The sequence below is a fragment of the Acinetobacter sp. WCHA45 genome, assembly GCF_002165255.2.
GTDB lineage: Bacteria > Pseudomonadota > Gammaproteobacteria > Pseudomonadales > Moraxellaceae > Acinetobacter.
The window spans coordinates 2,479,608-2,537,278 of the sequence record NZ_CP028561.1 but is presented as its reverse complement, the minus strand read 5'-3'; the positions used below and the strand labels follow the sequence as shown (position 1 = coordinate 2,537,278).

The 57,671-nt window shown below is 40.9% G+C and carries 53 protein-coding genes, 3 tRNA genes and 2 pseudogenes (2 of these 58 cut by a window edge); 31 read left to right on the top strand and 27 right to left on the bottom strand.

The window, feature by feature from the left end:
* Positions 1-544, bottom strand: the 5' portion of a protein-coding gene (locus CDG55_RS13610; protein WP_087537424.1) for a DsbA family oxidoreductase. It extends 152 nt beyond the left edge of the window; 544 of the gene's 696 nt are visible here — the first part of the coding sequence; its start codon is at positions 542-544; its stop codon lies off the left edge, out of view.
* 176 nt (positions 545-720) lie between these two features.
* Here CDG55_RS13610 and CDG55_RS13605 point away from each other — a divergent pair, with 176 nt between their 5' ends.
* On the top strand, positions 721-1,470 hold the full coding sequence (locus tag CDG55_RS13605; RefSeq protein WP_087537425.1) for a hypothetical protein: 750 nt from the start codon (positions 721-723) through the stop codon (positions 1,468-1,470).
* A 58-nt stretch (positions 1,471-1,528) separates the two neighbouring features.
* Here CDG55_RS13605 and CDG55_RS13600 read toward each other — a convergent pair whose 3' ends face one another.
* Complete coding sequence (locus CDG55_RS13600) at positions 1,529-2,227, bottom strand: hypothetical protein (RefSeq protein ID WP_087537426.1); 699 nt, start codon at positions 2,225-2,227, stop codon at positions 1,529-1,531.
* 289 nt (positions 2,228-2,516) lie between these two features.
* On the opposite strand from CDG55_RS13600, the gene CDG55_RS13595 reads away from it, so the two are divergent.
* Positions 2,517-3,017, top strand: a complete 501-nt coding sequence (locus CDG55_RS13595) for a hypothetical protein (protein ID WP_087537427.1) — start codon at positions 2,517-2,519, stop codon at positions 3,015-3,017.
* A 67-nt stretch (positions 3,018-3,084) separates the two neighbouring features.
* Here CDG55_RS13595 and fadA (CDG55_RS13590) read toward each other — a convergent pair whose 3' ends face one another.
* Together fadA (CDG55_RS13590) and fadB (CDG55_RS13585) are read right to left on the bottom strand one after the other, a co-directional pair.
* Positions 3,085-4,257, bottom strand: coding sequence for an acetyl-CoA C-acyltransferase FadA (gene fadA / locus CDG55_RS13590; RefSeq protein ID WP_111313929.1), 1,173 nt, complete (start codon positions 4,255-4,257; stop codon positions 3,085-3,087).
* Positions 4,258-4,269: 12 nt separating this feature from the next.
* Complete coding sequence (gene fadB, locus CDG55_RS13585) at positions 4,270-6,423, bottom strand: fatty acid oxidation complex subunit alpha FadB (RefSeq protein WP_111313935.1); 2,154 nt, start codon at positions 6,421-6,423, stop codon at positions 4,270-4,272.
* A gap of 654 nt (positions 6,424-7,077) precedes the next feature.
* On the opposite strand from fadB (CDG55_RS13585), the gene CDG55_RS13580 reads away from it, so the two are divergent.
* The 5 genes from CDG55_RS13580 to pgsA all read left to right on the top strand — a co-directional run bounded on the left by CDG55_RS13580 (position 7,078) and on the right by pgsA (position 12,924).
* Positions 7,078-8,136 (top strand): diguanylate cyclase, encoded by a 1,059-nt coding sequence (locus tag CDG55_RS13580; RefSeq protein WP_087537487.1) that lies wholly within the window; start codon positions 7,078-7,080, stop codon positions 8,134-8,136.
* 144 nt (positions 8,137-8,280) lie between these two features.
* Entirely contained in the window at positions 8,281-9,201 is a 921-nt protein-coding gene (gene lpxO, locus CDG55_RS13575; protein ID WP_087537488.1) for a lipid A hydroxylase LpxO, read from the top strand.
* Between the two features lie 328 nt (positions 9,202-9,529).
* Complete coding sequence (uvrC, locus tag CDG55_RS13570) at positions 9,530-11,329, top strand: excinuclease ABC subunit UvrC (protein WP_005162980.1); 1,800 nt, start codon at positions 9,530-9,532, stop codon at positions 11,327-11,329.
* Positions 11,330-11,433: 104 nt separating this feature from the next.
* Entirely contained in the window at positions 11,434-12,231 is a 798-nt protein-coding gene (locus CDG55_RS13565; RefSeq protein ID WP_087537489.1) for a thioesterase family protein, read from the top strand.
* A 105-nt stretch (positions 12,232-12,336) separates the two neighbouring features.
* The gene (pgsA, locus tag CDG55_RS13560) at positions 12,337-12,924 is read left to right on the top strand and encodes a CDP-diacylglycerol--glycerol-3-phosphate 3-phosphatidyltransferase (protein ID WP_004674390.1); all 588 of its coding nucleotides are present in this window, start codon (positions 12,337-12,339) and stop codon (positions 12,922-12,924) included.
* A 226-nt stretch (positions 12,925-13,150) separates the two neighbouring features.
* Here the strand turns inward: pgsA and CDG55_RS13555 are convergent, their stop codons facing one another.
* A complete protein-coding gene (locus CDG55_RS13555) occupies positions 13,151-13,924 on the bottom strand; it encodes an IclR family transcriptional regulator (RefSeq protein WP_087537490.1) in 774 nt (257 codons plus the stop codon).
* 416 nt (positions 13,925-14,340) lie between these two features.
* On the opposite strand from CDG55_RS13555, the pseudogene CDG55_RS13550 reads away from it, so the two are divergent.
* The 4 genes and pseudogenes from CDG55_RS13550 to fadA (CDG55_RS13535) form a co-directional block, all read left to right on the top strand.
* A pseudogene (locus CDG55_RS13550) lies at positions 14,341-16,011 on the top strand (FUSC family protein); the annotation flags it as partial.
* 60 nt (positions 16,012-16,071) lie between these two features.
* Positions 16,072-16,773 carry an IS1 family transposase gene (locus CDG55_RS13545; protein WP_005005861.1) on the top strand — a complete coding sequence of 234 codons (702 nt, stop codon included), beginning with the start codon at positions 16,072-16,074 and terminating at the stop codon, positions 16,771-16,773.
* A 294-nt stretch (positions 16,774-17,067) separates the two neighbouring features.
* Positions 17,068-19,221: a fatty acid oxidation complex subunit alpha FadB gene (fadB, locus tag CDG55_RS13540; RefSeq protein ID WP_004978714.1), complete on the top strand. Its 2,154-nt coding sequence runs from the start codon at positions 17,068-17,070 to the stop codon at positions 19,219-19,221.
* A gap of 12 nt (positions 19,222-19,233) precedes the next feature.
* Positions 19,234-20,406: an acetyl-CoA C-acyltransferase FadA gene (gene fadA, locus CDG55_RS13535; RefSeq protein WP_111313928.1), complete on the top strand. Its 1,173-nt coding sequence runs from the start codon at positions 19,234-19,236 to the stop codon at positions 20,404-20,406.
* A gap of 860 nt (positions 20,407-21,266) precedes the next feature.
* Here the strand turns inward: fadA (CDG55_RS13535) and CDG55_RS13530 are convergent.
* The 3 genes from CDG55_RS13530 to CDG55_RS15560 form a co-directional block, all read right to left on the bottom strand.
* Positions 21,267-21,782 (bottom strand): YkgB family protein, encoded by a 516-nt coding sequence (locus CDG55_RS13530; RefSeq protein WP_005006241.1) that lies wholly within the window; start codon positions 21,780-21,782, stop codon positions 21,267-21,269.
* A 137-nt stretch (positions 21,783-21,919) separates the two neighbouring features.
* Positions 21,920-22,474 carry a carboxymuconolactone decarboxylase family protein gene (locus CDG55_RS13525; protein WP_000088799.1) on the bottom strand — a complete coding sequence of 185 codons (555 nt, stop codon included), beginning with the start codon at positions 22,472-22,474 and terminating at the stop codon, positions 21,920-21,922.
* Between the two features lie 58 nt (positions 22,475-22,532).
* Positions 22,533-22,694, bottom strand: a complete 162-nt coding sequence (locus CDG55_RS15560) for a peptide-methionine (S)-S-oxide reductase (protein WP_223213851.1) — start codon at positions 22,692-22,694, stop codon at positions 22,533-22,535.
* A 554-nt stretch (positions 22,695-23,248) separates the two neighbouring features.
* Here CDG55_RS15560 and CDG55_RS13515 point away from each other — a divergent pair.
* Positions 23,249-24,523, top strand: coding sequence for a hypothetical protein (locus CDG55_RS13515; RefSeq protein ID WP_005006246.1), 1,275 nt, complete (start codon positions 23,249-23,251; stop codon positions 24,521-24,523).
* A gap of 44 nt (positions 24,524-24,567) precedes the next feature.
* Here the strand turns inward: CDG55_RS13515 and CDG55_RS13510 are convergent, their stop codons facing one another.
* Entirely contained in the window at positions 24,568-25,503 is a 936-nt protein-coding gene (locus CDG55_RS13510) for an AraC family transcriptional regulator (protein ID WP_005006248.1), read from the bottom strand.
* A 122-nt stretch (positions 25,504-25,625) separates the two neighbouring features.
* Here CDG55_RS13510 and msrA point away from each other — a divergent pair, with 122 nt between their 5' ends.
* From msrA to CDG55_RS13485, 4 genes are all read left to right on the top strand, one after another.
* Entirely contained in the window at positions 25,626-26,114 is a 489-nt protein-coding gene (gene msrA / locus CDG55_RS13505) for a peptide-methionine (S)-S-oxide reductase MsrA (protein WP_005006250.1), read from the top strand.
* Between the two features lie 27 nt (positions 26,115-26,141).
* On the top strand, positions 26,142-26,378 hold the full coding sequence (locus CDG55_RS13500; protein WP_005006251.1) for a glutaredoxin: 237 nt from the start codon (positions 26,142-26,144) through the stop codon (positions 26,376-26,378).
* Between the two features lie 31 nt (positions 26,379-26,409).
* Positions 26,410-26,850, top strand: coding sequence for a peptide-methionine (R)-S-oxide reductase MsrB (msrB, locus tag CDG55_RS13495; protein WP_005006253.1), 441 nt, complete (start codon positions 26,410-26,412; stop codon positions 26,848-26,850).
* Positions 26,851-27,078: 228 nt separating this feature from the next.
* Positions 27,079-27,741 (top strand): peptide-methionine (S)-S-oxide reductase MsrA, encoded by a 663-nt coding sequence (locus CDG55_RS13485; protein ID WP_005028456.1) that lies wholly within the window; start codon positions 27,079-27,081, stop codon positions 27,739-27,741.
* Between the two features lie 187 nt (positions 27,742-27,928).
* On the opposite strand, the gene CDG55_RS13480 is transcribed toward CDG55_RS13485, so the two are convergent.
* Positions 27,929-28,303 carry a GGDEF domain-containing protein gene (locus CDG55_RS13480; protein ID WP_005006260.1) on the bottom strand — a complete coding sequence of 125 codons (375 nt, stop codon included), beginning with the start codon at positions 28,301-28,303 and terminating at the stop codon, positions 27,929-27,931.
* The gene (locus tag CDG55_RS13475) at positions 28,303-29,004 is read right to left on the bottom strand and encodes an IS1 family transposase (protein WP_005005861.1); all 702 of its coding nucleotides are present in this window, start codon (positions 29,002-29,004) and stop codon (positions 28,303-28,305) included. Before CDG55_RS13475 ends, CDG55_RS13480 begins: the two co-directional genes overlap by 1 nt.
* Positions 29,005-29,064: 60 nt before the next feature.
* Here CDG55_RS13475 and CDG55_RS13465 point away from each other — a divergent pair.
* From CDG55_RS13465 to CDG55_RS13455, 3 genes and pseudogenes are all read left to right on the top strand, one after another.
* A pseudogene (locus tag CDG55_RS13465) lies at positions 29,065-29,493 on the top strand (FUSC family protein); the annotation flags it as partial.
* Complete coding sequence (locus CDG55_RS13460) at positions 29,486-29,701, top strand: DUF1656 domain-containing protein (protein ID WP_004659299.1); 216 nt, start codon at positions 29,486-29,488, stop codon at positions 29,699-29,701. The pseudogene CDG55_RS13465 and the gene CDG55_RS13460, both read left to right, overlap by 8 nt.
* Positions 29,702-29,754: 53 nt before the next feature.
* Entirely contained in the window at positions 29,755-30,756 is a 1,002-nt protein-coding gene (locus tag CDG55_RS13455) for an HlyD family secretion protein (RefSeq protein ID WP_087536888.1), read from the top strand.
* A 166-nt stretch (positions 30,757-30,922) separates the two neighbouring features.
* Here the strand turns inward: CDG55_RS13455 and ruvX are convergent, their stop codons facing one another.
* From ruvX to recN, 3 genes are all read right to left on the bottom strand, one after another.
* Positions 30,923-31,366 (bottom strand): Holliday junction resolvase RuvX, encoded by a 444-nt coding sequence (gene ruvX, locus CDG55_RS13450; RefSeq protein ID WP_005162957.1) that lies wholly within the window; start codon positions 31,364-31,366, stop codon positions 30,923-30,925.
* Positions 31,359-31,913, bottom strand: a complete 555-nt coding sequence (locus tag CDG55_RS13445) for a YqgE/AlgH family protein (RefSeq protein WP_004659294.1) — start codon at positions 31,911-31,913, stop codon at positions 31,359-31,361. The genes ruvX and CDG55_RS13445 overlap by 8 nt, the downstream gene beginning before the upstream one ends.
* Before the next feature lie 133 nt (positions 31,914-32,046).
* Entirely contained in the window at positions 32,047-33,705 is a 1,659-nt protein-coding gene (gene recN / locus CDG55_RS13440; RefSeq protein ID WP_087536889.1) for a DNA repair protein RecN, read from the bottom strand.
* 342 nt (positions 33,706-34,047) lie between these two features.
* On the opposite strand from recN, the gene CDG55_RS13435 reads away from it, so the two are divergent.
* The 3 genes from CDG55_RS13435 (at position 34,048) to CDG55_RS13425 (ending at position 36,245) form a co-directional block, all read left to right on the top strand.
* On the top strand, positions 34,048-34,374 hold the full coding sequence (locus tag CDG55_RS13435) for a pyrimidine/purine nucleoside phosphorylase (protein WP_004659291.1): 327 nt from the start codon (positions 34,048-34,050) through the stop codon (positions 34,372-34,374).
* Positions 34,375-34,553: 179 nt separating this feature from the next.
* Entirely contained in the window at positions 34,554-35,303 is a 750-nt protein-coding gene (gene rlmB / locus CDG55_RS13430) for a 23S rRNA (guanosine(2251)-2'-O)-methyltransferase RlmB (RefSeq protein WP_005162952.1), read from the top strand.
* A gap of 30 nt (positions 35,304-35,333) precedes the next feature.
* Entirely contained in the window at positions 35,334-36,245 is a 912-nt protein-coding gene (locus CDG55_RS13425) for a DMT family transporter (protein WP_087536890.1), read from the top strand.
* On the opposite strand, the gene coaE is transcribed toward CDG55_RS13425, so the two are convergent.
* The 4 genes from coaE to pilB are packed head-to-tail and all read right to left on the bottom strand — an operon-like array spanning position 36,242 to position 40,674.
* A complete protein-coding gene (gene coaE / locus CDG55_RS13420; RefSeq protein WP_087536891.1) occupies positions 36,242-36,847 on the bottom strand; it encodes a dephospho-CoA kinase in 606 nt (201 codons plus the stop codon). The two genes, CDG55_RS13425 and coaE, sit on opposite strands and share 4 nt — an antisense overlap.
* 1 nt (position 36,848) lies before the next feature.
* On the bottom strand, positions 36,849-37,709 hold the full coding sequence (locus CDG55_RS15600) for a prepilin peptidase (RefSeq protein ID WP_087536892.1): 861 nt from the start codon (positions 37,707-37,709) through the stop codon (positions 36,849-36,851).
* Positions 37,709-38,935 carry a type II secretion system F family protein gene (locus tag CDG55_RS13410; RefSeq protein WP_087536893.1) on the bottom strand — a complete coding sequence of 409 codons (1,227 nt, stop codon included), beginning with the start codon at positions 38,933-38,935 and terminating at the stop codon, positions 37,709-37,711. Before CDG55_RS13410 ends, CDG55_RS15600 begins: the two co-directional genes overlap by 1 nt.
* Positions 38,936-38,958: 23 nt before the next feature.
* Positions 38,959-40,674 carry a type IV-A pilus assembly ATPase PilB gene (pilB, locus tag CDG55_RS13405; protein WP_087536894.1) on the bottom strand — a complete coding sequence of 572 codons (1,716 nt, stop codon included), beginning with the start codon at positions 40,672-40,674 and terminating at the stop codon, positions 38,959-38,961.
* Positions 40,675-41,016: 342 nt separating this feature from the next.
* Here pilB and tpiA point away from each other — a divergent pair, with 342 nt between their 5' ends.
* The 9 genes from tpiA to CDG55_RS13360 all read left to right on the top strand — a co-directional run bounded on the left by tpiA (position 41,017) and on the right by CDG55_RS13360 (position 47,930).
* Positions 41,017-41,808 (top strand): triose-phosphate isomerase, encoded by a 792-nt coding sequence (gene tpiA / locus CDG55_RS13400; RefSeq protein ID WP_087536895.1) that lies wholly within the window; start codon positions 41,017-41,019, stop codon positions 41,806-41,808.
* 12 nt (positions 41,809-41,820) lie between these two features.
* Positions 41,821-42,150 carry a preprotein translocase subunit SecG gene (gene secG, locus CDG55_RS13395; RefSeq protein WP_005162938.1) on the top strand — a complete coding sequence of 110 codons (330 nt, stop codon included), beginning with the start codon at positions 41,821-41,823 and terminating at the stop codon, positions 42,148-42,150.
* A gap of 57 nt (positions 42,151-42,207) precedes the next feature.
* Positions 42,208-42,292, top strand: a tRNA-Leu gene (locus CDG55_RS13390).
* A gap of 44 nt (positions 42,293-42,336) precedes the next feature.
* A tRNA-Met gene (locus CDG55_RS13385) sits at positions 42,337-42,413 on the top strand.
* Between the two features lie 85 nt (positions 42,414-42,498).
* Positions 42,499-42,575 (top strand) — tRNA-Met (locus CDG55_RS13380).
* A gap of 197 nt (positions 42,576-42,772) precedes the next feature.
* Entirely contained in the window at positions 42,773-43,297 is a 525-nt protein-coding gene (rimP, locus tag CDG55_RS13375; RefSeq protein ID WP_087536896.1) for a ribosome maturation factor RimP, read from the top strand.
* A gap of 37 nt (positions 43,298-43,334) precedes the next feature.
* Positions 43,335-44,819 carry a transcription termination factor NusA gene (gene nusA / locus CDG55_RS13370; protein ID WP_005218583.1) on the top strand — a complete coding sequence of 495 codons (1,485 nt, stop codon included), beginning with the start codon at positions 43,335-43,337 and terminating at the stop codon, positions 44,817-44,819.
* Positions 44,820-44,829: 10 nt separating this feature from the next.
* Positions 44,830-47,544: a translation initiation factor IF-2 gene (gene infB, locus CDG55_RS13365; RefSeq protein ID WP_087536897.1), complete on the top strand. Its 2,715-nt coding sequence runs from the start codon at positions 44,830-44,832 to the stop codon at positions 47,542-47,544.
* On the top strand, positions 47,544-47,930 hold the full coding sequence (locus CDG55_RS13360) for a ribosome-binding factor A (protein WP_087536898.1): 387 nt from the start codon (positions 47,544-47,546) through the stop codon (positions 47,928-47,930). Before infB ends, CDG55_RS13360 begins: the two co-directional genes overlap by 1 nt.
* Positions 47,931-48,106: 176 nt before the next feature.
* Here the strand turns inward: CDG55_RS13360 and CDG55_RS13355 are convergent, their stop codons facing one another.
* The 9 genes from CDG55_RS13355 to hisIE form a co-directional block, all read right to left on the bottom strand.
* Positions 48,107-48,487 (bottom strand): Na+/H+ antiporter subunit G, encoded by a 381-nt coding sequence (locus CDG55_RS13355; protein WP_087536899.1) that lies wholly within the window; start codon positions 48,485-48,487, stop codon positions 48,107-48,109.
* 11 nt (positions 48,488-48,498) lie between these two features.
* The gene (locus CDG55_RS13350; protein WP_087536900.1) at positions 48,499-48,774 is read right to left on the bottom strand and encodes a monovalent cation/H+ antiporter subunit F; all 276 of its coding nucleotides are present in this window, start codon (positions 48,772-48,774) and stop codon (positions 48,499-48,501) included.
* Positions 48,771-49,298 (bottom strand): Na+/H+ antiporter subunit E, encoded by a 528-nt coding sequence (locus tag CDG55_RS13345; protein WP_087536901.1) that lies wholly within the window; start codon positions 49,296-49,298, stop codon positions 48,771-48,773. The genes CDG55_RS13350 and CDG55_RS13345 overlap by 4 nt, the downstream gene beginning before the upstream one ends.
* On the bottom strand, positions 49,298-51,109 hold the full coding sequence (locus CDG55_RS13340; protein WP_087536902.1) for a monovalent cation/H+ antiporter subunit D: 1,812 nt from the start codon (positions 51,107-51,109) through the stop codon (positions 49,298-49,300). The genes CDG55_RS13345 and CDG55_RS13340 overlap by 1 nt, the downstream gene beginning before the upstream one ends.
* On the bottom strand, positions 51,109-51,477 hold the full coding sequence (locus CDG55_RS13335) for a Na+/H+ antiporter subunit C (RefSeq protein ID WP_005218581.1): 369 nt from the start codon (positions 51,475-51,477) through the stop codon (positions 51,109-51,111). Before CDG55_RS13335 ends, CDG55_RS13340 begins: the two co-directional genes overlap by 1 nt.
* Before the next feature lie 2 nt (positions 51,478-51,479).
* A complete protein-coding gene (locus CDG55_RS13330; RefSeq protein ID WP_087536903.1) occupies positions 51,480-54,323 on the bottom strand; it encodes a monovalent cation/H+ antiporter subunit A in 2,844 nt (947 codons plus the stop codon).
* 428 nt (positions 54,324-54,751) lie between these two features.
* Positions 54,752-56,134 (bottom strand): ATP-binding protein, encoded by a 1,383-nt coding sequence (locus CDG55_RS13325; RefSeq protein ID WP_087536904.1) that lies wholly within the window; start codon positions 56,132-56,134, stop codon positions 54,752-54,754.
* Between the two features lie 24 nt (positions 56,135-56,158).
* Positions 56,159-57,661, bottom strand: coding sequence for a UvrD-helicase domain-containing protein (locus CDG55_RS13320; protein WP_004659254.1), 1,503 nt, complete (start codon positions 57,659-57,661; stop codon positions 56,159-56,161).
* A gap of 9 nt (positions 57,662-57,670) precedes the next feature.
* A protein-coding gene (hisIE, locus tag CDG55_RS13315) for a bifunctional phosphoribosyl-AMP cyclohydrolase/phosphoribosyl-ATP diphosphatase HisIE (RefSeq protein ID WP_087536905.1) crosses the window boundary here: on the bottom strand, position 57,671 shows a 1-nt sliver of it. Its footprint extends 767 nt past the window's final position; only 1 of the gene's 768 nt is visible here; its start codon lies beyond the right edge, outside the window; only part of the stop codon is in view: it crosses the right edge, with 1 base visible at position 57,671.

The window sequence follows — 57,671 nt, the reverse complement described above, 5'->3', positions numbered from 1 at the left end:
AAAAGGGTACACCCGTTACATTTAATTGCTCATGTGCAATTTTTTCATCATGGCGAACAAAATCTGCCAGTTCATCTGAATTCAATACATACTCGACTTCAGCATGATCCAAACCAATCCGTGAAGCGATTTCTTCAACCACTTCACGTTCACCAATTGCAAGACCTTCAGTCATATAAGCATGAAAAAAAGCTTCTTTTGCTTCGTTACCCAAACCTTTGCTTTGAGCCAAATGGATAATACGGTGTGCATTAAAGCTGTTGCCTGAATTGGCTTTTTGCCATTGAAAATCAATGCCTTCAGTCGCTGCCATAGCCGCAACATTACGTTCCATTTCTTCCATGTCAGCAAAGCTACGCCCATATTTCTTTGCTAAGCGTTCCGTATTCGAAGTCTCATGTTTGGCAGGTGCATCTGGATCGAGTTCAAAGCTATGCCAATGAATATCAAGCTCAATTCCTGCTTGTTCAGCAACATGTTCAAGACGCTTTTTCCCAATATAACAAAAAGGGCAAACGACATCTGACCAAATATCTACGCGCATGGCATATCTCTACAATTTCAGTTGATTTGATAATAGGGGCGAAAGTACGAAATTTAAAGCGATGAAAATGTAATGCTCCGTTACGAAAAATGAAATAAAAATCAATTAACAGTCTATGTTTGACTGATTAAGCTTAAAGTCAAAACATAAAAAATATAAATATACTTGGAGGCTATATGCGCCGTTTTTTATTATTTTTAACTGCCGTCGTGATTTGTTTGGGTACATTCTTTTTCTATCAATATCGCTTAAAGCAAAATGCAGCCAATACCGAACAAATGTTTGAAATTGTTATGGCTGAAAAAATGCGTGGGCTCTATGATCAAGCGCAGGATTGGAGCAAGCCTATACAACTCAACGTACATGATGATCGTTTATCTGGTGATTATAAGTTGATGTCCGAGTTTCTACTTAGTTATTGGATGCAAAATGTTGAGGCAAGAAACGCTTATTTAAGACAACTCAAAGCAGCAAATTGGGATACTTTTCTAGATGTCGAACGTTTAGATCTAGACCGTCAAAAAAGTTATCGTGAGACTGAAAAGATGCTTCAGGATGTGCGAAAAATCTCGACTGAATATGGAATAAAGAGACAGAAAATACAGGCAGATTCACTTGAACAAGCAAAAAATCTCGCCATTCATCATGAAATGAGAAAATCTTTACAAGAAAAACTGCAAAATAACCTGAAAACAGACAAGGCGCATGACATTTTTCCGATTGAACAACACGTGATTGAGAAAGCACAAGCGATGTTTGATATGTTAAAAACTGATCCTTGGCAAAGAGAAGATAACAAGATTCTTTTTAAGGAAACAGCACAAGTCAAAAAGTTTAATGCGCTTTATCAAGATGTGCTCAGATTAAATCAGAAGATGGATAAAATTAAGCAAAACAATGTTGCAGTATTAGATGAAGAATTATAATTTCGTGATGCAATGATGCCTTGTATACATCATTGCATGACTGAGTTCGAGCTTAAGCTTAATCAAAGATCTTTTCTGCTGCTTGGAAAGGTAGACTCACCACATCAATCGCCACGGCAAAAGGGAGCAATACCAGTTTTTCCAAAGGATTCATACCTGATTTTGATTTATAACTTTCTTCTTTATTGGTATAGATAGAGATTTGGTAAGGCTTACTTAATGCTTTGAGTGAGCTTAGATTATTTGCAGTAGGATAAACAACACCAGCGAGTTTGATATCGAAACAGAAGCGTTGAGCTTGCATACGTTCATCACTTGAAGAAGAACATTCTCTCGCACCATTCTCAATGAAAAACTCTAAATCTTTTTTGCTCAAGTCTTCTTTTAGTTTTATATATGAAAGGGGGAGTGTGCCTGAAAAATTGCCATCATTTTTTTCAGAATAAAAGCTTAGCTCACGTGTAATTTGAATATTTTTGGGGTCGAGCTTTGTGATTAAACTCACAAATTGAGATCCACCTTGGGTAAGGATATAGCTATTCTTTTGCCCTGCGATTACGAGACTATCTTTAGGTAAATTTGCAGATTGTTGAGCAGGTCTTCCAAATGCAATGACACTATCTTCAACCAAAGTAACCTTGGTTGTGCGAATATAAGCTTTACTGTCTTTGGTAATAAGGGTTTTGGTTGCACAACCTGCTAAACATAATCCTGTAATCGATATTGCTGTAGTCATTTTAATTAGAGTTGAAATCATCCATTTCTCCTAATCACTTTTTAAAGTATATAAAATAATCAATATTTATAAATTCACTCGAGCACAGTAATCAAAAAAACGAGCTTATGCGAGATTTTTTCCTCTTTTATCTATTCATTTTACAAAGATCAGACACATTGTTTGATTCGCTCATTTTATCTTACGTTCAAAAAAATAATCCTATTTACCGTTTATCAGAGTGATACAGAATTCAATATCACTTTATTGTAGGCTTAATTTATAGCTATTTTTATTCAATGTTTATGGTGAATGATTTTTGGAGCAAGTGATGAACTTTCTAAAACGATCAGCGCTGATGATGGCATTTACTTTGGTTGGATTTTCAGCAGTACATGCCGAAGAGGTTGAAACTTTACCAACCATTCGTATTATGGCTGAATCTGAATTACGTGAAGAAGTTGTAGGACCCACTCCATTTCAAGAAGATAAAAAAGTACGTCAAGCACTTCAGCATCGTATTTATAAAACTCATACTGATATGCAGAATGCAGAAATTCCTGAGAATATCAGTGCAGTTGAATTTGAACCAAAGGTGCAGTCAGGCTTATCTCAAGTTTCACCTGGGTTACAAGAGTATATTCTAGCGGTGGCCTCAGGTTTTCAATCATCTGATCCAACTAATGGTGTATTTAAAATATTAGAGCCACTTAATATAAATCGAAACAATATTGATGGCATTCGTGATGGTTCGATTAAAGTCAATTTGAATGATATTTTGCTATTACAGCAGCAAATTCAAAATGGTTTAAAAGATTTTAGACAACCATAGCTTATATCATTGAATAAGATAAAAATCCCCGCATATAGCGGGGATTTTCTCTTTATCTCAGTGTCGATTAAACACGTTCGATAATTGTCGCGATACCTTGACCAAGACCGATACACATGGTCGCAAGACCGATTTGAGTATCTTGTTGTTCCATCACGTTCAACAATGTTGTTGTGATACGAGCACCAGAACAGCCTAATGGGTGACCTAATGCAATCGCACCACCATTCAAGTTGATGATGTCTTGTTTGTCATAAACGCCTAAGCCTTTCATGACTGATAAGCCTTGAGCAGCAAATGCTTCGTTTAATTCGATCGTTTGGATATCCGCCATCGTTAAACCAGCACGTTTAAGCGCTTTTTGAGTTGCTGGAACTGGACCGTAACCCATGATCGCAGCATCACAACCTGCAATCGCCATAGAGCGAATCACAGCACGAGGTTTTAAACCTAAAGATGCAGCACGTTCAGCTGACATCAACAACATTGCAGATGCACCGTCAGAAAGAGCAGAAGAAGTTGCTGCTGTTACTGAACCACCTTTAGGATCGAAAACAGGTTTCAATGCTTTGAATGCTTCAAGGTTTGCATCAGGACGAATGACTTCATCGATGTCGCAAAGGACTTTGAAGCCATTAGCATCGTGACCTTCAACACCCACGATTTCGTTTTTGAAACGACCTTCTTGTGTTGCAGCCCAAGCACGACGGTGAGATTCAACACCGAAAGCATCTTGTTCTTCACGAGAGATACCGTTCATACGACCTAACATTTCAGCAGTTAAGCCCATCATGTTCGATGCTTTTGCATAGTGTTTAGATGCTTCAGGGTTAAGGTCGATGCCGTGCATCATACCTACGTGACCCATATGCTCTACACCACCGATGATGAAGATGTCACCTTGGTTGGTCGCAATCTGTGCAGCAGCTGTGTGGATTGCTTGCATTGAAGAACCACAGAGACGGTTTACTGTTTGACCGCCAGCAGTTTTTGGAATGTCAGCCAATAAACCAATATTACGAGCAATGTTCATACCTTGCTCTAAAGTTTGGTTTACACAGCCCCAAATGATGTCTTCAACTTCATTGGTATCAAACTGGTTACGAGCAACAAGTGCACGTACTAATTCAGCAGATAAACTGTCGGCACGAACATTGCGGAACATACCGTTACGTGATTTGCCCATGGCAGAACGAACGCCATCAACAATCACAACGTCACGTGGATTTAAAGTAGCCATTCACGTCGCTCCTTAACCGTAGAATTTTTTGTTGTTAGCAGCCATGTCACGCAACATTTGTGGCGCTTCATAAGCCTTACCTAAGTGTGCGTATTTGTCGCAAAGTGCAACGTATTCAGCAACACCAGTTTGGTCGATGTAACGGCATGGACCACCACGGAATGGAGGGAAACCTACACCCATAATCATCGCCATGTCTGCTTCAGAAGCAGTCGCTACGATGTTGTCTTCTAGGCAACGAACAGTTTCGTTACAGAAAGCAAGCATCATACGGTCAATGATTTCTTGAGCATCAAACTCGCGTTTTTCTGCAGTTGCCACAGTAGCAACAAGCTCATACGCAGTTGGATCAACCACTTTGGCTTTTTTGCCTTTACGGTCAAGTTCGTATTTGTAGAAACCAACGTCGTTCTTTTGACCCAAACGTTTGTTTTCGTACATGATTTCGATTGAACCTTTGAAGTCTGGCTTCATACGGTCAGGGAAACCTTCAGCCATCACTTCTGCACCGTGAACGCCCGTGTCGATACCAACAACGTCGATTAGGTAAGCAGGACCCATAGGCCAGCCGAATTTTTCCATCACTTTGTCGACTTGTTGGAAGTCAGCACCGTCTTTCAATAGAAGGTCAAATGCACCGAAGTAAGGGAACAAGACGCGGTTTACAAGGAAACCTGGGCAGTCGTTCACAACGATTGGTGTTTTACCCATTTTCTGAGCAAGAACAACCGTGGTCGCAATCGCTTCAGCCGAAGTCTTCTCACCACGGATCACTTCTACCAATGGCATCATGTGTACTGGGTTAAAGAAGTGCATACCCACGAAGTTTTCAGGACGTTGTAGGTTTTCAGCCAAACGTGTGATTGAAATTGTTGAAGTATTTGAAGCAATGATCGTGTTGTCACGAACATTCTTCTCAGTTTCAGCAAGTACAATGCCTTTTACTTTTGGATTTTCAGTTACTGCTTCAATCACGATGTCCACTTCTTTAAACTCGTCATAGCTTAAAGTAGGGCGGATGCGCGCAAGAGTTTCACCCATTTGAGCAGGTTTCATCTTCTTACGTTCAACTTGTTTGGTGAGTAAGCCATTGGCTTCTTTCATACCCAAAGCAAGTTGCGGATTACCAATGTCTTTCATGATGATTGGTGTGCCTTTGCTTGCCGCTTGGTAAGCAATACCACCACCCATGATACCCGCGCCCAATACAGCCGCTTGGTTTACAGGGTGTGCACCTTTTTCATATTTCTTCGAAGTTTTCTTCACCACTTGGTCATTGATGAATAGACCAATTAACGCATTTGCTTGTGGTGTAATGGCTGCTTTTGCAAAACCAGCCGCTTCAGCTTGAAGTGCTTCATTACGTGGAAGGCTTGCACCTGCTTGTAATGAGTCAAGTAATAATTTTGGCGCAGGGTATTGAGCAGGGTTTGCTTTTGCAAGTACCGCACCTTTTGCTGTATTGAACGCCATCATTTGTTCAAGTGGGTTCAATTTAATCGCGTCTAATTTTTCTTGACGTTTTGCTTTCCAGTTCAAACGACCAGCAATGGCTTGTTTAACTAAGTCAACAGCAGCTTCTTGAAGTTTGTCAGCAGCAACAACCGCATCTACAGCACCATCTTTCAGTGCAGCAGCTGGCTTCTTAGGATTCGCCATTGCCATCCATTCAACGGCATTGTCGATACCGATTAAACGGCTTAAACGTACGCTACCACCAAAACCAGGATAGATACCGAGTTTGATTTCTGGTAAGCCAACTTGAGCTTGCTCAGACATGACACGGTAGTCACACACTAAGCACATTTCAAAACCGCCACCAAGCGCCATGCCATTGATCGCAGCAACTTTAGGCATTTCTAAATCTTCAAAGCTATTGAAGATTTCGTGTACAGGCATAAGCCAATCAATGATTGCTTGTTCACCAGCAGCGAAATTGTCGCCGAATTCAGTAATGTCAGCACCAACGATAAATGTTGATTTTCCAGAAGTAACAACTAAGCCTTTAATATCGTTATTGGCTTTAACTGCAGCAATTGCTGCTTGGAAGTCTTCAATGGTTGCACGGTTAAATTTATTAACCGACTCACCTTGTAAGTCAAAGCGGAATTCTGCAATTCCGTCCGCAAGCATTTGGACGGTAATGGCATTGCCAGCGTGGATCATGCCTGATCTCCCTTGTTGTGGAGGATTCTGAGTTGATGTCATAAAAGCGTGTGTGTGGATATAGGCACACAAAATGCTTCGCTAATCTTACGATAACTATATCCAAAAAGAACATAACAAGTTGTATCAAGCCGTGACGCTAGGGTCATCTATTGTTTTGATGGATAACTTTTTGTGATTTTAATTATTTTAAATCAATGGTTTATTGTTGTTTATAATGATGATTGTAAATAAAAAATGCTGAAATGAATAAAATAATCTTCATAAGTACTTACAACAATAAATTTATCTAGAACGCTTATTTACTGTGGAATATGTGCTTTCTTAAAGGAATAGATATTAAATTTTATTTGTTCAAAGGCAAATTCTTTATTTTGGTCTATTTCTTGCTGCATTTTGAGAAGAAAATCACATTTAGCGCTAGAACCTTGAAATAGGGAAGCTGTGGTTCTTTTAAACATTCACAGCATTTATTTTTCATATTTAAACACCGTCATCAGCTGACAAAAAATGTTAGTTAATGCTTGAAGTGGAAAGTGAAAATAAAGGCTAGAATTTAACTAAAGATGGTTTGCACACTTAGAACAAGATAGAACTGAAAAATCAATCCAATTCGATTCTCGATAATCTTGTTTGGGGATGAGAGGTGTCAGGATGAATCCAACAGACCAAACCTTGATGCAACAAATGCATATTTCCTCAGAGGAAATAGAATATCGAAAATCTTTATTGTCGTTGACGAATAAAGAACTTCTCCAGTTGGTTCAATTAGGTATAAAGCTTGAGCCTTTATTTGATCAAGTTGTGATGGAGTTTTATCAACAACAAACTTCAGTAGCCGAAATTGCAACTTTGATTGGAGATGTAGATACCTTATCTCGTTTACAACGTGCGCAACGACAATACGTCACTGAGTTATTTTCTGGGACTTATGATGCCAATTACGTTAACAACCGTCTAAGGATTGGTTTAGTGCATAAGCGGATCGGTGTAGAACCCAAATTATATTTATCGGCGATTTATCATCTCAAAACTAGATTAATGACTTTGGTGTATGAGCAAATTGGACATACAGATGAATATCATCAAGTTGTGCAAACTCTAGAAAAACTATTCATGTTTGATATTTCTTTAGTTGTTGAAACCTATGTTTGGAGTTTAGTCAGTGAAATCAAATCGTCTAAAGAGAAAATTGAACAATATGCCAATGTCCTCGAAGATCGCGCACAACAAATGGAAGCATTGTCACAAACTGATCCTCTGACAGGTTTACTGAATGTTCGACATTTAAATAGTATTTTGAATGCAACTATATGTACGGCTGAACATACTTTAGAACCTGTGACGGTGGTATTTATTGATATTAATGATTTCAAAATGATCAACGATACATTTGGGCACCCACGTGGCGATCAAATTTTAAAAATAGTAGCAGATGGTATTCGCTATGTTGCTCGACTTGATGATCATTGTTTTCGATGCGGAGGTGATGAATTTTGTATCATTTTCCCAAGATGTACAGAGTCTCAAGCGATAGAGAGTTTTGTACCTCGTTTGGAGCAATATATTCGCCAAATAGAACCTTCAATTAGCTTGAGTATCGGTGTCAAACAAACCGATCATGTTGGAGGGTATATTGATGCAACAACATTAATCCATGAAGCCGATGCAAGAATGTATCAGGTGAAAAAAGAGCGTAAAACAAAAATATAGTTTTTAAAAAAAGTTATTAAGTTTTTGAAAAATAGGATTAAAAAAAATTAACTCACTATCTACGTCTGAGTTTGAGTAAAAGCGGCTAGAAATTGTGAGGGATGGTGTTAAAATTTGGCGATTAATTTTTAAGTGCCGATATCAATGATTAAATGGATCATATTAGCGATCTTTATCATTTCAGCGTTGTATATTCAGCGTCGTGGTAAAGTTAAGCACTCGTTTTATCGTCAATTTTTTGACCATTCTACTGTGCTCGCACCGATTAATTTCTTAATGTACATGTTTTCTAAAGTACCGAATCAACCTTATATTGATACGCAGTATTTTAAAGATTTAAAAGTTTTAGATGAAAATTGGGAAATGATTCGAGACGAAGCCAAAGCTTTATATGACAAAGGTGGGATTAAAGCTTCAAGTAGTTATGATGACCTCGGTTTCAATTCCTTCTTTAAAACAGGTTGGAAACGTTTCTATTTGAAATGGTACGACTCGGCACATCCATCTGCTGCTGAACTTTGCCCAAAAACAACCGCATTATTAAAAACGCTTCCAACAATTAAAGCTGCGATGTTTACTGAGTTAGCACCAGATAGCCGTTTAGTTCGCCATCGTGATCCTTATGCGGGTTCATTGCGTTACCATTTAGGTTTGATTACACCAAATGATGATCGCTGTTTTATTGATGTTGATGGTCAGCGATATTCGTGGCGTGATGGTGAAAGTGTGGTGTTTGATGAAACCTATATCCATTATGCGGAAAACACGACTAACCAGAATCGTATTATCTTTTTCGCTGATGTAGAACGCCCATTAAAAACCCGTTTTATGGAAAAGTTTAACCACTGGTTTGGAAAAAGTGTCATGACCGCAGCCAGTTCACCTAATGAGGCAGGCGATCAAACAGGTGGCTTAAATAAAGTCTTTGGTTATGTTTATCAAATTCGTATCAAGGCCAAAGCGTTAAAGGCTAAAAATCGTCAGCTTTACTATTTCCTGAAATGGTTCATCATGTTAGGGCTATTTTTCTTAATTTTTATTCGACCTTATGTATTTAAAGTCTGAATGAGATCAACGCCCGAAAGGGCGTTTTTTTATAACGATGATTTAGTTATTTATTTGTTTATTTATTAATGTTGGCAAAAACAAGTTCAGTTGAGTACTCAAGATTATATTGAATCTTATCCAACCCAAAATCTGTCACATGTAAATGAACTAGCCTGTGATTTCTTTCATGAGTCTGCATTTAAGAGCGCTGATCAAGTATTGAGTCGAGTTTTTAAATGATAGGTGTTATTTGAGTTATTGAATTGATGCATTTTGGCTCAATTGACTTGAAATTGATTTATGCAGACTACATCATCGAAAGCATTACTGATGATGAAAGTCTGCTGTGAATCCAAACGCGCGTGAACATATTGAAAAAATCCTGACTCATATGACTCAATTGCCTGGTGTTTATAAAATGCTCGGCAAAGATGGAGAGTTACTGTATGTTGGGAAAGCCAAAAACTTAAAGAATCGTGTATCCAGCTATTTTGTTAAAACGATTGACCATCCTAAGACACAGGCTTTAGTTGCGCGAATTTATGACATCGAAAGTTTGGTTGTTCGTTCTGAAACTGAAGCATTATTACTTGAACAAAATCTGATTAAATTACATCGTCCGCCATACAACATTATGCTGCGCGATGATAAGTCGTATGTGTATATATTTGTCTCGGCAGACAAGCCCTATCCCCGCATTGCCAGTGGGCGTGGCAAGGGCAAGCATCAGGTCGGCAAGTTTTTTGGGCCTTATCCCAGTGCCTATAGTGCTAGAGATACGCTGCTTGTATTACAAAAATTATTTAATGTCCGCCAATGTGAAAACAGTTATTTTTCACAACGTAAACGCCCTTGTTTGCAGTATCAAATTAAACGTTGTACAGCGCCTTGTGTCGGTCTGATTAGCCCTCAGGACTATAAGGAAGATGTGGACAATTCAATTCGTTTTTTACAAGGTGATACCAAAGAACTCAATCAAGAGCTGATTGGAAAAATGGAACAAGCTGCCGAAGCTCTTGAGTTTGAAAAAGCCGTATTTTATCGTGATCGCCTCGCTTTATTGCGCGAGGTTCAAGCACAACAAGCAGTATTTAAGATCAAAGGCGAAGCCGATATTTTGGCGATTGCTTACCAAGCCGGTGTGACTTGTGTACAAATCATGCATGTTCGTAATGGACGTATGCTTGGTGGAAAAAGTTATTTTCCAGATATGTTGGGAGATGATTTGGCGCAAATGCTGAATGATTTTATGGCGAATTTCTATTTCCAAGTGGCGGATGAAGTGCCATCAGAATTGATTGTAAATGTAGATATTCCCGATCAAAAACAATTAGAAGAAGCATTACAGCAAAGCTTCAATAAGAAAGTTCAAATCAAGCATAAAGTGCGAGAAACTCGGGCTGAATGGCTAGAACTGGCGCAAATGAATGTGCAACATGCGATTAAAGGCAAACTGAGTAATCACTTGGAATTAAACGAGCGTTTTCATCAACTTGAACAAGTGGTTGGGCGTCCGATTGATCGGATTGAATGTTTTGATATCAGTCATACCATGGGTGAAGCACCGATTGCTTCTTGTGTAGTCTTTGATCAGGGCGGTGCAAGAAAGCGAGATTATCGTCAGTTTGCGATTCAGGATATTACGGGCGGTGATGATTATGCGGCGATGCGCCAAGCGTTGATACGCCGTTATAAAAAAAATATGTTACCTGATCTACTCTTGATTGATGGTGGTAAAGGGCAGTTGCATATGGCGATGGAGGTCATGCAAGAATTAGCGCTTGATGCTTTTATGATTGGTGTTTCTAAAGGTGAGGGGCGTAAACCGGGATTAGAAACGCTGCATTTTACTGATGGCACTAAGATTCAATTACCCGAAGACCATAAAGCTTTACACCTCATCCAACAAGTGCGAGATGAAGCGCATCGTTTCGCCATTACCAAACATCGGGCTAAGCGTGATAAACGCCGTAGTAGTTCAGTTTTAGAGGCTATTCCAGGGCTAGGGCCAAAACGCCGTCGTGATCTACTCACTCATTTTGGTGGTATACAAGGTGTTTTAAAAGCGTCAGAAAAAGAGTTGATGCTTGTACCCGGTTTGGGTGAAGTCATGGCGAGAACGATTTATAAAATTTTGCATGAATAACTTGACCGATTGGCTCAATCTCTCAATGATTGATGCGTCAATGATCATTCACAAACAGAGAAAAACATTTAAAGATAAGATGGTTTGACGATTAAGGAAAGATAATGTCACTGCTTCCGCTGTATCAACAGGTTGAACATCAAGAGTGGATTGATATTCCCTCAGGATGGTTACAAGGTCGCACCGTATTTGGCGGTTTAGTTGCAGGATTATTAATCCAAAAGGCGCAGAGCGTGGTTCATGATACAACAAAGCAATTATTGAGTTGTAATGTGACCTTTGTTGGTCCTGTGCAAGAAGGGCAGGCTAAACTCACGGCGGAGGTGTTGCGAGAAGGTAAATCGGTTACAACCTTAGAAGTGCGGTTATGGCAAGCAGATACTGTACAAAGTATTTTAATAGCAAGTTTTGGTTCGCAGCGTGAATCTCGGATTCATGTGCAAAATCTACCGCAAATTCCTGATTATCCATTGCCTGCGCAGTTGGAAAAAACGGCTTATATTGAAGGCTTAATGCCACAATGTTTGCAACAGTTTGAACTATGTTGGGCTGAAGGTAATTATCCAATATCTGGTAGCAAAGTACCTGACTTTGGCGGATGGTGTCGTTTTATGCCTCAGTTGCATCCAAATCGCGAAATGAAATTGGCCGATCTATTTGGATTGATGGATGTGTGGCCACCGGGTGTGTTACCAATGTTTAAAACCCCTGCACCTGCAAGCTCATTAACTTGGCAGATTACCTATTTGCAGCCGATTGCTCATCAAGTACAGGATTGGTTCAAATACAAAGTAGTGACTGAATATGCTGAACATGGTTATTCAACCGAGTATGCCTATCTTTGGGATGATGAAAATCGACTGATTGCGATACTTCGACAAACAGTTGCCGTTTTTGCCTAGTCGACACTGCCGTGCATTTCGTATAAAGTTGCTTACACATGGATACAATCTCGGCACATCCTTTGTGCGACATGCATATTTGATGCGAACAACATGGCGGTGTTTATGAGCACAGGGCGAATCCTGAACATTCCTAATATTTTAACTTTGGCGCGTATTGCCCTTATTCCCGTGTTTCTGGCAATTGCCTATTGGCCGCCTGCCATTGGGATTGCTGAGCATCATGGGGGAATGATGCGACATCTGATATTGACTGCAATCTTTGTTCTTGCAGCAGTGACAGATTGGTTCGATGGTTATTTAGCTCGGACTTTGAATCAGACTTCTGCTTTCGGGCGTTTCCTTGATCCAGTCGCCGATAAGCTTATGGTTGCAGCCGCATTGATTGTATTGGTGCAATGGCAACCGACGATCTCAATGGCTTTTGCTGCAATTGTGATTATTTCGCGTGAAATTACCGTTTCGGCATTGCGTGAATGGATGGCTGAATTAGGTGCGCGTACGAGCGTTGCAGTTTCTACAGTAGGAAAGTACAAAACAGCATTTCAAATGATTGCGATTAGTGTGTTCCTGTTGAACTGGAAACCACTGGAAATGTGGGCCTACGCTTTGCTTTATGCGGCAGTGATTTTGACGTTGTGGTCGATGTTTATTTATATGAAAGCTGCTTGGCCTTATTTGAAGCAGCCCTAACGATTTTTTGTATAGCCATATAAATGAAAGCCTTTCTTTTGAAAGGCTTTTTTATGCCTTTCGATAAGAACTGGTCAAGAAAAAAGCCCATAACAAAGATGGGCTTAGTTCTCTGAGGAAAGTCATACTCTTTTTAGGAGGGTATGCTGAAGAACATAATCATAATATGAGAATATATTGCTATTTACAACGGATAAAAATGTAAATATTTTTTAAAATTCTCAATTTAGTTTGACTGATTTTCGGAAAGTGTTGCAAATTTATGTTCAATTTGCGCTGCATTATTTTGCAAGATCTCGATCAGTTTTTGAATATTCAAGAAATCAAAACGATTTTTTGATGCTACTAGCGTGAGTGCAATCGGTGCTTCTTTAGTAGAAAAGCGAATCGGGACGGAAAGACCACATACCATTGGATCAATCTCACCCTGCGATAAATAAAAGCCTTGTTTTTTAATTTTCCGCATTTGCTGCATGAATTCGTCGAGGCTATGGGCAAAGCCGACCTGAGCAAGTTCCTGAGTAAACTGATGATAATAAGCTTGAATATGTTGCTTGGTTAAATGGGCAATCACAATTTTGGGTGAAGCACCTACATAAACAGGGCGTGGACAACCTCTTCCGTACGAGATGAGTTCTGCTTCTTTAAATGTTTCATGATGTAGATCAATACAATAATCATGGTTCAGGTAGGTCAGCAGGCAGCACAGTTCGGTACGTTCCACAATATCACGCATAAAAGGAATACTGATCTGAACCAATGGATCGGTACTATGAGAAATATAATCAAGAACGGCAATTTTAGAGCCTAAAGTGTAGTCTCCTGATGTACCACTAATGCGTTTTAAAATATCTGTTGAAACAAGTTCTTTAAGATAACGATAGGCTGTGGGTTTTGAGAGACCAAGCTCATCACAAATGATATCGACATTGATAATCGGACGTGAAACTGAAAATAAATCCAGCACGGTGAGAATTTTACCAAAACTCGAAATTGCCATGATGCGTTGTCTACTCCTTAAAAATAACGTGAAAATCGAACTTTTATTGCTTTATAACAGAAAAGCCTGAGATCGTGTATGGACTTTTAGCTCGGAATATTTTTGCTCGACCAATTAAGGCTTGAATTGAGAAAAAATATGGTTTTTATTGAAAATATTTTAAATTAAAATGAAAAATTATCAAATAGTGATAATTTATGTTGACTAATTTGCTTTGTTTTGAAAAAATTATAGATGTAGTGTCTTCATTGGATAATGAAATTCGTTAAATTATCTCCATTTGCTCTCGACACTATGCCTTGCTCCCCATAATCAGCTTTTTCTTGTCAACTGATTTGATACTCCAAATTGGTCTAACTTCGTGCCACATTGTTATGTGTCATTAGATCAGGCTGACTTAGAATTGAGACATATTCATGTTACTTAAACAGCTGTTAGCTTTCAGACCAAGCCGACTTGATCTTATTTTTGCTTGTAAAACCTTTGTAACAGGCATGCTGGCACTGTTTATTTCTTTTGAATTAGATTTGATTAATCCGATGTGGTCGATTGGAACGGTCATGATTATTGCCAATCCTTATTCAGGAATGGTGTCTTCGAAATGTGTATATCGTTTGATTGGAACTGTTGCAGGGGCAGTCATAGCACTGTTATTGACCCCACATTTTATTAATACGCCGTGGCTATTTACGGTTATTTTATCTCTCTGGGTGGGCTTTGCTTTATATGTGTCATTACTAGACCGCACGCCGCGTAGCTACGTATTTATGTTGGCAGGATATTCAACTGCCATGATTGTTTATAATGCAATTACCTATATCGATACCTACAATATTTTTGATATCGCTGTTGCACGTGTACTTGAAATCTCAGTTGGGGTGGTTTCTTCTGCCGTTGTTTCGGCAACTTTTTTTCCAGTTCATGTTGGCGCAATGATCAAGCAACGTGTCAATAAAACCTTAAACGATCTAGAAGCAACTTTTGAAAAATTGATTGCAGTTCAAGAAACACCTGAAAATTACACGCAAGTTTTATCTGTGATTACTCGTGATGCCTCTGATATTCATGCTTTAGCTGTACATTTGGCTTATGAGAAAGGTGAGTTGAAAGGCATGACCAAGCCTTTACAGGAAATGCTACATCAAGTGTCATTGGTGGTTGCGAATTTGGTTGCATTGTCTCAACGTGTGAAACAACTCGAACATTTGCACTTGGTTAATCTTGTTTCGCATTTGGATATGCTTCGTCAGCATACTGTGACATTTTTAAAACAAGAGAAAAGTTTAGTACCTGCTGATTTACAGACTTTGCCGATTGGATTTGAAGAGGATTTCGCTGAGCTGATTTCTAAAGCAACGTCTGAACAGAAAGTTGTATTGGCTGCATTAAAGATGGACATTCGTCATTTTATGGCCAATATCTTGGCAGTAAAGCTACTCTGGCAACAGATTCAGCAAGGTAATAAAGAAATTCCAATAGAAATTACAGCCATTACGACGAAATATCCAAGTTTACATCGTGATCATGGTATTGCGATACGAGGTGGAATTAGTGCTGTACTGATTACTTTTATTGTCACTGCAGCTTGGATTCTGTCTGGTTGGAAGGCGGGTTTTATGATGGCGCAAATGGGGGCTATCACGGCGTGTATCTTAACAGCATTGGATAACCCAGTACCTGTGCTACGGATTTTTATTTGGGGCAGTATTGTATCCGCAGGCTTAGTATTCTTATATGCATTTGGTATTTTTCCGCATGTGACCCATTTTTGGCAATTGGCTTTGGTGCTATTTCCTGTGTTTTTAGTGGCTGTCACCATGATGGCCAATCAAATGTTAATGCCTGTAGGAATGGTACTTGGGATTAACACCATGATGGGATTGAATCTGCACAATAAATACAGCATGGATGCTGTTTCTTACTTAGATAGTTCATTTGCAATGGTTCTGGGCGTATTGGTTTCACTCATTGTGATTGATTTAGTTCGAGCTGTTTCACCTGATACCAGTGCAACGCGAATTTTAACTTTACATTATCAGGCGATGCGTCAGGCATTAAATCTATCTTATGGTAGTGAGTTCAAAATTCGGTGGTGTATCAAAAAGTATGCTAAAAAAAAGCAGGTTGAATTTTGATAAAATAGAGAAATGCAAATAACTCTAGAAATCAAATGTCCAACCTGCCTCAGTGACAGTATAAAGAAAAATGGCATCAAAGTAGATGGGAAACAAAACTACCAATGCAAAGACTGCAAACGTCAGTTTATTGGTGACCATGCTCTGAGCTATCTAGGATGTAATTCTGGCATTACTCGTAAAATATTACAGTTAATGGTCAGAGGCAGCGGTATACGAGATATCGCTGAAGTTGAGCGCATTAGTATCGGTAAAGTCTTACGGACTTTAACTGAATCGGCCTATCAAATTCAGCCTAAACAAAGTCATTATGAATCTCTCGAAGTAGATGAATTCTGGACTTTTGTTGGAAATAAAAATAATAAACAATGGCTTATTTACGCCTACCATCGAGAAACAGGTGAGATTGTTGCTTATGTTTGGGGTAAGAGAGATTTAGCTACAGTCCAAAGGTTGAAGACAAAGCTTAAACAATTAGGTATTCACTACACCCGAATTGCAAGTGATCATTGGGACAGTTTCATCACTGCTTTTAAAAACTGCAAGCAAAGTATTGGTAAGTTGTTTACTGTAGGAATTGAAGGTAATAATTGCAAAATAAGGCATCGAATAAGGCGTGGTTTTAGAAGAAGTTGCAATTTCTCCAAAAAGCTTGAAAACCATTTTAAAGCCTTCGACTTAACCTTCTTTTACATCAATAATGGCTTCATTTAATGTCAGCATACTTTTTAAAACACCACCTCATTTTTTAATCACTCATCCATAAAAAATCTTAAACGAAACAAAAACTTCACTCTATTTAGACCACATCATTCAAAAATACATCACGCAAGCACACGAAATAATTGAATAAAAATAGATGACCCTTGCGTCACGGCTTGATACAACTTGTTATGTTCTTTTTCGATATAGTTATCGTAAGATTGGCGGAGCATAGATGTACGTAGGAATGACGTACTCGCTTCACAACATCAACTTAGAAGTCCTCCAAAATAAAGGAGATCAGGCATGATCCACGCTGGCAATGCCATTACCGTCCAAATGCTTTCGGACGGAATTGCAGAATTCCGCTTTGACTTACAAGGTGAGTCGGTCAACAAATTTAACCGTGCAACGATTGAAGATTTCAAAGCTGCAATTGACGCTGTTAAAGCAAACGGTGACATCAAAGGCTTAATCGTTACTTCGGCTAAATCTACATTTATCGTTGGCGCAGATATTACTGAATTTGGTGCAAACTTCGCTCAAGGCGAACAAGCGATTGTGGATTGGGCATTGCCTGTTCACGACATTTTCAACGCGTTTGAAGATTTAGAGATTCCTAAAGTTGCAGCGATCAATGGTATGGCATTGGGCGGCGGCTTTGAAATGTGCCTCGTGTGTGACTATCGTGTGATGTCAGAAGCGGCTCAAGTCGGTCTTCCTGAAATCAAACTGGGCATCTTCCCTGGTTTCGGTGGTACGGTTCGTTTAAGCCGTCTAATTGGTATCGACAATGCAGTTGAATGGATGGCCATGGCTAATCCTAAAAAACCTGCTGCGGCACTGAAAGACGGTGCGGTTGATGCGGTTGTTGCTGCAGACAAACTACAAGACGCTGCGATTGACTTGGTTAAACAAGCCCTTGCTGGCCGTGTAGACTGGAAAGCAAAACGTCAGGAAAAACTTGACCCTGTTAAATTGAACCCAATCGAACAAATGATGGCGTTCAACTCGGCGAAAGGTGCGGTCCTTGCAAAAGCAAATCCTGCTCAATACCCTGCGCCTAAACTTCTTCTTGACTCATTACAAGCAGGTGCAAGCCTTCCACGTAATGAAGCACTTCAAGCTGAAGCGGCTGGTTTTGCAAAAGCAGCCATTACACCACAAGCAAATGCGTTAATTGGTCTATTCATCAATGACCAAGTGGTGAAGAAAACTTCGAAGAAATATGAAAAAGGTGCACACCCTGTAAACCAAGCGGCTGTATTGGGCGCGGGTATCATGGGTGGTGGTATTGCTTACCAAGCGGCAAGCAAAGGCACACCAATCATCATGAAAGACATTGGTAATCCGCAACTTGCTTTGGGTATGAAAGAAGCCAATGGCTTACTCACCAAACAAGTTGAACGTAAGAAGATGAAACCTGCTCAAATGGGTGAAACTCTTGCGCGCATCCGCCCTACTTTAAGCTATGACGAGTTTAAAGAAGTGGACATCGTGATTGAAGCAGTAACTGAAAATCCAAAAGTAAAAGGCATTGTACTTGCTGAAACTGAGAAGAATGTTCGTGACAACACGATCATTGCTTCAAATACTTCAACAATTTCAATCACACGTTTGGCTGAAAACCTACAACGTCCTGAAAACTTCGTGGGTATGCACTTCTTTAACCCAGTACACATGATGCCATTGGTAGAAGTGATCCGTGGTGAGAAGACTTCGGCTGAAGCGATTGCGACCACGGTTGTTCTTGCTCAGAAAATGGGTAAAACACCAATCGTTGTGAACGACTGCCCAGGTTTCCTTGTAAACCGCGTCTTGTTCCCTTACTTCGGTGCATTTGACCTTCTATTGAAAGACGGTGCTGACTTCCAACAAGTCGACAAAGTGATGGAAAAATTCGGCTGGCCTATGGGTCCTGCTTACCTAATCGACGTTGTTGGTATCGACACGGGCGTTCACGGTGCAGAAGTGATGGCTGAAGGTTTCCCTGACCGTATGAAGCCAGACTTCAAAGGTTCAATCGAAATCATGTACGAAAACAAACGTTTGGGTCAAAAGAACGACGTTGGTTTCTACAAATACGAACTTGACCGTAAAGGCAAAAAAGCCAAAGTGGTTGATCCAACTGCGTATGAGCTTGTTGCTACTGTGGCAACTGCAGAAAAACGCGAGTTTGATGCTCAAGAAATCATTGACCGTATGATGCTTGCTTTCTGTAACGAAACTGTTCGTTGCCTAGAAGACAACATCGTAGCGACTGCTTCTGAAGCAGACATGGCGATGATTATGGGTGTAGGTTTCCCTCCATTCCGTGGTGGTCCATGCCGTTACATCGACCAAACTGGTGTTGCTGAATACGTTGCACTTTGCGACAAATACGCACACTTAGGTAAGGCTTATGAAGCGCCACAAATGTTGCGTGACATGGCTGCTAACAACAAAAAATTCTACGGTTAAGGAGCGACGTGAATGGCTACTTTAAATCCACGTGACGTTGTGATTGTTGATGGCGTTCGTTCTGCCATGGGCAAATCACGTAACGGTATGTTCCGCAATGTTCGTGCCGACAGTTTATCTGCTGAATTAGTACGTGCACTTGTTGCTCGTAACCAGTTTGATACCAATGAAGTTGAAGACATCATTTGGGGCTGTGTAAACCAAACTTTAGAGCAAGGTATGAACATTGCTCGTAATATTGGTTTATTGGCTGACATTCCAAAAACTGCTGGCGGTCAAACAGTAAACCGTCTCTGTGGTTCTTCAATGCAAGCAATCCACACAGCTGCTGCACAGATTGCGACCAACCAAGGTGACATCTTCATCATCGGTGGTGTAGAGCATATGGGTCACGTAGGTATGATGCACGGCATCGACCTTAACCCTGAAGCATCTAAACACTATGCAAAAGCATCGAACATGATGGGCTTAACGGCTGAAATGTTAGGTCGTATGAACGGCATTACGCGTGAAGAACAAGATGCGTTCGGTGTTGAATCTCACCGCCGCGCTTGGGCTGCAACGCAAGAAGGTCGTTTCAAAAACGAAGTCATAGGTGTTGAAGGTCATGATGCCAATGGCTTCAAAATCCTATGCGACATCGATGAAGTGATTCGTCCAGATGCAAACCTTGAAGCATTCAAAGGTTTACGTCCTGTATTTGACCCGAAAGGCGGTACAGTCACTGCGGCAACGTCTTCTGCGCTGTCTGACGGTGCTTCTGCAATGTTGTTGATGTCTGCTGAACGCGCTCAATCACTTGGTTTAAAACCACGTGCTGTGATTCGCTCTATGGCGGTTGCAGGCTGTGACGCTGCAATCATGGGTTATGGTCCTGTACCTGCAACTCAAAAAGCGCTTAAACGTGCTGGCTTAAGCATGGCGGATATCCAAACCATCGAGTTAAACGAAGCATTTGCTGCTCAAGGCTTATCAGCCATGAAAGGTCTAGGCGTTTATGACAAGCAAGACATCATTAACTTGAATGGTGGCGCGATTGCATTGGGTCACCCATTGGGTTGTTCTGGTGCACGTATTACAACCACGTTGTTGAACGTAATGGAACAACAAGATACACAAATCGGTCTTGCGACCATGTGTATTGGTTTAGGTCAAGGTATCGCGACGATTATCGAACGTGTTTAATTAACACTAAGATAAAATAAAAATCCCCCTTGTTGGAGTATATAGTAAAAACAGTGTCTATTCGCGTGTGAGTGAGTGACAGGGCTTTACATATAACGTCAGCGGCTTTAATTTCAAACGTACATACTGTGTATAATGGTATGTACGTTTTTTATTTGCGCCGAGTCCTTCGGCGGTAACCATTCATCCATGAATTTTTGTTCAGTGTTTAATTGCACCTTGTGAGTGCGACTTGTTCCAACAAGTCGGGAGAGATAGGAGTTACGTCATTGGTTTAGCAGGACGGGGATAGTTATTTGCGGCAAGTACAGAGTTGTCGCCGCATCCATGCGGCTTTGACAGTTCAGTTGTTCACTCATTGATTCACCTTCTTGATTAATTGCACTTAATTTACCACCACATTGCAACCGCTCCTTACCACGTGTTGCAAATTAATCGCACCACAACTTTCACGGAAAGTACCACTTCGTCGGATCTCGGCTTTGTGCCAAAAGCTGAAATTCACTGAGATTCGACAAAATCGGCGCTTTTCACTGAAAGCGGACATTTCTGACAATCACGGAACTGAGACTCTCGAAAATTTCGAGATATCAACGCATTGCCATAAAGTAAAAAATGAGTGCATTATTCATTTCGGGTTTCAAGAACGCACCGTTTTTCAGACTATATCGATGTGGCCAAAAATAGTTGACCACTACAGTTTTTGAATACTGTATTTTGCCTTTTTAAGACCAATGAAGTGATATTATTTAGTAAGGCACGTACTTGAAGCACTTATAAAAGGTGTTTTAAATGATAAAAATAAAGGGTTTCTAATGTGTTTAGGAACCCTCTAACTTAATAGTTGTTTCGGGTTCGGCTTATTTGGTTTTGTGCTCCAGTGCTGTAAGTGATGTACCTACGATAAATATAGACACGACAAACAAGCCTAAATCTTTTAGCAAAAACTGGCCAGGAACCACAGAGATCGCAGGAAACCCAAGAGATGCCTCAAAAACACCGGGTGTAGTCAGCATGAACGACAATGTCGTAAAAAAGAGTCCGGTTGAAAGTACACCGCCCAAGATTGCGAGCTTAGGGGAGAAAACTCGTGCAGCGATTAACAGGCCAACTGAAATTTCAAGCACACCCAGAAAATTTGAGAATCCTTGAATGCTGAGGAAGCTATACATCCACGAAAGCAGAGGGCTATTACTAACAAAACCATGTATACCGTTTGCTTCGTAGCTAGTGAATTTCATGCCACCAAACCACAAATATATTATCGTCATGGCAACGTAGATGCCACCTATACCAAACTTAGTGATTTTTGCACCGAGATTATTACTAAGGGTATTGGTAGTCTGGACACCATTTTCAATTTCGGGAATAGTCATCTTATATCTCCAATTATTTTTAGCCATGTGGACTCACTCTATGTAGCCCACTAAAATGATATGACTCTTGAGAAAAACTATATGTTTACTCGAGTCGAACCTAACTTAGGTAATTGCTGTAGTTGAGCACCAATGGATTAGACATCAATGCCTAGTGGTTGAACGGCCGGGAAGTCGACCTCGGTCTGTGTCACTTCGTTAACGTAGTTAGTGAAAGTGTTCAGGGCAACAGCCAACAGAATATCCACTACATGTGCATCACTGTAGCCAGCGTTCAGCACCGCTTGGACCTGGTCATTGCTGACTTGCCCGCGCTGGCGGACTACGGCGGCAGCAAAACGCACGGCTGCGTCGGCCTTAGGGTCATTTGATGCACCGCTGCGGTTGGCAGTGAGTTCAGCATCATCAAGCTTGGCCACCTTACGGCCTAGGAAGGAATGGGCAGCAAGGCAATAATCGCAGCCGTTGATCTCAGCGACGGCTAGGGCAATACGCTCAAGAGTCGCTGTACCCAAGCCGCCCTGTGCTGATGCTGCGCTCAATTGCAGGTAGCCAGTCAGCGCAGCAGGGCTGTTGGCAACGACGCGGAACATGTTAGGAACGCGGCCCAGTTGTTTTTCCACAGCCTTGAGTGAGGTATGGGTAGCAGTAGGCGCGGCGTCGATTGTGGTAGGGGTGTTCAAACGTGACATAAATTTCTCCTAGTGATTTGAAAGACAGCACGCTGTATTGGCGTGGAATAAATTGTATTTAAGAAGGTTCTGCTTGATAATCCGTTGCTATCAGACAGCTCATCTTCACGTCTTGCGCAGTCGCCATTTCAGTGCCACTACACATCTTCGTTGACGTTACGCCGTCCTGATTTCTAAGGAGGTCTTCGAGACTCCAAAAACACCCTCCAGCAACGATCACATAATTTATGTTTCATAAAGCCTCGTTGGTTTTTATCTATTTACTGATGTACCTGACTTTACAGCGTGTAAAACAGGTATAACATGTTCAGTAGTTCGTATAATGTGACTTATTAGACAGTTTACGTAGGGGGTATGTATGGATGCAGACTTTGGATATCAGATTTAAAGAGTTGTGAAATTAAGGGTTCACGAAAAAAATGAATGTCTGCAAATATAGGGCAAATTAGATTGTCTATGTCCATATAAATTTCAATGCTTTACATTTTTAAATGTTCAATTGCGTTACTCAGATTCAACTTTTGGTGGCAGATTTATCTTAAACATCAGCCCAGCAATTCGCACGGTAGTACTTTGTTGACTATCCCCTGACAAAGTAACAATTTCTTGCCACAATCAGACTTGAGCACTTTACTTCGCGCCTATGTGCACTGCTTAACGCACCAAGGCTTCTGATGTTCTGATTGACACCAATTACTTCGTTTCCTGCTTGATACTTTGAGATCAACAGGATTGAATAAAGTAAAAGGGGCTATTTAAATATTGAGGGAACAAGTGGCAATAGATTTGAGCATAGAAATCGCACTGCTGTTAGAGCGCTGGCAGGGCATTGTAAACATGATGGCTCAAGTCGCGGAAGTGCCTTGCGTGCTGATTAATCGATTAGATAAAAACGAAATTTGTGTTCAGGCAGTTGGCAGTGTGTCGAAACCAGCTTTTTATTGCGATGAACCTATTCCATTGGCACTAAACAGTTATTGTTCCCAAGTCATTGCCAGTCACCAGCCATTGCTAGTTGAAAATGCAATCGGTACCCGATACGAGAACAATAACCCGACATTTGCCGCAGGCTTTAGTTATTACTACGGGCTGCCTTTGCTTTGGCCTAGCGGAGAAACTTTCGGTACTTTGTGTATGTTGGACCGGGCAAGCGCAGACCGGGCATCACAACACTGTTCCTTACTCACACTCTTTAAGCAGGCTATTGAATATGATTTGCAATTGCTGCAGCAACAACAAGAGCAGCTCAAGCGTGAGCAACAAGCAGACTTAAAATTTATCCAACTTTTCAATGAGATATCCAATAGGATAAAACCGGTAGCGACTAATAAGTTACTTCAATCCGAGTTATTTGTACTGTTGACTAGCCAGTACCAATATTGGCATCAGGAGCTTGAGCTACAGCTTAATCAAACTGTCTTAGCTCATGAAAACTCCATTCATATCGCGGCACTGGTTCGAATTTGGTCAAATTTGTTGGCAATTGCCCATGAAACAGAATGGTTGAGAGCTACAGCTGTCGCTGAACCTTATAGCTGTGAGGCTGAAGCGTCACTGGTTGATGCAACGCCATTATTAGAACAAGCAGTCTATAAAACAGCGTTGACGCTTGGTACTGAACTCGTTTTGAGGAGTCATTTGCCTAACCCACTGTTACTCAGTGGGAGACCTGAGTTATGGTCGCTGATAGGGCTGGCTATCACCAGCTTTTTAGTCATTGGCGCCAGCGGCACCAGTAAAACGGTATTTGTCAGTAGCCGAATAAAAGGTAAACATAGAGTTTTGGAATGGTCCCTTCATGTAAAAGGCCAGACGATGCCACTGCATTTTACCCGTGATAATCAAGCGCTTTATGGTTTTGCTTCCGTATGTGCCGAGCTCGCTGGTGCTGTGTTGGAATCTGGTGAGCAGCAATTAACTGAGAGTATTCATCAACAGAGTAGTTATCTGAACTCGAATCGTGATCACGTCGACGACATTGAAAGCAGGAATGCTTCAAGAACTCGGTTTATCTGCTTATGGATACCGGTGGTGGGAGACGATTTATAAACTCTCAGCGATGAAAGTCGAAGTTGTGTCTTAGATTATCATTTTTACGCCATTTTAGAATTTTCCTTTCTATAAGCACTAGGAGTTACGCCAATTTTTTTCTTAAATAATTTTTGAAAGTGTTCATGTGCCGGATACCCAATGGCTTCACTCACTTCAGGAACAGATTTACCGGTTTCTTTAAGCAGCTGCTTCGCTTTTTCAAGCCGACAATAGGTTAAATAATCAAGAGGTGTCATGCCAGACAGTTTCTTAAACTTAACGCTGTAGTTCGTACGCGACATTCCAGCAATCTCAGCGAGATCGTCAAGACCCCATTTTTTATCGAGACTATGATGGATAGCTTCCAAGGATTTGCTGAGTTGCGGATTTTCGATCAATTTGAAAAATCCTACATTTTTGTTGGATTTGTACATGTGAATTCTTAACGCTTGCACGAAGATAATTTCGGTCAGCTTCCTGACTAGCGTGTTGCTTCCAGGAAGCCCTGATTTTGCTTCCTGCTCTATAATACTTAAAAGCATGGTAAGCCAAGGCGAGTGGGAGTTCTCAGTACTCTTGATATGCACGACGTTTGGCAGCGAATTTAAGAATGGATGATCGGGTCCGCCATCAAAACAAAAATGTCCGCAAACGACGTTTGCTTTGAGCTTGCTCTGATCACCATATTCCAGAACTTGAGTTTCAGTGAGGTTGGCCTTGGATCTAAATTCGACCGCGGGCTCGGCCTTGATTTTTGGTGCACTGGTCATGGTGTGCTCCATCCCTTTGAATAAAATCAAAATATCGCCTTGCTCCGCCAAAGCCTTAAGTTTAAGTTTTGGCACCTCGTACCAAAACTCGCCATGGGTCACGATGTGAAATCTCGCTAGATTCTCTTCCTGCGGGAGACTGATGCCCCAGTCTCCTGCAAATGATGTTCTATACCAGTAGCTACTAGTAAGCTCTACCTTATCTAAAATCTCACTGAGAACATCCATACTTAGCTCCTACGCAAACTGTCTAATAAGTCACATTATACGAACTACTGGGCATGTTATATCTATTATACATGCTGTAAAGTCAGTTTAATCAGTAAATAGATAAAAACCAAGGAGGCTTTATGAAACTAAATTATGTGATCGTTGCCGGAGGGTGTTTTTGGGGTCTTGAAGACCTCCTTAGGAATCTGGACGGCGTGACGTCAACAAAGGTGGGCTACTCTGGCGGAGATTTTGATGATCCTACCTACGCCGATATTAAAACAGGGAAAACGGGTCACGCCGAAGCTGTTCGCGTGGAATACGACCCAGACGAAATATCTCTCGAAGAGATTCTACATTACTTTTTCAAGATCCATGATCCAACTACGAAGAATCGCCAAGGGAATGATGTTGGATCTTCGTATCGCTCTGCTGCGTTCTATCGTGACGATGCCCAGAAAGCGATTATCGAAAACGTGATTGAGGAGGTCAATGAGATCGGTCGCTTCGAGAATGAAGTAGTTACGACCGTCGCCTTGGAAAAAGAATTCTACGACGCTGAGGCATATCATCAAAACTATTTGCAAAGGAATCCCAACGGATACTCTTGCCATTTTGAAAGAGACTAAACCATAAACCAAATGAAAGAGGAAATTATGAAAACACTTAAGAATGTTGTCATCTATACGAAAGACCATTGTCCATTTTGCGCACGCGTAAAGAATTACCTAACTTCTGAAAAGGTTGATTTCAAACAAATTCGCGTAGACGACGATCCGAAGACTTACTTGGAGTTGAAGGAAAGAACAAATCTTCAAACTGTTCCGCAAGTTTTTGTGGATGGAGAATTCATTGGCAGTGCTACAGACTTCTTCTCGTGGATTGATGGCTAAAGAGCAAGCCCTAAAATAAAGGATCAAATATATGTTCAATTGGAAAAGCATTTACAGCTACCTCGATAACGGCACTCCAGCACCTCCCAGAAAAGTTGAAAGGAGCGAGGAAGAGTGGAAAGAAATTCTGACGCCCGCGCAATTTCGGGTTATGCGAATGAAAGGCACCGAACGCCCGCACACGGGAGGACTCTGTTCATTTTATGAAGCAGGTAGATACGCCTGTGTTGGCTGCGACACCGAACTCTTTGACTCGAACCTAAAGTTCGATTCGGGAACGGGATGGCCGAGTTTTTCTGAGCCTGTCGCCGACAACGTAATTCAATATGAACTGGATACGACGTACGGGCGCAGAATCGAAGTGTTATGCAATGTGTGCGAAGCCCATCTGGGGCACGTTTTTCCAGATGGCCCTGAGCCATCAGGGGTCCGATTCTGCATTAACTCTGAGTCATTGAAGTTTGTAGAATAATTTTTAAATTGAGGAGTTTTATGAAAGTGAACCTTTTGGAAAAAGAAGCCGTTGTGTGTTGATCAAGCTGTTCGGTCATAAAGACTGCCATAAAACCAAGATTTACCATTCGTACTTGACAGAAAAAGGGATCCAGTTTGTTTTTTGGATGTTCATGAAGACGACCGTCGGCTGCTGCTGATCTGCGAATGGGAGTGGCTACAATTCTTAAAAAGTTAGGTGAAAAATATGTCGGATCTAAAAATGAATAAAGAAGACGATGTTGAAAGCTATGAATTTGCGACCCCTGAAGCTATCGAAGAAGCATTGAAAACCGGAAAACTTAGTCAAACGGTTTTTGGCACGGGCTGCTTTTGGGGACCGGATTCAAATTTTGGAGGGACGCCGGGAGTAGTGCAAACACGTGTTGGCTACGCTGGAGCATCAACTCTGGATCCGAGTTACCGCAACATCAAGGGACACGCCGAAGTCGTCAGAGTGATCTACGATAAAGACCAAATTAGCTATAGAGAACTTCTTGGAGGTTTTGAGTCATGGTTTGTTCATGTCAGAAAGCAGGGTCAGTATCGCCAGATACTTTTTGTCTTTGATCAGGAGCAAAAACAAGTCACTGAAGAACTGATCCAAGCGATTGGAAAGGATAAGTCTCCCGAGGTGATTGAAGCCGGACAACAAAATGGTTATTTTTGGCCAGCCGAAGATTACCATCAAAAGCATCGTCTTCGCAGAAACAAACAGCTTGTAAGTCTTGCTGAAGTAGATTTCGGTCCTCGCTGGGATGAACATCTGTATTTTACTAAATTGAATAGTACCGACAGAAAAGGCTTCAGTCTTTCAAACTGGTTAAAAAAGTTGTCTCCGCAAATGCAGAAAGCTTACCGAATCGGCTAATCTGAAATTGTGCTGGCTAAAGCACTCTATTTTCGCTACGCAATCAATGTGCCGGCCAACTTTAAATAGAGTCCCACAGTGTACAAAGAAGCTGTGCAAGTGGCATTTTACCGATGTATTTAAACGGACTAATTATTGCCCATATGAGACCAGCTTATCTACCAGTTGTTAGGTGATCCCCCTCAAATTAACAGAACACACTGGTTTGATTGCGGCCTTGGGCTTTAGCTTTGTATAACATCTGATCGGCGGCTTCGAGCAACTGCTTTTTGTCGTTAAATAAATCAGCGCTGGCCAAACCGATGCTGACCGTTAATTGTCGTAATGGCCATTCATGGTTAGCCACTACCAGCCTTAATTTTTCCAGTGTTTTATTGGCCGACACGATGTCTGTGCCTGGCAAGATCAGCACAAACTCTTCACCACCATAACGGGCGAAAAAGTCATAGTTCCTGCTGTTGCGCTGAAACAGACCTGCTACCAGGCTCAGTGCCTGATCACCTTCGGCATGTCCATAGCTGTCGTTAAAACTTTGGTGGTGTTTTAAAAAGTATGCTGACATTAAATGAAGCCATTATTGATGTAAAAGAAGGTTAAGTCGAAGGCTTTAAAATGGTTTTCAAGCTTTTTGGAGAAATTGCAACTTCTTCTAAAACCACGCCTTATTCGATGCCTTATTTTGCAATTATTACCTTCAATTCCTACAGTAAACAACTTACCAATACTTTGCTTGCAGTTTTTAAAAGCAGTGATGAAACTGTCCCAATGATCACTTGCAATTCGGGTGTAGTGAATACCTAATTGTTTAAGCTTTGTCTTCAACCTTTGGACTGTAGCTAAATCTCTCTTACCCCAAACATAAGCAACAATCTCACCTGTTTCTCGATGGTAGGCGTAAATAAGCCATTGTTTATTATTTTTATTTCCAACAAAAGTCCAGAATTCATCTACTTCGAGAGATTCATAATGACTTTGTTTAGGCTGAATTTGATAGGCCGATTCAGTTAAAGTCCGTAAGACTTTACCGATACTAATGCGCTCAACTTCAGCGATATCTCGTATACCGCTGCCTCTGACCATTAACTGTAATATTTTACGAGTAATGCCAGAATTACATCCTAGATAGCTCAGAGCATGGTCACCAATAAACTGACGTTTGCAGTCTTTGCATTGGTAGTTTTGTTTCCCATCTACTTTGATGCCATTTTTCTTTATACTGTCACTGAGGCAGGTTGGACATTTGATTTCTAGAGTTATTTGCATTTCTCTATTTTATCAAAATTCAACCTGCTTTTTTTTAGCATACTTTTTGATACACCACCCAAAATTCATCTACGCAGTATGTTGGACCGAGTTGGAGTATTGAATACCAAAATGGTTCAAAATCCTGAAGTTAAGATTTCGATTCAGAATGCTTTGATTGAAAGTAGTTCAATTATTGACTTAGTCCGATTGCAAGAAATCAGCCAAAAACTCCCCCAATTGGTCAGTTTGAAAAATGAAGTCAATGTACTGCAACAGCAACTGACTGAATATTTTCAAATGCAAGAGAAACAACTTTCTCTGAACCATTTTCCAATTCGAATTGTACAGCAGATTGATCTATTACAGCGGATTGCAGTGCAAATTGAAGATGAGCAGCTCGCTCAAAGAATGTTGATTTCTCTGAATAATATTTGTGAAAGCATCGGGCATGTCTCAACACAAAAGATGGATTCAGAAACATATGATTTAGGTGTATTGCATGGGTGAGATTAACGTTTATGGAATCTATATTCCAATTCTTTTGGTGCAAGCCATTATCGCCTACGTGCTCTTTAAGCTGATGAGTCCACTGATCGATCGTTTAGTTATGAGAGGTTGGATTGTACTACCGAATATTTTCAACTTGTGTTTGTACTTGGGATTGTTGCTGTGTATGCATTGGTTATGTCTTTATTTACAAGGTACAAGCCTTTAAGTAGCTCTCTCCGAAATTTAATGATTTAAAAATATGTGGTAAAGGTGATGAACATGAATGCATTTGATGTACGAAAAGTCATACGTCCAATTGTATTAGTACTTTCGGTTTTGATTGCGATATATGCAGTCGTGCATTTATGGAATTACTACAATGCCGCACCGTGGACACGTGATGGTCGTGTGCGTGGTGATGTGGTTCAAGTGGCTTCGGATGTTAATGGATTAGTAACTGAGGTGCTGGTACAGGACAATCAGACGGTAAAGAAAGGACAAGTTCTTTTCAAGATTGATGTAGAACGTCAAGCCCTTGACGTTGAACAGGCTAAATCTGATTTAGCTAAAGCCAATGCTGGTTTGGCTCAGGCGCATGCAAACTTAGTCGGTTCAAAGGCAAATTTGGTCAAGACTGAAGCTAATATGAAATTGGCTGAGAAGAATGCAGCACGTTATGCGAGTTTGATGGATGGTGCAATCTCTAAGCAAGAGCAAGATCAGGTTTTTGCTACACGTGATCAGGCGATTGCTGAGAAAGAACAGCTAGCAGCGAGTATTGAACAGGCTGAGGCCGCCATTCAACAACAACAAGCTTTGATCGACGTGGCGAATAGCAATTTACATTTAGCTCAGCTCAATATGAGTCGTTCAGCAGTCGTTGCACCTGCGGATGGTACTTTGTCGAACTTTGATTTGCGTGTCGGTAATTATGTGAAAGTGGGGCAGGCGGTTGCGGCCTTGCTTGATCGTCATCAACTGTATGTGGTGGGTTATTTTGAAGAAACCAAATTGAATCGTATTCATGTCGGTGATTCGGCAACCGTACAGTTGATGGGGGATCATCAATTCATTCGTGGGCATGTTCAAGGTATTGCAACAGGGATCGAAGATCGTGAGCGTTCTGGTAGTTCTAATCTATTGGCAAATGTAAACCCTACTTTTAGTTGGGTACGTTTAGCGCAACGTGTGCCTGTAAAAATTATTTTAGATGAACAGCCTCAAAATCCATTAGCTTTTGTTTCAGGGCGAACTGCAACGGTGAGAATTATTGAGAAATAATCAGACGTAGTCTGAGTTGATTTATTTTTTAAGAATTGCATTCTAAATTTTATGCAAATGGTTTGGGTTGTAGACGTGCTAAAGCAGTTATTTTCATGGTCTGGATCTGATTTTATCACGGTACATCAGTGTGCCATACCGTGATAAAGCACTTAAATATAAATAATTAAGGTGTTATTCCATTAGGATCACGATACCAACTCTGAATGAGTAGTGCGGCTGCGAAACTATCAGCCGATAAGCGTTTTGCTCGGCCTTTATTTTGATAAGACTCAAGTTCTTCTCTCGCTTCGCGTGTAGTCAAACGCTCATCCACCATCCACGTTTCAATATTGGTTTGATGACGCAAACGTCGTGCAAATTTTCGTGCGCGAGCAGAGAGTTCAGATTCACTATCATCCATATTTAATGGCAAACCGACTAAAAAAAGATTGGGTTGCCATTCTTTGACGAGTTTTAACAACTGATTCCAGTCAGGAATACCATCTTTCATGGCAAATAATGGCAGGGGAGTGGCACTTTCAATAGTAGATTGACCAATTGCCATCCCCATTTTCTGGGTGCCAAAATCAAAGGCCATAATGGATTGCGAAGTTTTAAAATCAGGCATGACCAATCTCTGAAGCAAACCATGTACGGTCTACCCCAATTTTTTTGTATGCCGCATCCCAACGATCGCCATAAGGTAGATTAAAGATTAAATCCATGTCTGAGTCACAAATCAGCCAGTCACCACGTGCCATTTCTTCTTCAAGCTGATTTTTGCCCCAGCTGGCATAGCCTAGAGCAATTTGGTAACGACCGACACCTTCGTTATGTGCAATTGCATCCAAAATATCTTTACTGGTGGTAATGCAAACATTTTCACCTACTGCGATTGATGAATGCCAAGTAGGTTGACCTGTGTGTAGGACAAAACCTGCTTCTGGGCGTAATGGTCCACCTTGCAACACCGCATGAGGTTGTACATTATCTGCATCAATCTCTAAATCGTTCAATAATTCTTTGATCTGTAACTCAGAAGGGCGATTGATAATAATGCCTTGTGCACCATCTTCATCATGGCGTGCCACATAGATAACAGTATTGGCAAAGAAGTCATCTGTTATGTCTGGTGGAGCGATGAGACAACGGTGAGTTAGATATTGTTTCGTCACCTAGGCGGTTCTCCATCAAAACAAGTCCCACTTTAAAAAGGGGGGTAGGGGGATTAAATAATAGGTTGTTTTTATCAACATACAAGAGTTAATCGGATTTCGCCAATCTTTTTCTCACATTTTGTTATGCGTTTTAAGCGGATTGAAATTTTAGTTGACGCAGTTGTTTGGCATGTTGCAAGGTGGTTTCGCTAATCTCGACGCCGCCAGACATGCGGGCAAGCTCCAGAATACGCTGTTCTTCATCCAGTTCAATGATGGTGCTACTGGCTGGATCTGTTTGTTGTTTTTTGACCAATAGGTGTTGGTCAGATTGTGCAGCAACTTGAGCTTGGTGAGTGATACAGAGTAGTTGTACATGCTGAGCCAGATCGGCGAGTAAACGCCCCACCACTTCAGCAGTGCCACCACTAATCCCGACATCAATTTCGTCAAAGACCAACACCTCAGATTCGGTTTTTTCAGCATTCATCACTTGCATGACCAGTGCAATACGAGAGAGTTCACCGCCAGATGCAACGCGAGCCAGCGGTTGTGGTGGAATGCCTTTATTGGCAGTGAAAAGAAGCTGAATAAAGCTGAGACCTTCGGCATTTGCTTCCATTGGCTCGAACTTAAATTCAAAATATGCTTCTGGTAGAGCAAGCGGCTTCACTTGTTCAGTCAATTGCTTCGCTAGTGGAACTGCGGCTGCACGACGAATTTGATCTAGGTGTTCAGCTTTTTGCATAAAAGTTTGATAAGAAATTTCTACCTGTTCCGCTAAGGTTTCAGGATCTTCTAATAAATGTAATTGCTCTAATTCCTGTTGCCAAGTTTCATATTCTTGTTTGAGTAATTCAGGCTGGGTACGGTGTTTGCGTGCGAGACGATGGAAAATTTCTAAGGTTGTATTGAGCTGTTCCATTCTTTCAGGATCAAAACTTTGGCGATCAATAAATTGACGTAAACTCGCGGTTGCATCTTCAATCTCACTTTGCGCATTGAGTAACGAATTATAAATATTTGATAACTGTTCACTGCGCCCTGCATGAGACTCTAAACGACGAATGATTGAAGCAACTTCTTGAGTGATATTTTGTTCCGCCTCATCCAAGACATTTAGACTGTAACTACAGTCTTGCATAATATGTTCATGATGGCTGAGGCGGTCAAACTCTTGTTCTGTGTCACGATAATCGATTTGAATCACATCTTCGAGTTCTTCAATTTGTGATTCTAAACGTTGGATCTTTTGAATACGTGTTGCTTGAGCTTCTAAAGCGGCTTGGTGCTGACGAATATTTTTTTGCCATGTGCTATACGCTTCACGTACTTCATTTGCTGGTTCGGCAAAATTATGATAACGATCTAACCAGTGCTTCGGATAAGGGGGCTCAAGTAATTGCTGTTGGCTATGCTGGCTATAAAGTTGTACCAGTAAGCGTCCAATTTCTTTTAACTCCGACAAACTACTTGGGCGTCCATTGATCCATGCTTTGCTTCGGCCTGTCGCAAATATGACACGTCTTAAATGAATTTCACCAGAATCATCATCTAGTTCATGTTCTGTAAGCCATTTTGCTTCCGCACTTTCAGCTTGATAACTAAAGACAGCAGTGACATCTGCTTTATCTGCACCATAACGGACATAGTTGGTATCGGTACGTTCACCCAAGCACGCAGACAGTGCATCTAACAATAACGATTTTCCTGCACCAGTTTCCCCAGTCAAAACATTGAAACCTTGTTCAATATCTAAAGCTAAATGGTCTGCAAGTGCAAAATTAATTAAAGTTAAATGGGTGAGCATATATGCATCCAGTGCACGCAATCTTTTGCTTAAAGATAGAGAAATTTTGCTAATCGAACAAGAGGATCAGCGTTGTGTTGATGAAATCATGTTTTATTTCTGGAGTTGTTTTGAATAATTGAGTGATGTAAAGCTCGTCTATCAATTTATAAGATTTTTTCTATTGTAGTTTAGATCGGATGCTTTGATCTAAAAGCGCTTGTGAGTTGAACATAACTTTAGTAGAAAGGCATAAAAATTGCTGTTAAAGCATGATAAAAATGGATTGATTAGTGACGCAGGCACAATTAAACTACGTCCATCATAACCTAATATAAATGCTGCATTATTTGGAGAGTATGCATGAGTTCAGTGCAGTTTGATCATGTTACGGTCATTAAAAAGTCAAATGTATATTTTGGTGGGGCATGTATCAGCCATACTGTACAATTTGAAGATGGTACTAAAAAGACATTAGGTGTGATTTTACCTACTGAACAGGCATTAACTTTTGAAACACATGTGCCAGAACGTATGGAAATCATTTCTGGTGAATGTCGTGTAAAAATTGCAGACAGTACAGAAAGTGAGTTATTCCGTGCAGGTCAGTCTTTTTATGTCCCAGGAAATAGTGTTTTCCACATCGAGACTGATGAAGTGCTTGATTATGTATGTCATTTAGAAGGTTAACTGATCGCTTGCTAAATCGGGTACACTATACCTAAAGAGAATCCTGTAAATTCATTTTGCAGGATTTTTTTATTAAATTCCCTTGTGGAGCTATTCGCTCCTCACCTGTAAAGCTACTTTGCAGGATTTTTTTTTCAAAATCTCCCTTTATAGATCGGGAATACTGCAAGAGGTCGTTCATGGCAAAACCTGAATATTATTATGGCGTTCATTCGGTTGAGTCATTGTTGGAGTTAGAGCCTGAACGCGTTTTGACTTTATTTACCTTAAAAGGTCGTGATGACCAGCGATTACAAAAGATTTTGCAACTTGCCGAACCTTTTGGGATTAGCGTCCAAAAGGCGAGTCGGGATAGTTTGGAAAAGCTTGCAGGCTTACCTTTTCATCAAGGTGTAGTGGCTGCAGTTCGACCACATCCAACCTTAAATGAAAAAGATTTAGACGAATTGATGCAGCAGTCACCAGATGCTTTGTTATTGGCATTAGATCAAGTGACGGATCCGCATAATCTCGGTGCATGTATTCGTACCGCAGCTGCAATGGGCGTGCAGGCCGTGATTGTGCCACGTGATCGTTCAGCTAGTTTAACTCCGACGGCACGTAAAGTTGCAGCAGGTGGGGCGGAAAAAGTTAAGTTTATTCAAGTGACTAACTTAGCTCGAACCTTAGCTCATTTAAAAGAGACCACACATATGCGTGTTATTGGCACAATGCTAGATGAAAAAGCATTGCCAATTCAGCAATGTGACTTTAAGGGTGCAGTTGTCATTGTTATGGGTGCGGAAGACACAGGTTTAAGACCGATTACTCAGTCTCAATGTGATCATACGGTTTATATTCCAATGTCTGGTGATTTACAAAGTTTAAACGTCAGTGTGGCAACAGGCATGGCACTTTATGAGGCATGCCGTCAGCGTAATGCTGTATAGTTCACACAATTATCGTCAATGTAATTAAAAATGACTGCTCGCACGCAAGGCTATCTGTTTGTCTGTATCACCATGTGCATCTGGGGTGGTTTTACCATTCTCTCCCGTTTAAATCTGCACTGGCATGTCAGTGCCTGGGACTTGGTGGCCATGCGTTTTGCGATTGCTTTTATCATTCTCATGCCTGTGCTGGTGTATAAAAAAGATTTGGCATTTCTGTGGCATCCCCGTCCAATTATTTTGGCCTTAACTGGTGGGTTGGCCTACTGTCTAACGGTTTATACTGCTTTTTTACATGCACCAGCAGCGCATGCCGCAATTTTTCTCAATGGTTGTATTCCACTGTGTACTGCCTTAGCTGCTTATTTATTGTTTAGACAACCTTTTGATAAACATACTTGGTTGAGTCTTAGCATTATGTTGAGTGCTCTGGCACTGATGAGCTATCTGATGTTGCATGAGCAGGCTTCTGCCTTTGGTATTGGTGATATTCTCTTTTTCCTGAGTGCAGTTTGGTGGGGCATCTTCACCGTACTGCTAAAACAATGGAAATTATCGGCCTGGCATTCAATGGCAAGTGTGGCCATTTGGTCAGCACTGATTTATTTACCGATCTATATCCTGTTTATTCCGAAACATTTTCAGGAAGCAGAGCCTGTCCATTTGCTGATACAGGGTGTATTTCATGGGGTGTTGGTGGTGATTATTGCAACCCTGACCTATGTGGCCGCCATTGAACGTTTGGGTGCATTTAAAACGGGAAGCATTGTGACCTTAGCGCCATTTATTGCTGCTGTTATTGCTGTGCCATTGTTAAATGAACCCTTAAGCCCAGCGATTATGTGTGGGTTAGTGGGTATGGGGATTGGTGCGTTACAACCGTGGCGCTGGTTTCGTAAAGATGCATTAACCGCCCAGCTATCCCAGCAGAAACAGGATTAATAGCTCTGTTCAGCCCGTTGTAAATAATTCAGGTGTAATGGTTGGAGTTGCTTGTGTAGATGTGCGAGCAAGCCATCGTTCAGCACAATATCATTGGCGAGCTGTTGTTTTTGAGTACGGGACATTTGAGCTGCAATAATCTTTCGTATCTGCTCTTCAGTTTGTCCATCACGCTGGCTAGCGCGTTGTAACTGGGTCTGTTCATCTGCATCAATCAATAGAGTATGTTGGACCAGTTCATGCTGGCTAGTTTCAAAGAGCAGGGGTGAAACCAGAATCACGTAAGGGCTTTCTGCCTGTTGTAACTGCTGGATAATGGATTGGCGAATAGCAGGGTGGGTAATTTGTTCTAGACGGTGACGAGCCTCTGGGAACTGAAAAATATATTCACGTAGTGCGCGGCGGTCTAGATGACCATCTTCCAGTAATACCCAGTCGCCGAATAGCTGTTGAATTTTCTGTAACGCTGGCTGACCTGGTTCAACAATTTCCCTTGCTACAACATCAGCATCAATGACGCGAATACCCTGGGATTCAAACCATTGCGTGGCGGCTGACTTACCACTGCCAATCCCACCCGTAATGCCCAAAATAAAACGCATATTAACCACCTAAATAGACTTTCATAATTTGATCACCCCATAAAAATGCGATCCAGCCTGCAATGGCGATATAGGGTCCAAAGGCAAATGGCTGGTTTTCACCGCGTATTTTCATCAGAATAATGCCAATAATCGCCCCGACAACTGAAGACAGCAGAACTATAAGTGGCAGCATCATAGGTCCCATCCAGGCACCTAGAGCGGCAAGCAACTTAAAGTCACCATATCCCATGCCTTCTTTACCAGTGACCAATTTAAAAAGATAGTAAACCACCCATAAGCATAAAAAACCAATCAAATAACCCCAAATTGCTGAACTGGCAGTTGTGTAGAGTGCAAAACTGTTAATTCCCAAGCCGAGTGCTGCCAATGGCAGTGTGAAGCGGTCAGGAAGGAGTTGTGTATCAAAGTCAATAAAGGTGAGTGTGATCAATACCCATGTAAGGACCAAACCAAAGAGCATCTGAATGGTTGCACCAAATACTGCTACAACGATTAATGAACAAACCATGGTGAGAAGTTCAATCAATGGATAGCGAATACTAATTGGATTCTGGCAAGCACCGCATTTGCCACGAAGTAGAACCCAACTGATGATCGGTATATTTTGATACCAACGGATAGGGGATTGGCACTTTGGACAGGTCGAAGCAGGCTGGCTGAGTGTGAGCTTGGTTGAGTCAATAAATGGCTGCTCTGGATGAAGCAGCATTTGGCATTCCTGATGCCATTCCTGCTCCATCATTTTAGGCGTTCGAAAAATAACAACGTTAAGAAAACTACCAATACAGAGACTCAAAATCCCGACTGCGACGTATAATGCAGTTGGATTTTGGATAAAATAAGAAATGATCTCTAGCATTATACGACAGAACCCATTTGGAAAATTGGGAGATACATTGCAATAACTAGACCACCAACAAGTACACCTAAAATTGCCATAATTAATGGTTCCATCATGGAAGTAAGACCATCGACTGCATTATCAACTTCATTTTCAAAGTGTGTTGCCACTTTGTCTAACATACTATCTAGCGCACCAGATTCTTCACCGATCGCAACCATTTGAATTGCCATAGATGGAAAGCGATTGGAAACACGCATTGCAAATTGTAGTTGTTGACCTGTCGCAACATCTTCACGAATTTTCATGACAGCTTCTTCGTAAATCACATTATTTGTTGCACCTGCTGTAGATTCAAGAGCATCAATCAGTGGTACACCTGCTGCAAAAGTAGTTGCAAGCGTGCGGCTGTAACGCGCAATAATTGCTTTATAAACAAGATCACCGAAAATTGGTGCCTTTAGTGCCATTTTGTCTAAAAGATCGCGAAATTTTTTACTACGCTTTTTTGCCTCAAGGAAAGCGGTAATAATTGCACCAATAACGATGATAAGGATAAACCAATATTTTTGCATCCACTCAGACATATTGACCACCATTTTAGTAAAAGCGGGCAGGTCTGCACCAAAGGAACTAAACAGATCTTGGAAAACAGGCACAACTTTTACCATTAAAATAATCGTGACAATGACAGCAACCACAATCACTGTAATTGGATATTTCATGGCTTTTTTAATTTTTTGTTTAAGCAGTTCACTTTTTTCTTTATATATCGCCACTCGATCCAGCATGGTTTCAAGTGCACCTGATTGCTCTCCTGACTCCACTAAAGAACAAAAAAGGTTGTCAAAATACTGTGGATATTTCTTAAGGGCTCCAGCAAAAGTATTCCCCCCTTCGACTTCACCCTTAATTCCTAAAACCACTTCGCGCATGGCAGGGTTTTCCAAGCCCTCTGCAACAATTTCAAAGCCCTGAACCAGTGGCACCCCTGCTTTCATCATGGTTGCTAATTGACGAGTAAAAATCGTAATATCTAGCGTTGATACTTTTTTCTTCATTAAACCTTCGAGAATGTTTTTGCGTTTTTCTCGAATATTTTTAATGGTAATTCCTTGTTTTCGTAACGTGACTTTGGCTAAAGCCATATTACGTGCAGGTAACTCCCCTTTAATTTTAGCCCCTTTGCGATCTACCCCTTCATAAGCAAAAGTAGGCATCATTTGCGCTTTATTTGCTGCCATGATATTAATCCTTTTTATTGATTTTATTCACTTGTTACGCGGTTAATTTCTTGCAAGGAGGTAATTCCTTGCATTACTTTTTTTAGTCCTGAGCGACGCAGATTATCAAAACCAGCTTTTTCTGAGGCCGCTGCAATTTGTAGTGCATTACCATCTTCCATGATGATTTGAGAGATTGCAGGAGTGACCTTCATCACCTCATAAATACCTACACGTCCTTTGTACCCTTCTCGACATTCCGCACAGCCAATCGGTTGAAAGATCTGTAAATCCGGATTGGCTAAGTCTTGTTCAGTAAATCCAAGTTCAATGAGACTTTGTTTAGGTACATCTACGGGTGCTTTACATTGTGAACATAAGCGTCGTGCTAAACGTTGTGCAATGACAAGATTGACTGAGGTTGCAATATTGAATGAGGGTACCCCCATATTACGCAAACGAGTTAAAGTTTCAGGTGCGCTGTTGGTGTGTAATGTTGACATTACCATATGACCTGTCTGAGCTGCTTTAATTGCAATTTCAGCAGTTTCAAGGTCACGAATCTCACCGACCATGATTACATCTGGATCTTGACGTAGAAAAGCTTTCAGTGCAGCAGAGAAAGTTAACCCCGTTTTGGGATTCACATTGACTTGGTTGATGCCTTCTAAGTTAATTTCAACAGGATCTTCCGCTGTTGAAATATTAGTATCCTCAGTGTTTAGAATATTTAGACCAGTATATAGCGATACGGTTTTACCAGAACCTGTTGGACCTGTAATCAGTAGCATTCCTTGAGGTTTTTCAAGTGCTTCCATGAATAATGCTTTCTGATGATCTTCGTAGCCTAATGCTTCAATCCCGAGCATAGCGCTTGATGGATCCAAAATACGTAGTACTAATTTTTCCCCAAACAGTGTGGGTAAAGAGTTTACACGGAAATCGATGGCTTTGGTTTTTGACAATTTGAGTTTAATACGACCATCTTGAGGCATTCGTTTTTCAGAGATATCCATTTGAGACATTACTTTTAAACGAGAAGCTAAGCGGGTTGCCATTTGTAAAGGAGGTGTAGCGATTTGACGGAGCACACCATCAACACGATAACGCACACGGTACATTTTTTCATAGGGCTCAAAATGTAAATCTGATGCGCCCATGCGAATTGCATCAATTAAAAGCTTATTAATATATTTGACAATTGGGGATTCGTCACCTTGAGGTGATGCATCATCATCTTCTTGAGGTGAATCTTGATTAACATCAATATCTAAGTCGAAGTCCTCACTGTCACCAAAATCGAAACTACTTGAATCACCAAAATGTTGTTCGATTAACTTTTCAAGTTTAGTATGCTCAACAATAATTGGTTCAATATTAAGTTTGGTATTGAAACGAATTGCATCTAATGCATCAATATTGGTTGGATTGCTCGTAGCAACATACAAAATTTGTCCACGTTGTGTTAACGGAACAACACGATGCTTTTGTATGAGTTTATTGTCGGTTAATTCTCGAGGTAATAATCCAACATCGTAAACCGCCAAATCAAAAAGTGGTTCGCCAAATTCTACAGAGATGCTTTCTGCAATGGTAAGTGGAGAAAGACGATGTTGTTCGATTAAATGAGCAACAATATCTTGTTTGGCTTTCTTGGCTGCATCAATTGCATTCTGCATATTTGCAGCAGTCATATGACCATCTTCAACTAAACGTCGAATGAACCCCGAAAACTTTGGAGACGTATGTAATCCTGACATCTGTCCGCCTTACTCACAATATGGTTATAATAGCTATTCTCAAAATTATACTTTTGTTACGTAAAAATACTACTATAGAAAGTGTTGTTTTTTACTTGGTTCATATTGAAAAACTTGAACTGATCGATTTTTTTACAAATAAATTTCAGATTTAGAGAGTAGCCTTCGTTAGAAATAAAGCAAACGATTGTAAAAAATCGACATATATATGTAAAAGGGACGAGAATTTTTAAATCTATTTTTTGTTGGTTGAAACTTAAACTGAAAAGAAAAACTGAATTTTATAAAAATACGTGTAAAATATACAGCATTTTTTATAAATTAGTTGTAGGTGGGCGAAGTATGTCGAATTCGGCGATTACCCCTTGGGTTATTGGCAATTGGAAAATGAATCCAATGCATGCGAGTGCTTTCCAATTAATAGAAGAATTTAAGCAGTTACTACAACAGGACAATATTTCTCCTGAGCAATGTCATATTGGTGTAGCACCCGTGACGATTGCCTTGAGTGGTGTTCATGCTCAGTTAAAAGATGCAACTAGAGCCATTTATACTGTGGCTCAGGATCTTTCTCGTGTGGCAGGTACTGGTGCTTACACAGGTGAGGTAAGTGCGGAGCTATTAAAAGATAGCCAGATTGAATATGTGTTGATTGGACACTCTGAGCGCCGTGAATTGTTTGGTGACAACGTCAATATTTTAAAAGCAAAACTGCAAAATGCATTAAATGCAGGTTTGACTGTGATCTATTGCGTTGGCGAAAGCTTAGAGCAGCGTGAGCAAGGCGCTGCTGAGCAAGTGGTATTACAACAAATTTGTGATATTGCATCCGTCGTTAAAGCTGAACAATGGCAAAATATTGTGATAGCGTATGAGCCGATTTGGGCAATTGGAACAGGGAAGACAGCTTCACCTGCGGATGCTCAAGCAATGCATGCAAAAATACGTGAAGGCTTAAAACAAATTACATCATTCGGTACAAACATGGCTATATTGTATGGCGGTAGTGTCAAAGCCGAGAGTGCTGTTGAGTTGGCCGCATGTCCTGATATTAATGGCGCTTTGGTTGGAGGTGCATCACTCAATGCACAATCTTTTTATCAAATTGCAAAAGCATTTGCTCAAAGCAAATAATAGGAAGTAGAAATGTATAGTTTTATACTCGTTGTACATATCATTTTAGCAATTATGATTATTGGATTGGTTTTAGTGCAACAAGGTAAGGGTGCTGAGGCAGGAGCGTCGTTTGGTGGCGGTGGTGCTGCTACGGTATTTGGTGCCTCGGGAGCGGGTAACTTTTTAACTCGTTTAACTGCAATTTTTACAGCCTTGTTTTTTGCTACGAGTTTAACTTTGGCTGTTTTTGCAAAAAAACAAACAGCTGATGCGTATAGCTTAAAATCTGCTCAAACCACGACCTCTGCACCAGTAACATCGCCTGAAACTTCATCAAACGCACCTAAAACAACTCAATAAGTTGAATTAGCACTTTCCTTTTTATATTTAAAGGAATAGAATGCGTCCCACAAAGCTGCGGTGGTGGTGGAATTGGTAGACACGCTACCTTGAGGTGGTAGTGCTTTCGGGCGTGGGGGTTCAAGTCCCCCCTTCCGCACCAAGCTTAATAACCAGTAAGTTTGGTGTATGCAGTGATGTTGTTGATGCGGGATGGAGCAGTCTGGTAGCTCGTCGGGCTCATAACCCGAAGGTCGTTGGTTCAAATCCAGCTCCCGCTACCATTTGATTAAGGTGCAACTTAATCAAACAAATATAAAAAACTTAAATTGACTTTTTTTTATATTTGTATATAATTTTGCACGTTGATGCGGGATGGAGCAGTCTGGTAGCTCGTCGGGCTCATAACCCGAAGGTCGTTGGTTCAAATCCAGCTCCCGCTACCAAGTTTCTAAAAGAGGCTCACAATAAGGTGGGCCTTTTTGCACAGTGGACTTCGGTTTTCTGTGTAACATAGGGGCGATTTACGCCCTTTTTTATTGGTTGTTTAGCTATCGTGTAGTGTTCGACATCAATTGGTCAAATAGTCGTGCTTCACTATACGGTTAAGATTGATTGGCTCGCATGAGAGCGACGAGAGTAAATGAAATTATCAAATAAATCTCAAGCATTGTATGATCTAATCGCGCCAGCAGTAGCTGCGTGTGGTGTAGATCTATGGGGGATTGAATTCCTACCACAAGGTAAACGTTCTTTATTACGTATTTATATTGATAAAGCAGTTGATGAGAATGTTGAACCTATCTTGAATGAAGATGGCGAAGTTGAACAAGGGCGTGGTATTGGCGTTCAAGATTGTGTTTTAGTAACACAACAAGTGGGTGCAATGCTTGATGTTCATGATCCAATTTCAGGTGAATATGCTTTAGAAGTCTCTTCACCAGGCTGGGATCGTCCATTTTTCCAACTCAATCAATTGCCTGCTTATATTGGGCAACAAGTGGCTTTACGATTAATTGCTGCCGTCGAAAATCGTCGTAAGTTTCAAGCGAAATTACTTTCTGTAGACTTAGAAAATGAAATCATTCAAGTTGAAGTGGAAGGTAAGCATGTGCTTGAAATTGATAGTAATAATATTGATAAAGCAAATTTAATCTATCAAGACTAATATTAACTTAATTTTATAAGAAATCGGTAGGTGACCTATGGGCCGCGAAATTCTTACCGTTGCAGAAACGGTTAGTAATGAAAAAGGTGTTAGTCGTGAGGCGATCTTCCAAGCATTAGAGCAAGCACTTGTTGCAGCAACGAAGAAAAAGTTTTACGAAGGAACCCATTCAGAAGAAGCACAGCTTCGTATTGAGATTGATCGTAAAACAGGTGATTATCGCACTTTCCGTCAGTGGACAGTCGTGGCGGATGAAGATCATGAAATGCCAGCTTGCCAAGATGCAATCTCAGATGTTGATCCATCAAAATGGTCAATCGGTGATGTGCGTGAGCTAGAAGTTGAGTCAATTGAGTTTGGTCGTATTGCTGCTCAAATTGCGAAACAAGTCATTGTACAAAAGATTCGTGAAGCTGAGCGTGCTTTGGTTGCCGATGCCTATGAATCTAAAGTAGGTGAGTTGATTTACGGCGAAGTCAAAAAACAAACCAAAGATGGTTTCATCATTGATCTAGGTGATAACGCTGAAGCTTACTTGGCGCGTGAAGAAACCATTCATAAAGAAATTTTGCGTCCTAAGCAACGTATCAATGCCATTTTATACAGCGTAAACCGCGAAGGTCGTGGCGCGCAATTATTATTATCTCGTGCTCGTCCTGAGATGTTAATTGCATTGATGAAAAAAGAAATTCCAGAAATTTCTGAAGAAATCATTGAAATTAAAGCAGCTGCTCGTCAACCAGGTGTTCGTGCTAAAATTGCAGTGAAAACTAATGACCATCGTATTGACCCTGTAGGTGCATGTATTGGTATGCGTGGTACACGTATTCAAGCAGTACAACAAGAGTTGAACGGTGAGCGTATTGATGTCGTGGTGTGGTCTGATGATCCAGCACAATATATTGCAAGCGCATTAGAGCCAGCTGATGTATCAGGTATTGTGCTAGATGAAGATGCACGTAGTGCAGATATTATCTTCGCAACCAATGATCAGTTAGCACGTGCAATTGGTTCGCAAGGGCAAAATGTTCGTTTAGCATCGGAATTGACGGGTTATAAACTCGACATGATGTTAGAAGAAGAGTATCGTGCTCGTCAGCAAAATGAAGCACAACAGTATTTAGATATGTTTGTTACACGTCTCGATATTGAAGAAGATTTAGCCATGGCATTGGTGGAAATGGGCTTTACTTCATTAGAAGAGATTGCTTATGTTCCAGCTGAAACATTTGATGAAATTGAACTAGATGCAGATTTAGTTGAATTGCTTCAAAGCCGTGCTAAAGAAGCTGCTTTAACTGATGCACTGAAACAGCAAGAAAATATTCAAGAGCCAAGCGCAGAACTTCTCGGTATGGATGGTATGACCACTGAGATTGCTTATGCATTGGCGGCGCGTGGTGTGATTACAATTGATGATTTGGCTGATCAAGCGACTGATGATATTTCGGATATCGAAGGTTTAGGTCATGACAAAGCAGGTCAATTGATCATGAAAGCACGTGAATCATGGTTTAACTAGGAGATAATAGATGACGGACAAGTCGATTCAAGAGTTAGCGCTCAGCGTAGAACGTCCTGTAGAGAAACTCCTAGAGCAGGTTCGCGAAGCAGGTCTACCACAGCGTAAAGCAGATGACATTATTACCGCTGAACAGCAAAATACTTTGGTCAATCATTTGAAAAAAGTACATGGTCAGGACAGTGGTAACACAGGAAAAATTGCGTTGAAACGTAAAACAACCAGTACTGCTAAAGTAACAAGTACTTCGGGTAAAGCAAAAAACATTAATGTTGAAGTTCGCAAGAAACAAGTTTTTGCTAAACCGAATCCAGAATTACTTGCAGCAGAAGCGAAAGCACGTGCAGAAGCAGATGCTAAAGTACGCGCAGAGCAAAATGCACGTGATTTAGCTGTTCAAAATGCACGTGATGTAGCTGAACAAAAAGCCAATGCAACGTTAGAAGCAATGCGTGCAGCACATACTTCTGAGAGTGCTTCACAAGCTCCTGCAAAAACCGCAGTTGTGGTGAAGAAACGGGGTAGCGACAAGGTAATTAAAGCACCTGTTGTCAAGCCAACAGAAACACCTGAACAGAAAAAAGCCCGTGAAGCAGAAGCAGCCAAGTTAAAGGCGACTGAAGAAGCTGTACGCCGTAAAGCTGCGGAAGAAGCACAGAAGCGTACACTGGAGCAAATGCGCCAGATGGCTTCAAAATATTCAAGTGATGATGCAACCACAACCATTCGTGTGATTGATGATTCACCTTTAGCCGCTGGACTTGTTGGTCAGGCATATGAAGATTCTTTCAACAAGGAAGACCGTGAAATCAAGCGTGGTGGTGCGACTGCAAATCCACGTGCAAGCAAGAAAGGTGGCCGAGGTGGTGATGCTCAGGCTGAGCAGAGCTTCAGCAAAAGTCATCATAAGCGCGGTTTGAAAACCAGCCAATCCAACAAGCATGGTTTTGAAAAACCTGTGAAAAAACAGGTTTATGATGTTGAGATTGGTGAGAAGATTATCGTTGCTGATCTTGCACAAAAAATGGCGGTTAAGGTTCGTGAAGTTATTAAGACCCTGATGAAAATGGGTGAACTTGTTACTCAAAACCAAGCGATTGATCAAGATACAGCAGTATTGGTAGTTGAAGAATTGGGTCACAATCCAGTTTTAGTTTCTGATACACAAGCAGAAGACAACTTATTAGTTGCAGCTGAAGAAGCTCGTGGCGAACAAACGACTCGTCCGCCAGTGGTCACAATCATGGGTCACGTTGACCATGGTAAGACATCGTTACTTGATCGCATTCGTCGTTCTAAAGTGGCAGCAGGTGAAGCGGGTGGTATTACCCAGCATATCGGTGCATACCATGTTGAAACTGAGAAAGGCATTATTACTTTCTTAGATACACCAGGACATGCTGCGTTTACATCAATGCGTGCACGTGGTGCGAAAGCGACTGATATCGTGGTACTTGTTGTTGCTGCTGATGATGGTGTGATGCCACAAACAGCGGAAGCAATTGACCATGCGCGTGCTGCGGGTACACCGATTATTGTTGCTATTAACAAGATGGACAAAGAATCTGCTGATGTCGATCGTGTATTAAATGAATTAGCACATAAAGAAATCGTGCCTGAAGAGTGGGGTGGGGATACACCTATCGCTAAAGTTTCAGCACACTCTGGTGCGGGTATCGATGAGTTACTTGATCTCATCTTGATCCAAGCTGAATTGATGGAGCTTAAGGCTTCAGCAGAAGGCGCGGCGCAAGGTGTGGTGATTGAAGCACGTGTTGACAAAGGTCGTGGTGCAGTAACATCAATTCTTGTACAAAATGGTACATTGAACATTGGTGACTTGGTTCTTGCGGGTTCATCTTATGGTCGTGTACGTGCGATGGTTGATGAAAATGGTCAACGTATCACCTCAGCGGGTCCTTCAATTCCAGTTGAAATTTTAGGTTTACCTGATGCACCAATGGCAGGTGATGAAGTTCTTGTCGTGAATGATGAGAAGAAAGCACGTGAAGTTGCAGATGCTCGTTCAGATCGTGAACGTCATAAGCGTCTAGAGCGTGCCAGTGCAATGCGGCTTGAAAACATCATGGCATCTATGGGTAAAAAAGATATTCCTTATGTGAATGTCGTACTCAAAACAGATGTACGTGGTACTTTAGAAGCATTACATGTTGCGCTTGATGAACTTTCTACAGATGAAGTGAAAGTCCGCATCATTGGTTCTGGTGTTGGTGCAATCACTGAGTCAGATGTGACTTTAGCTGAATCTTCAGAAGCAGTATTATTAGGTTTTAACGTTCGTGCAGATAACACGGCTCGTCAAAAATCTGATCAAGATGGCATCGATATTCGTTATTACAGCGTCATCTATCATTTAATTGATGATGTAAAAGCTGCAATGAGCGGTAAGCTTGCACCTGAACATCGTGAAACGATCTTGGGTGTTGCAGAAGTACGTGAAGTCTTCCATTCAAGTAAGTTTGGTGCAGCAGCTGGCTGTATGGTCCTTGAAGGTACATTGCATCGTAATAAACCGATTCGCGTATTACGTGATGATGTGGTTGTATTCCAAGGTGAACTTGAATCTCTTCGTCGTTATAAAGAAGTGGTTGAAGAAGTTCGTGCTGGTATGGAATGTGGCCTTGCAGTCAAAGGTTATAAAGACATCAAAGTTAAAGACAAGATCGAAGTCTATGATGTTCAATTGATTAAACGGAGTCTTTAATGGCGGGTAGCCAACGCTTAAAGCGCATGGCGGATTCAGTACAACGTGAGTTGTCTGAGCTGATCCGTCAAGAGCTTAAAGATCCTCGCTTAGGTGGTCTAGTGACCATCTCTGCGGTGAAAGTCAGTGCAGACATGGGATATGCTGAAGTTTATGTCACTGTGATGGGACGTGAACTTGGTGATGAGCAAAGTGAAGTCGCAAATAAAGAAACTTTAGATGTATTGAATAAAGCTTCTGGTTTCTTGCGTCATGAATTGAGCCGTCGTATCAAGACACGTATTACGCCAAGATTGCGTTTCCATTACGATAAAACGAATGCCTATGGTAACTATATGTTTGGTTTGATCGCGGAAGCTGTGAAGGATCTGCCTGAACAAGGGTAAGACGATAAAGAATAAGTTCTAAAAGAAAGCCACCTTCGGGTGGCTTTCTTTTGTGCTATAGATCATTGTTTAGATTGATATGATTTTTTCTATTAAAATTATATCTTTCAGCGAGTTAATTGGTTTAGGCTTTCTAAAACTTAAAAAAATACATTGAGCTCAATAAAAAGACCAACTTACAGTTGATCTTTCTTTTCTGCATTACGACGATAACGTTGCCACGGTAGCGGACGATTTAAAGCTTCTGGAACATCACCACTGGTTGAACGCAAACGTAAATGAATTGCAGCTTGTGCCATTAAATTTGCAGATACTGGGGCAGTAATAAAGGCAAATAAAGTAATCAATAATTCAGCAAAACCGAAACGACCTTGAGTCGCTCCAAATACCATAGCTGCAATTAAAAAACTCCCCAAGCCTAACGTACTTGATTTAGTCGGTGCATGCAGACGCATAAATAAGTCGGGTAGACGAATCATTCCGATGGAACCTACGAGCATGAAAAATGCACCAAAGATCAAAAAGAACGAAATGATAATCTCAAAAATTATTTGCATAACCACTCTCCTTAATCAATCACATGTCCAGTGGTAAAATAGCGAGCCAGTGCAACAGTTGAAACGAAACCGAGCATCGCCACCAATAGAGCACCTTCAAATACATTGGTACTTGCCCAGTAAATACCTAATACCACAATCAGACATGTTGCATTAAGAAAAAGAGTATCGAGTGCTAACAAGCGATCAACAACAGATGGTCCAATGATCATGCGGGTCAGACAAAGAAACATGGAGATCGTGATCGCCACTAAACTAATTGCAAGTGCATAAGGTAAAATGGTCATTTCGCTGCTCCTTCTGCAATCTTTACATCAAAGATTTCGAGCAAAGGTAGCTCATAACGATTTTTGATGTCTTGAATATCTAATTCAGCATTATCGGTACTGAGTGCATGAACTAAAATATCTCCTCGTTCTTGATCAATCCCTGCGGATACCGTACCTGGCGTCGTTGTAATGATCATTGCGAGTAGCGTATTTACTTGCTCATGTTCAGTTTCTAATGGCACGCGATACCATTTTGGATGCAACTCATCCATTGGTCCAAGCACCATTTTAGCTACACGAAAGTTGGAAATCACAATATCCCATAGCACCACAAAAAAAAGTTTGATTGCAGGTAACCAATGAATATGGGGTGTACGTGCAATAAAAGGACTTACCAAACGTGAAACAAAGATACCTAATAGAATTGCAATAAAAATATCTGTGATTTCCAAATTATGCGACAGCATGAGCCAAGTCACAAAAATTAAAAATGACACAAAGGGGTGGGGAAACCAACGATCAAGCAAAGCACGTTTTTGCATTAGTGTTCCTCCATCGGTTTTAATTGTGTGGCATTTGGAATAGTTGGATTTGACAAAGTTTGCTCAGCAATTTGACGTTGTTTATATTCCGAGATATGTTCGCCTTGTAGCGTCGGTTTTGAGATAACATCTGGAATTAATACCGCATTATGATCCTCAACCTCGCCACCATATTTAGTTTCAGGCAAATATGCTGCATCAAATGGCTGCACGCTAATGGCACGACCTTGACTATCATGTTTTAGAATCGCTTGTTGATAAAGCGCATGATTTTGAATTTGTTGTGCAGTTGAAGTTGTATAACGCTGAATTGGTGCTGCAAATACAACATAACTCATCAAAGCAATCAGTAATACATAGATTGCTTTGTCATTCCGATGAGGAGCTGTATCAGGTAGTGCTTGATAAGCGGTATATGCTGGTTCTTTAGCATTTTCTTCGGGTGGACTAGCACGCCAAAAAAGGATAAAACCAACACGTGTGAATGCGATAATGCTAAGTAAGCTAACAATCAGAATAACAGCAATAATCCAACCCTGATAAGGCGTTTCAGCAGTAGCCTGTAAGATAAAAACTTTACCTAAGAAACCACTAAAAGGGGGTAAACCTGCCATCATGAGTGCAATGGTAAAATAAGTAAAAGCAGCCGCTTTTTCCTGTTTGATTTTCGGTGCAACTTTTAAATGATCTTTGAATGAACCACGTTGCGCAGTTATCCAACCACAAAATAAATAGAATGCAGCCGCAATTAGGGTACTGTGGACTAAATAATACAATGCTGCTGACCATGCTTGGGTATTCAACATGGCAATAGCGATGAGTAATGTTCCAATCGATGACAACACCATAAAGCCAACAAAACGGCGTAAGCGTTCAGCAGCAATTGCACCGATTACACCATAGAATGAAGTAATCAAACCAATCATTAATAAGCAGTTTTTGAAAATACTTTGTGCCATTGCATCATCAAAAACAGTACCATTGACACGTAGAATGGCATAAATACCAACTTTGGTCATAATAGTAAAAATTGCAGCAACGGGTGTGCTTGCAACAGCATAGGTTTTTGGTAGCCAAAAGCCGACAGGAAGCATTGCTGCTTTGATCCCAAATACCACAAACAGTAACAAGCCACCCGCGATTGCAAGTTTATGTTGATCGCTGTCTAAGGTTGGGATAAGGCGACTCACATCAGCCATATTTAAACTACCAACGCTGCCGTAGATCATCCCTAAACCAATCAAAAATAGCGCTGATGCGAGTAAGTTAATCGTGACGTAATGTATGCCTAGCTGGAAACGTGGTCGCCCTTGACCATGTAATAGCAATACATAAGATGCCATTAACAGGATTTCAAAAAACACGAATAAGTTAAATAAGTCACCTGTCAGGAATGCACCCGTTATACCCATTAACAAAAAATGGAACATGGTGTGGAAATAGCGCCCACGTGTATCCCAGTTATCACTTGCATACCAAATGACAGGCACTGCAAGTGCATAAGTCAGCACCAACATGAACGCAGCGAGACGATCGAGAACTAAAACAATTCCAAAAGGAGCAGACCATTCACCAAGTTGATAGACGGTAACTTGACCTGTATTGGCGATCATCAAATAACTGATTGCTGTGATTAAGCCTAGAAGTGCAGAACCTAAGCTAATGCCACGTCGCCAAGGTTGGCGCCAATCCTGTTTTAGAGAACCAGAACCAGGATTGCCTAATAAAAGTAGTAAAAAACTCGTAAATGCTGGAATTAAAATACTTAAAATAGGAGTATGAGCATGCCAAAAATTATTGAAATCAAACATTATGGCTCATCCTCACGTGGGTCATAAGTCACAGTTGCTTCTTCTTTGGAGTCAACATGATCCGTGCCCGATTCATAACGACTGCGTAGTGCAAGCTGTACAATAAAAGCGGTTGTTGCAAAACCAATCACAATCGCAGTGAGTACCAACGCTTGCGGTAACGGATCTGTTACTTTAGTTGTTTCTGTAATGATTGCAGGTGCATTAATTTGAATACGACCGACTGCAAATAAAAATAAATTTACGGCATAACCGATCATGGCCAGACCGAGTACGACAGGAAAGGTTCTGGCACGTAAAATTAAATAGATGCCTGTTGCTGTTAGCAGACCAATTCCCGAAGCGAGCAAAAATTCAATACTAACCATGTTTATTTATCTCCACTTGGAACAGGTCCAGACATACTTGAGTGACGCGAATCACCTAAGACTGAAATTAGCAGCATTGTCGCGCCAACAACGGTCATATAAACCCCGAGATCAAATGACACAGCCGAAGCTAAATGCATTTTTCCAAATAATGGCGGTTCTATATAAATATGTGCTGTTGTTAAGAATGGGCGTGTCCAAAACCAAGCTGCAATACCTGTTAAACCTGCAATTGCTAAACCTGAGCCAATCCAAATCTCATATAAACGACCAGATTTTGCTTTGATCAGTTGTTCGGTTCTATCCTGACCTAAAACAATATATTGAATAATCAGCGCCATTGCCGTGATCAGACCTGCAATGAAGCCCCCCCCCGGATAGTTATGACCACGCATAAAAATGTAGATACTGACGACAAGGGCAAGGGGAAGTACCCATGAGGCTGAAATACGTAACATCAATGGTGAAGGGTTAAAACGATAAGATAAACCTTGTGTCATGGTGGTGCCATGTGCACGCATACCATCCATGAGGCACAGTGCTCCTATTGCTGCAATACCCAATACTGTAATTTCACCGAAGGTATCAAAACCACGGAAATCAACAAGGATAACGTTGACGACGTTTGAACCACCGCCTAATGGGAGGGATTGTTGTAAGAAGAACCATGAGATTGAATTATGTTCTCGCGTTAATATTAGCCATGTAATCCAACCAATACCGATACCACCTGCGATTGCTAAGCTTGCATCTCGCCAACGGCGTGGACGGCTCGATTCGTAAGGGGTCAACTGCGGTAATAGCGATAAGCTCATCAACAATAAAACAGTCGTAACAACGTCAACTGTGATCTGAGTGAGTGCAAGATCTGGTGCAGATAAGGTGACAAACACCATGGTGACGACAAGTCCAACAGCACCACTAATTAAAACAGCTTTAATCCGTTCGTGGTGGAACCACAACATCATCCAACACCCCGAGAACAATGTGAGCCATAAGACCACAGCAATCCATGGAGCATGGGTAAGCTCACGTGTGCCAGTTGTTAATCCCTGATTGAATAAGGGTAAACCCACCATGATGATGCTAAAGAAAACAATCCAAAGAAGATAACTTTGTAGAGAACCTGTTTCAGTCTTTTGTTTGATTTTTCGACTAGTAAGTAAGAGATGCTTCAGGAATGATTCAAATAAAAGTTTGCCTTGGAATTTACCTAAATAAGGGTCTAAGTCAATTTTACGTAAATGCTGATTTTTAATGAGGCTAAAGTAAAATAAACCACCACCCATTAATGCAACTAGACTCATGATTAAAGGTGCATTAATACCGTGCCAAATCGCTAAATGAACACCCTCAAATTCAGGTTGAGCCAAACTCGCGCGCGTTACACTATTCACGACTGTTCCAGCCAATAGTGCAGGCAGAATGCCGACCAGAATACATAATGTCGCTAATATAATCGCAGGTAAGCGCATTCCGAGAGGCGGTTCGTGTGCATCTTTATTAGGAACGTGTTTACCAAGCCCACCATCAAAGAACACGCCATGTACCAAGCGAATAGAATAAGTAACAGCAAAAATACCGGATAAAGTTGCCACGATCGCTGCAATTATCATTACTGGACCTGATAGGTTAGCCAGCAGTTCGGTAAAGAACATCTCTTTGGAAATAAAGCCATTGGTTAGCGGTACACCAGCCATCGAAGCAGCGGTGATCATGGTTAAAGTACCTGTGAACGGAAGAAGTTGCCAGATACCACTGAGCTTACGTAAATCACGTGTTCCTGTTTCATGATCAATAATGCCTGCAATCATGAAAAGAGCAGCTTTGAATGTTGCATGATTAATGATATGAAAGATTGCTGCTGCAACAGCGAGTGGCGAACCGATGCCGAGTAAACAAACAATCAAACCTAAATGGCTGATGGTTGAATAAGCTAAAAGCCCTTTGAGATCTTCTTTAAATATGGCGAAACCCGCTGCCATACATAAAGTGAATAAACCGACGAAAGTTACGATATTGTGGTACAACGCTGCCCCAATAAAGAGTGGCGCTAAGCGGGCTAATAAAAATATACCTGCTTTCACCATCGTTGCTGAATGGAGATAGGCTGAAACAGGCGTAGGTGCTGCCATTGCATTTGGCAACCAAAAGTGAAATGGGAATTGCGCACTTTTGGTAAATGCACCTAGTAAAATGAGCAGTAGAGTGGGAACAAATAATTGATGCTGCTGAATAGACTCTTTCATTAACACCAATTGGTCAATCTGGTAAGTACCTGCCATCTGTCCTAAGAGGACAAAGCCCCCTAGCATTGCCAAACCGCCCATCCCTGTGATCGTGAGTGCCATACGCGCACCACGTTGGGCGGCATCATATTGACTCCAATAGCCCACGAGCAAGAATGAAGAAATACTGGTCAGTTCCCAAAATACCAGTAAGATAATCAAATTGTTGGAAAGTGAAATCCCAAGCATCGCTGCCATGAATAGCATGAGCAACTGATACAGTTTACTGAGTGAGTTTTTGGGGCTGAGATAATAATAGGCATAAATATAAATCAGTGTGCCGATCCCACTAATGAGTAAACCGAACAATAATCCTAATGCATCAAGGCGAAAACTAAGATTGATGCCCAGTTGTGGAAGCCATTCCCAACTCTGTTGCAGGGCATTACCCTGTAAAACCGTTTCAGCTTGGCTAAGCAATAAAATAAAACAACTCAGGCTAATGCCAATTGCTCCAATTGCCGTCACACCCCGTGAAATACGTTGCAATTGTGAGACAAGGGTTGTGCCAAGTATGAGAGGTAATAAAATAATAATCGGTAGCACACTGGTATCCATGTCGATGATTTAGGTCGAGAGAGACCTAATGGTGGATTTTCTTCCAAGACTTAAGGCGTTCAAAGAGAAAGCCAAAGTTTCAAGTCTCGAAACCCAATCAAGTTAACGGAAAGAGCAAGTTGTATTGCACAACTTGAAAGTAAAAAATGAATTTTATTTTACTATAAAAAATCAACAAAAATCTGATGTTATTACATGAAACTAACAACATCTTTGTCGCTAAAACTTGTCTATCAACGTTTTTATTCGCTATTTAATTGAATATTTTCCATTCGATTATCTGTGTACCTAACAGGGATAGAGATCTGGTCTTGGATCAAATGCGTATCCCTACAATCTAGTGTTTCAGTACAGAAGACCTATTTAAAAGAAAAAATTGACCTCTAGTTTATAAGGATTAATGATGCAATCAATCTTAAAGCCCAATATCAAATTGATCTCTCTTGAGGGGTATCATCAATTTTAAGTAGATGAAGTAAATGACTCTTTTCTTGTTCATCAAGCGCTTGGATTTGATGCAAGAGTTCATCAACTTTACTGACCAAATTTTCTGATTCTAATAAGTGTTGATTCTGCTGCAAGAGAATGCTTTCTGATTGACTTAACTCATTATAGAGTTGTGAAAGTTGTTGTTGAGATTTCTCAAGATTAATCTCATAAATTTCTTTATCACCTAACCTGAAGCATTGATATTCTAAAGCATGTTCTAATAATTCATCGCGATTGCCTGAAGCAATAATTTGTAGTCTTGGAAATGCTTGATGCAAACGCTCTAAAATTTCAGCACTCATATTTTGATCTAACTGATGCTCAATTTGATCAATTAATAATATGCCTTCACCTTCTAAACATGGGTCGAAACAATGTGGATTAAGTAAGCATAAACGACGTGTAATGTCACCGACCAATGCAATCCATGATTTAAGAGAGGCCGATAATTGCTGAAAGGGAATGGTCTGACCTTTGTAACGCACTATTAATTGAAGTTTAGGAATATATTGAATATAGATATCATTCAATTCTGGAAAGATGGTATGTAAGCTTTTTTTCAGCGCATATAAATTAGGTGCTGAAAGTTGTTTAGGATGATTCATCAGTTCTTGTTGTAATTGCTGCAAAATCTCTGATTGATTCTGCTGACCGAAATCGTTGCCAATAAGACGTCTGACGATATGAGCAGAGTGAGCATTTTCAACATCACTAATTTCCCGTAGCCACTCAAAGAAACGTGCAAAAGTTGTGTATGGAATCGCTGTTAAATCGTAGGCAGCAATATCTTGTAGTGTTCCTGGTGCATTCTTGCTTTGTAAATTAACCTCTTGTACAAAGCGTTCGGCAGGATAATACGCAATTAACGGTAATCCAAATAATGGATCTTGAAGACTGGTTTTTTGGTATAGCGATACCATTTGATCAAGTTGCTGCGTTTCAACTTGGCTAATTCCAACGCCTTGACTGTTAAACGTTTTAAATAACTTCCAACTACAATTCTGAGTGTCAGTCGTTTGTGCAGAGCTACTTTCTGGTAGATGATGAGTTAATTCACTGCTCATTCTAACTTGGACTTGAACTTTGGCTTGTAAGCGTGTCAACAAAATATCTTGATCAGCAATCACGACACCTGCGGTACGAATATCTTTATAACGTGCGGAGAACCACGTTAAGGCTTGATAGATATTTTTTAAAATTGTAGTTTTGCCTGTAGCTTGCTCACCTAAAATAAGTGTAATTGGACGTTGAGTCGGTTGAAATTCAATGGTTAAGTCGCGAAACATGCCAACATGTTTAAATAGCACTGATTCAAGTTGCATAAGCTCTCCCTGAACATAAGCGCTTTAACCTACGGACTGGCGAAGACTTGAGGGAGCGCCCCGTTTTAATTGTTGTATTAAATCGTAAAGATGATGAATATTTAAACTTACTTTAGCACGAGTACAGGCAACATAAAGTAGTCTTAATTCCTCATCTGTAATTTTATGTTCTAGGCCATTTATTTTAAATTGGTAATCATCTTCAATATGCACACGATTCCATTCCAAGCCTTTGGCTTTGTGTGCAGTTGAAATAACATAATCTGCTTGTTCAATCGGTGTGATTTTGGCAAGTGCTTTCTTGAGTGGCTCAGTACCATGATCATCGACCAGTTTGACTAAAGGTTTGATGTCGCTACCATCATTGGTTTCGCAATATTCATGCACATCATGCCATGAATTAAACCAAGCCAGTTCGGGCACATCAGTGATTCGTTTGCCTTGTTTGAGTAAACTAGCGGCATCCACAAAACGACTGAGTTTCTGATGATCAGCTTGTAAGCTGACTTTGTCGCCATGCACTAAACCAGAAAGTAGGAGTTCCATTGCACGTGCATTGGTACGACACAAAATTGCATCGCGCATTTTGGTATGGGGTTTATTCACCACACTCGATTTAACATTTGGATTGCCCAATAGTGGAACAGTTTCGTTTAATGCACCAAGCAGACTATTGGCAACATCAGCAATCGCATCACCAAAACGGAAAGAGGTCGTTAAACGGCTTTCATGTAAAGGCATTTGTTGCATTGCATTGACTGCACCACGCCACGCATAAATTTGCTGATGTGCATCACCGACATAAATCACTTGTGTGCTTTTTTGACGTAGTAAAATACCCAACATGAGTGGGTCAGCATCTTGTGCTTCATCAAACAGAACATAATCTGTTGGAATATTGGGTTCTGATAATGCCCAAAGTTTGAGGTAAATATCGTGACCAATCCCTGCTTGATGGTTTTGATCAATTGACTCTAACCAACGGCGTTCAACTGCTGGATATAAGTGTTGTTGTAACGATTCGATATCATCTTGGTGCAACCAGCTTGGTGCTTGAATATGGCGAGGGGCAGGGTATTGTGAGCTGGTCGAGCAGAAATAGCTGACAGCATTGGCAACCAAACTCGCAAGACGACTTGGCATCAGTACATATTTTTCATAACGTCCGCCCATGAGACGACGAAGTGTGATTGGTTCTAAACGATATTCTTTAGCGATAAAACTTGGGCTTAAGCGAGGTAGTCGTAATTTATCAGTTACGCCACGGGGTACGCTACGAAAGGCAAGAGAGTGAAAGGTACGACAATTGACATTGCCGTGAAATTTACTCTGTGCTTCAGATGCAATGGCTTTGTTAAAAGCCAAATACATACCACGCCGTTCGGGCATGGCATCACTGATCATTTGTAAAGTCGTGGTTTTACCTGTGCCAGCATAGGCAATTACTTTAAAGGACTGACCTAAACGCGCGTTATCTATTGCAATCGCTTGCTCATAGGTAGCTTTGGGTTTCTCGATATTCGACACAGGCGAGGTT

Excerpts from the sequence above, each read along its gene's own strand:
- CDG55_RS13455 (WP_087536888.1), top strand. The coding sequence starts at position 29,755 with ATGAATGCATTTGATGTACGAAAAGTCATACGTCCAATTGTATTAGTA.
- CDG55_RS13345 (WP_087536901.1), bottom strand. The coding sequence starts at position 49,298 with ATGCAAAAACGTGCTTTGCTTGATCGTTGGTTTCCCCACCCCTTTGTG.
- fadB (WP_004978714.1), top strand. The coding sequence starts at position 17,068 with ATGATCCACGCTGGCAATGCCATTACCGTCCAAATGCTTTCGGACGGA.
- rlmB (WP_005162952.1), top strand. The coding sequence starts at position 34,554 with ATGGCAAAACCTGAATATTATTATGGCGTTCATTCGGTTGAGTCATTG.
- secG (WP_005162938.1), top strand. The coding sequence starts at position 41,821 with ATGTATAGTTTTATACTCGTTGTACATATCATTTTAGCAATTATGATT.
- CDG55_RS13580 (WP_087537487.1), top strand. The coding sequence starts at position 7,078 with ATGAATCCAACAGACCAAACCTTGATGCAACAAATGCATATTTCCTCA.
- CDG55_RS15600 (WP_087536892.1), bottom strand. The coding sequence starts at position 37,709 with ATGCTAGAGATCATTTCTTATTTTATCCAAAATCCAACTGCATTATAC.
- msrB (WP_005006253.1), top strand. The coding sequence starts at position 26,410 with ATGTTCAATTGGAAAAGCATTTACAGCTACCTCGATAACGGCACTCCA.
- CDG55_RS13425 (WP_087536890.1), top strand. The coding sequence starts at position 35,334 with ATGACTGCTCGCACGCAAGGCTATCTGTTTGTCTGTATCACCATGTGC.
- CDG55_RS13330 (WP_087536903.1), bottom strand. The coding sequence starts at position 54,323 with ATGGATACCAGTGTGCTACCGATTATTATTTTATTACCTCTCATACTT.
- CDG55_RS13525 (WP_000088799.1), bottom strand. The coding sequence starts at position 22,474 with ATGTCACGTTTGAACACCCCTACCACAATCGACGCCGCGCCTACTGCT.
- tpiA (WP_087536895.1), top strand. The coding sequence starts at position 41,017 with ATGTCGAATTCGGCGATTACCCCTTGGGTTATTGGCAATTGGAAAATG.
- rimP (WP_087536896.1), top strand. The coding sequence starts at position 42,773 with ATGAAATTATCAAATAAATCTCAAGCATTGTATGATCTAATCGCGCCA.
- CDG55_RS13460 (WP_004659299.1), top strand. The coding sequence starts at position 29,486 with ATGGGTGAGATTAACGTTTATGGAATCTATATTCCAATTCTTTTGGTG.
- infB (WP_087536897.1), top strand. The coding sequence starts at position 44,830 with ATGACGGACAAGTCGATTCAAGAGTTAGCGCTCAGCGTAGAACGTCCT.
- nusA (WP_005218583.1), top strand. The coding sequence starts at position 43,335 with ATGGGCCGCGAAATTCTTACCGTTGCAGAAACGGTTAGTAATGAAAAA.
- CDG55_RS13485 (WP_005028456.1), top strand. The coding sequence starts at position 27,079 with ATGTCGGATCTAAAAATGAATAAAGAAGACGATGTTGAAAGCTATGAA.
- CDG55_RS13545 (WP_005005861.1), top strand. The coding sequence starts at position 16,072 with ATGCAAATAACTCTAGAAATCAAATGTCCAACCTGCCTCAGTGACAGT.
- fadB (WP_111313935.1), bottom strand. The coding sequence starts at position 6,423 with ATGATCCACGCTGGCAATGCCATTACCGTCCAAATGCTTGCGGACGGA.
- pilB (WP_087536894.1), bottom strand. The coding sequence starts at position 40,674 with ATGTCAGGATTACATACGTCTCCAAAGTTTTCGGGGTTCATTCGACGT.
- fadA (WP_111313929.1), bottom strand. The coding sequence starts at position 4,257 with ATGGCTACTTTAAATCCACGTGACGTTGTGATTGTTGATGGCGTTCGT.
- CDG55_RS13605 (WP_087537425.1), top strand. The coding sequence starts at position 721 with ATGCGCCGTTTTTTATTATTTTTAACTGCCGTCGTGATTTGTTTGGGT.
- CDG55_RS13350 (WP_087536900.1), bottom strand. The coding sequence starts at position 48,774 with ATGACCATTTTACCTTATGCACTTGCAATTAGTTTAGTGGCGATCACG.
- CDG55_RS13355 (WP_087536899.1), bottom strand. The coding sequence starts at position 48,487 with ATGCAAATAATTTTTGAGATTATCATTTCGTTCTTTTTGATCTTTGGT.
- ruvX (WP_005162957.1), bottom strand. The coding sequence starts at position 31,366 with ATGCCTGATTTTAAAACTTCGCAATCCATTATGGCCTTTGATTTTGGC.
- CDG55_RS13335 (WP_005218581.1), bottom strand. The coding sequence starts at position 51,477 with ATGGTTAGTATTGAATTTTTGCTCGCTTCGGGAATTGGTCTGCTAACA.
- lpxO (WP_087537488.1), top strand. The coding sequence starts at position 8,281 with ATGATTAAATGGATCATATTAGCGATCTTTATCATTTCAGCGTTGTAT.
- coaE (WP_087536891.1), bottom strand. The coding sequence starts at position 36,847 with ATGCGTTTTATTTTGGGCATTACGGGTGGGATTGGCAGTGGTAAGTCA.
- CDG55_RS13595 (WP_087537427.1), top strand. The coding sequence starts at position 2,517 with ATGAACTTTCTAAAACGATCAGCGCTGATGATGGCATTTACTTTGGTT.
- CDG55_RS13435 (WP_004659291.1), top strand. The coding sequence starts at position 34,048 with ATGAGTTCAGTGCAGTTTGATCATGTTACGGTCATTAAAAAGTCAAAT.
- CDG55_RS13410 (WP_087536893.1), bottom strand. The coding sequence starts at position 38,935 with ATGGCAGCAAATAAAGCGCAAATGATGCCTACTTTTGCTTATGAAGGG.
- CDG55_RS13510 (WP_005006248.1), bottom strand. The coding sequence starts at position 25,503 with ATGGATGTTCTCAGTGAGATTTTAGATAAGGTAGAGCTTACTAGTAGC.
- CDG55_RS13480 (WP_005006260.1), bottom strand. The coding sequence starts at position 28,303 with ATGTCAGCATACTTTTTAAAACACCACCAAAGTTTTAACGACAGCTAT.
- CDG55_RS13325 (WP_087536904.1), bottom strand. The coding sequence starts at position 56,134 with ATGCAACTTGAATCAGTGCTATTTAAACATGTTGGCATGTTTCGCGAC.
- CDG55_RS13530 (WP_005006241.1), bottom strand. The coding sequence starts at position 21,782 with ATGACTATTCCCGAAATTGAAAATGGTGTCCAGACTACCAATACCCTT.
- CDG55_RS13475 (WP_005005861.1), bottom strand. The coding sequence starts at position 29,004 with ATGCAAATAACTCTAGAAATCAAATGTCCAACCTGCCTCAGTGACAGT.
- CDG55_RS13500 (WP_005006251.1), top strand. The coding sequence starts at position 26,142 with ATGAAAACACTTAAGAATGTTGTCATCTATACGAAAGACCATTGTCCA.
- CDG55_RS13360 (WP_087536898.1), top strand. The coding sequence starts at position 47,544 with ATGGCGGGTAGCCAACGCTTAAAGCGCATGGCGGATTCAGTACAACGT.
- CDG55_RS13340 (WP_087536902.1), bottom strand. The coding sequence starts at position 51,109 with ATGTTTGATTTCAATAATTTTTGGCATGCTCATACTCCTATTTTAAGT.
- pgsA (WP_004674390.1), top strand. The coding sequence starts at position 12,337 with ATGAGCACAGGGCGAATCCTGAACATTCCTAATATTTTAACTTTGGCG.
- fadA (WP_111313928.1), top strand. The coding sequence starts at position 19,234 with ATGGCTACTTTAAATCCACGTGACGTTGTGATTGTTGATGGCGTTCGT.
- msrA (WP_005006250.1), top strand. The coding sequence starts at position 25,626 with ATGAAACTAAATTATGTGATCGTTGCCGGAGGGTGTTTTTGGGGTCTT.
- CDG55_RS13555 (WP_087537490.1), bottom strand. The coding sequence starts at position 13,924 with ATGGCAATTTCGAGTTTTGGTAAAATTCTCACCGTGCTGGATTTATTT.
- recN (WP_087536889.1), bottom strand. The coding sequence starts at position 33,705 with ATGCTCACCCATTTAACTTTAATTAATTTTGCACTTGCAGACCATTTA.
- CDG55_RS13565 (WP_087537489.1), top strand. The coding sequence starts at position 11,434 with ATGTCACTGCTTCCGCTGTATCAACAGGTTGAACATCAAGAGTGGATT.
- CDG55_RS13600 (WP_087537426.1), bottom strand. The coding sequence starts at position 2,227 with ATGATTTCAACTCTAATTAAAATGACTACAGCAATATCGATTACAGGA.